Genomic DNA, 55,964 nt, shown 5'->3' on the forward strand with positions numbered 1-55,964 from the left:
TCCCCGCGTCTGGGGCGCCTCCGCCGAGGCCGGCCTCGCCGCACGCGTTGTGGAAGCAACCCAGCAGCTCGGCTCCGCCGGCAAGACCTTCTAGCCGTGTCCGACGAGTTCCGCAAGAACCTGATGGGCCCCGAGCCCACGCTCCTGCCTGCCGAGACCGAGGTGTACCAGCACCTCGCGCTCGGCGCTGAGGCGCTGGACCTCGTGGAGAAGCACCCGACGTCGTCGCTGTTGTGGGCCGTCCTGGCCGAGGAGGCATGGGCGGAAGGCCGCACCATTGATTCCTACGCCTACGCACGGGTCGGCTACCACCGCGGACTGGACTCGCTCCGCCGCAACGGCTGGCGGGGTGTGGGGCCCATTCCGTGGGAGCACGAGCCCAACCGCGGCTTCCTGCGGGCGCTTTACTCGCTGGGCCGCGCCTCCGCCGCCATCAATGAGGCGGAGGAGCCGGAGCGCATCGAGAAGTTCCTCAACGACTCGGACCCCGGGGCCAAGGCAGCCATCGAGGGCAAGTAAGACAACATCCCCACCGCCTCCCTCGCTTCGCTCCGCTCAGTCAGGGAACCCTCGGCGGCGGCCCCGTATACGACGGCGGGCGCTCACCAAAAGGTGAGCGCCCGCCGTCGCTCAGTCAGGGAACCCTCGGCGGCGGCCCCGTATACGACGGCGGGCACTCACCAAAAGGTGAGCGCCCGCCGTCGTTGGTTGAGCTTGTCGAGACCCCGGAGTGTCTCTGTTAGCTGGACTTCTGCAGGCCGGTGCGGGCCATGGCGTCTGCGTAGGCGAGGTGCATCTCGTCGAGGTACTGCTTCTGCCGCTCGGGGGAGCCGGCGAAGGAACGGCCACTGAGCGAACGGACCTTGTAGGTCTTCAGTCCGCGGCGCCACAGCAGGGGGACTTCGGTCTTGAGCAGCAGGCCGGCGAGGCGGTTGGCCTCGGTGCCGTGGGCTACGATGACCGAGGCGCGGGGCACCAGGGCCAGGACCTTCAGCAGCGGCTTGAGGCCGGCCTGGATCTGGTCGGGGGTGAACTTGCCGTTCGGCTCGCCCGGCGTGTGCCACGGGTGCACGTTCCACGGCATGATGTATTCCGGCCGCAGGCCCAGCTTCCACTGGAGGCCCAGCATGCGGGTGGCGGCATCGTCGTCGCCCGGCATGATGAAGCCGGTGGGCGATGCCGCGCCAATGTTGGAGAAGAGGCTGATGATGCGGCATTCGTCGACGTCGTGAGCGGGGTCGACGTACGGCACCTGGGTGCCCGGCTTGGCGCTCTGCAAGGTATCGCAGAGCTCATTGACAGCGGCAACGTTGGGCTCGTAACGGCGCTTTAGAAGCTGTTCATGGAAGGATTCGGTAGCCAGAGCGGTCATATGGTGCTGTGTCTCCTGCAGGTGGGTCGCGCCGCCGCGCCGCAGGCCGGCACGCCGCAGGCGGGCCGAACGCGGCGTGGAGTGAAATGAGGTGTGGACCGGTTCCTGACCGGTCCTTCCCAGTTTAGCAAGGCGTCCGACCCGCTGGGCCCCGCCCCCGCGTGCCGCCGCGGCGGAGTCGCGCAGGAGGGGGCCCGTAGGACAGCGAGTGAGGGCTAAATCACTTCCAGAGCCGTTTGGTGGCGAGGCGTGCGCCCTCCCCGAGGGCCTCGAGTTTCGCAACGGCGATCTGCGGGTGGACGCGGCCGCCGAGGCCGCAGTCGGTGGAGGCGATCACGCTCTCGCGTCCCACGAGCCTGGCGAAGCGTTCGATCCGGTCCGCCACCAGTTCCGGATGCTCCACCACGTTGGTCGCGTGCGAGACAACACCGGGAATGATGACCTTGCCCTCGGGAAGCCTCGTGCCTTCCCACACGCGCCATTCGTGCTCGTGCCGGACGTTGGCTGCCTCGAACGAGTATCCGCCTGCATTGATTTGCAGGACGGAGCCGATGATGTCGGCAAACGGGATGTCCGTGGTGTGGGGGCCGTGCCAGGATCCCCAGCAGACGTGCAGCCGGATCTTTTCCTCGGGCAGGTCGCGGAGGGCCCAGTTCGTGGCCTCGACCCGGAGCTGGATGAAGTTGAGGTAGTCCTCGAGGCTGGGTTCCGGGTTGATCTGGTCCCAGCTCTCCGCCAGCGACGGGTCATCGAGCTGAACGGTCAGCCCGGCGTCGATGATTGCCTTGTACTCCTCCCTCATGGCATCGGCGCAGGCGTAGACCAGTTCTTCCTCGGTCTTGTAGTAGTCGTTGGCCACCCGTGCGCAGGAACCGGGGGACAGCGACGCGACGAATCCCTCGGTGAGGCCGGCTGCCTGCAGGCCCTTCTTGAGGTTGGTGACGTCCGACGCCACGAGGTCCTGCCCGGTATAGGTCAGCGGGCCGGCAATCTTGGGCTGTGCCACGCTCTTGCGGTGGGCGAGGATCCCGGAGGAGGGGTCGTTGTAGGCGTCATTGAACTTCTGCCGGTCCCGGCGGTCAGGGAACGAGGTCAGGACGATATTGCCCGGCGTGGAACGGTGCACCTCGGCATCGGCCCAGCGGTCCACGGTGGTGGGCTCGAGGCCGCCCAGGCGGGCAAACGAGTAGTTCCACCAGGCGCCGTAGTCCACGCTGTTAGACATCGCGTGCCCGTATTCGCCGTCGTTCGGGATGTCGATGCCCAGGTCCTTTTGGCGCCGGACGATGTCCACCACCGAGGTCTCCAGCAGGTCCAGGAATTCGGGTGTGATGCCGTCGGCTTCCCTGGCTGCGTTGGCGGCGATGAGCTCCGGGGTGCGCGGCAGGGAGCCGGCATGGGTGACGCGGATGTGGTCGGTGTTCAGTGACAAGACAGGGTCTCCTCAGCCGCTCGGGATGGTCCACTCTCACTTAATTGGATGGTTTTTCGGCGGGCAAGCTGAGGCTTATTTGTGTCGCTGTATAACGGCCGGACCCAGGAGCGCCGGGTGCTCCTCAAATCCATCGATTTGACTTTGACCTGCGCAAATGATGAGTTGAAGCCAATCGGATTTTGGGGGAAATACCGATGCTCCCCCCTATGCGCATCCGATTTTTTCACTCGGGACACATCTAAATTTGGGGGAAATAATGGTTGCTTCAACCAGCGCTGAGCCGCGCGCAAAAGCTACGAAAGTCCGGGCCATTCTGGCGGCCGGACTTGTCCTGGGAGTCGGTGCGGCCTTCACGCTCGCTGCCTGGACTGACAATGAATGGGTTTTCGGCCAAAGCGGCAACGGCGGCGGCCCGGGAACGAAGACCTATCACATGCAGCAGAACACCTGGACTGGGACCGGAGGCGCAGCCGCCTGGGGTGATAAGGACGCGGCGCCCGGTGGTGCCCTCACGTTCAGCGTCAACGCGGACAACCTGGTGCCCGGCAGTACCGTCTACGCTCCCATGCAGCTGCGCGCAGCGGCCGGTTCTGAGGCGCTGGTGGCCCGACTGACGCAGGCTGTGCAGTCCACGCCCATCGACTCGGTGACCAACTCCTCGGTTCTCTACTCCGAGCTGAGGTACGAGGCGAAACAGAACGTGGACAAGGCGCTGTGCAACGCCACAGGCTTCGCGGCTGTTGGAACCAGCATCGTTCCTGCAGGATCCCCGCTGGGCACCATTTCCGAACCCGGGGCGGCTAACAACATCGTTCTCCCGGCGGCGGGTGACACAGTGACGGACGGTGCCGCCGTCGATATCTGCTTTGCGCTCACGCTCCCGTCCACTGCCGCAGATACTCTCCAAGGGCTGAAGACAGTTCCGCTCTGGAAATTCACGAGCACCGTCGGCTCGTAGCCACTGGCCATGCCGGAAGTAATGACCGGGCAAGGATCTCCGTCCCGTGCGGCCTCGGTGCCGCGCGGGGCGGTGGTCCCGCCGGTTCTGGTGCGCGTCCTGAAAATCGTCCGTGAAGTTGCCCTGACACTGGTGGCCGTTCTGGGGCTGCTGTGCATTCTTGCCCTGATCCTCGGTTTCGTCTTCAAAGCGTCCTTCGTGGTCTTCCGGACAGGCTCCATGGAGCCCCAATATCCGGTGGGGGCTTTGTCCCTGACAGTCCAAGTCAAGGCGGAAGACCTGGTACCGGGCGACGTCGTGTCCGTAAAGCGTGCGGACTCCAGCGTGCTGATCACCCACCGCGTGGTTGCCGTGACGTCACCTCAACCAGGAGGGGACAGAACATCGCTGATTCTCAAAGGCGATGCGAACAGCTCCCAGGACCCCTTGCCCTACGAAGTTGCCACAGCCCAGAAAGTGCTGGTGACAGTGCCCGTTATCGGCTCATGGCTGATGACGGTGAGGGGTTCGGGGTTCATTGCCGGAGCAACACTTGCCCTGGCCGCGCTGGTGCTCTGGGCGTACTGGCCAAGGCAGTAGTCTCCCGAGCCTGGTTCCTGACGAAGCCGTGCGATCGCCCAAGGAGGTGGACGGAATGCCGTGGTGGAAGATATCTATGATGCGTGGCGGCACCACGTGCGCGGCTGTCCTGTTGGCAATATTCGCTGTCCCAGGTGCTGCCGTCGCCGCCGAAGACCTGGTTCCGGTGCCCGAAACCGGGACGCCGGGATTGTTGTCACTCTCATCCTCCGTTTATCCGTTGACACTGCCCGTCCTTGAGCCGGCCGAGTCCTTCAGCTGGCAGATCGGCTTGAAGGTGACGGAGCCGTTGGCAACGGCCACGCTGCAGGTGTCCGCAGCGGGGGAAATCGCCGCAACCGATAGATACCTCGTCTCGGTGGAGGAATGCGCTGAGCCGTGGCAGGGGACCAGCGGACTGAACGGGAGCTTGGGTTGCCCGTCCGGTTCGATCTCCAGGATCGCACCGACATCACTGGTGGCGCTTCGCCAGGATGTCCAGGTTCCACTGAGCGATCTTCGGGCCGGAACGGAGCCCTATCTTGGGTTCAGCCTTTCCCGTCCCGCCGGGACTGTTGATTCGGGCGGCACTTCACTCACGCTGGGCATCGGGGTAAGCGCCATGGGGGAGGGCACAGGCGGGGCCTCGATTCCGGACCCAGACCCATCGCAGGACCCGGGCCAATCGCAGGGGCCAGACCAGCCGACCGAGCCAGGCCAATCGCCGATGCCAGACCACTCACGGCCGCCCGGCCAGCCGGGGGACGCCACCCGGCCGGTGGCCACCGACACCAACCGCTCAGACACCAGCCAGGAAGCCGCGGGCTGGGGAGACACCGGCCTGGGTGATACCGGCGCAGCACTTCTGCCGGCTCTGTTTGCAGGTGGCGCCCTGGTGCTGCTGGGCACCGCGGTTGTTGTGACGCTCCGTCGGCCACGCACCTCCCCGAAGATCAAGCCATGAGGGCGAGCCTGAAAAGCGTGGCACGGGTCATCGTCGGAACGCCGCGGCACTCGCTGTTGGTTGCCGCGGCTGCGGCCATCTCACTCGCCGCCGGGACCACGATTACCACCGCCGCCTGGACCGACGACGAATGGGTGGGCAGCGCCGTCGGCGTCGGCACTCCCGGCGGCTGCACCACCAACAGCCTGTTCACCACCCAGTCGTGGGCCCGGCAGCTATCCGGCAGCGTTTTGAATACGAGTCTGGACTCCACCGCCGGCGTCGAGGGTCTCACCGTTACTAACAACGGAACCACGGCGTCGCCAGTGCCTGTCACCGCCACCCCGGTGCCCGGCACAGCGGACGCCTTCGTCAGCAAACTGCCCGTCACCGTCCTGGGCGGGACTGTTGTTGAGGCGGCGCTGGGGCTCGGTGTCCCCGTCGGCGGGATCGGCAGCTACACCCAGTGGGCGCAGGCAAGGGGGAGCGGGCAGTCGCGTGGCGCCTCCGGTCTGGTCTCGGACCAGTCGGGCGCAACTGACGTGGGCGGAACCGCAAACGGTGCCGCCACGGCGCCGAAGGCCGCAAGCATTTCGCTCGGGAATATCCTCCCCGGTTCGCTTGCCGGTGCAACGCTCGACGTCGGTGCTGTTGTTTCGTCTGCCGCTCTGGACGGGTGCGTGATGACGAACGGCTGGCCGACTCCGGACGCTACGCCCACCGTGCAGCGCGACTACGGCATCGCCAGCCTGGACTTGAACGCTAAAGTGCCTGCCGTTGAAGCCGTGGCACCGCCCGTGAACGCTGCCCTGAACGGGCTTCCGACCACACTGGATGACCTGGAGAGCAACCTCGTCCAGTCCCTTACCAGCGACGTCGAGAACATCCTCGACAGTCTGGGCGTAGTGACCGCCACGACTACTGCATCACTGAGTGGACTGAACCTTGAGCCGGTTCGAGACATATTGCGGAAACCGCAGTCCGAAGGCGCCGTAACCGTCACTCTGAATACAGGTGAGGTCCGCGTCGATCTGACAAAGCTGCCGGGAGGCGCATCCATCAGCAAGGACCTGCGGCCGAACAGTCCAGTGGTCCTCACCGCGGAGAACATTGCTCAAATGGAGAGCGACGTCGGCCTCCTGATTCGTCGCATCATGACCCAGTTGCGTGCGGCACTGGACGCCGTAACGCTCGAGGCTACCGTGAGGGCGAACGTGCGCGTTCCCCTCACGGGCATAGCCATTGGCAGCGCGGAGATCACGATCAGGGGAACGTTGGGGCAGTTTCGGGCGGGAACCGCGCCGCCCCCGACCACCGCGGCGGTCGGGCTGGATGTCACCGCCTTGCTTTCTTCGCTTACGACCACAGCCGTCGGCACCGTGGCCGATGCGGTAGTGGCACCCACTGATGCCATCGTGTCCAGCTTGCAGGCCACATTGGATCCACTGAAAGTGACCGCCAGGTCTGCCGTCGGATCCGTCCTCGACACGGTCGGTTCGCTCGTGGCCATAAACGTCAACGTCCAGCCCGACCAGCCCTGGCCGGGTACCAAACCCGCGGACGTCACTGCGGCTGCCGGAGAGTACAAGGTCTCGGCGGTGAGAGTGGGGCTGATCGACAACGCCGGGCTTCTCAGCCTGTCCCTTGGAAACTCCTCGGCCGGCCCTGTGGCGCTGCGTGTCCCGTGAGTGTGCCGCGACAAGGGAGAAACCGGTTCAATCCGCTAAACTTGGGTGGTAAGAGCCCCTGAACTCTTGCGTCGCTGTGCTGCCCCGCGGTCCGGCGAAGGCTCGTATGTTCGGGGCATTCTCATGAACGGCGCCGCGGAGGCTTTCCATTTCGGTGGAGAAACCTGGGCGGCCCGAACGAATGGGGGAGGATCCCATGCCAGCAATCGTGATCGTCGGCGCCCAGTGGGGCGACGAAGGAAAAGGTAAGGCCACCGACCTGCTTGGCGGCCGCGTCGACTACGTAGTGAAGCCGAACGGCGGCAACAACGCCGGGCACACCGTCGTCGTAGGCGGTGAGAAGTATGAGCTCAAGCTCCTTCCGGCCGGCATCCTCAGCCCCAACGCCGTCCCCATCATCGGCAACGGCTGCGTCGTCAACCTCGAGGCACTTTTCCAGGAGATCGACGGCCTCGAAGCCCGCGGCGCGGATACCTCCAAGCTGCGTGTTTCCGCCAACGCACACCTCGTCGCGCCGTACCACCAGGTACTGGACAAGGTCACTGAACGCTTCCTCGGCAGCCGTGCCATCGGCACCACCGGCCGGGGCATCGGCCCGGCCTACATGGACAAGGTGGCCCGCCTGGGCATCCGTGTCCAGGACGTCTTCGACGAGTCCATCCTGCGCCAGAAGGTGGAAGGCTCGCTGCGCCAGAAGAACGAGCTCCTGGTCAAGGTCTACAACCGCCGCGACATCGAGGTGGAGGAGATCGTCAGCTACTTCCTCTCCTTCGCGGACCGGCTGCGGCCCCTGGTCGTCGACAGCACGTTCGTCCTGAACAAGGCCCTGGACGAGGGCAAAGTGGTGCTCATGGAGGGTGGGCAGGCCACGTTCCTCGACGTCGACCACGGCACGTATCCGTTCGTCACGTCCTCCAACCCGACAGCCGGCGGCGCCTCGGTGGGCTCCGGCATCGGACCCACCCGCATCTCGCGGTCCATCGGCATCATCAAGGCCTACACCACCCGCGTCGGCGCAGGCCCGTTCCCCACGGAACTCTTCGACGAGATGGGCATGTACCTGCAGAAGACCGGCGGTGAATTCGGCGTCAACACCGGGCGCCCGCGCCGCTGCGGCTGGTACGACGCCGTGCTGGCCCGCCACGCTTCCCGCGTCAACGGCTTCACGGACTACTTCGTCACCAAGCTTGACGTCCTCACCGGCATCGAGCAGATCCCGGTGTGCGTGGCCTACGACGTCGACGGCGTCCGGCACGACGAGATGCCGATGACGCAGACCGAGTTCCACCACGCCAAGCCCATCTTCGAGTACTTCGAAGGCTGGACCGAGGACATCACCGGCGCCCGGACCCTGGAGGACCTCCCGGAGAACGCCCGCAACTACGTGCTGGCCCTCGAGAAGCTGTCCGGCACCCGCTTCTCCGCGATCGGCGTGGGACCGGACCGCGACCAGACCATCGTGGTCAATGACCTGATCAACGACTGACGCCGGAAGCGTCCGGCAACAACAGTTCAGCAAGCAGTTCCCGACGGCGGCGGGTCACCTCACGGTGGCCCGCCGCCATCGTCTTTTAATCCGCTGTTTCTGGGAAGAGCATGCCCGTCTGAAAAAAGTTTCCGGAACCGCGTAACCTCCCAGCCCGTCCCGGCGATTACGTATATGTAAGCGCCGGGACGGCGGTTGTCCCCCATCGGCCGCCGTCCCGGCCTTCAATCAACCAAAGGATTTTTTTCTGATGAAGAGTGTTAGCAAGACCACCAAGATTGCTGTCGCAGCCGCCATCGTCGCTGTCGGAGGTTTCTCCAGCATCGGACTGGCCAACGCCGCCCAGGTGTCCGGCTCGCAGCATGCAGAGGTGACCCCCGCTACGCCCGCCGCCCCGGCCGTTCCTGCCACCGAGGTCCCGGCAGTGCCCGCTGTCCCGGCCACCCCGACGGTTCCGGCCGCCCCCGCCGCCAAGGCCAAGGCTGCCGGCGAAGCTGCGGACGCAGCCGATGCCGCAGTGGAAGCTGACAAGGACAACGCCGCCGCCAACGCCAACGTCTCCGCCGGGGACAAGGCTGCCGGCGCCGACGTAACCGCAGCAATCCCCGCCGTTCCCGCTGTTCCCAATGGCGCCGGCGTTCCCGCTGCCCCGGCCGTTCCCGCCGTTCCTGCCGCCCCGGCTGTGCCGGATGTAACGGACCACGTCGCCAAGCCGGCCGCGCCGTCCGCCGCTGCAGACGCTGACGTCAAGGCTGACGCTGCTGCCGACCTGCCCACCGGCAAGTAGTCCACAGCACGCGAAACAGGGCGTTCCCCGAATAGGGGCGTGAGGTGTGCGGCGGTAGGCTTACTACCGCCGCGCACCTGCAGTAAAGGGAAGGACAGCTCCTTGGCAGCTCAGCTGACCGATGACGAATTGTCAGCAGCCCTTTCTGGCGACCCCTCCGGCTTCAGCGCTGTCTACAGCGTCATTTCCCCCGCCGTCCTGGGCTATTTCCGGGCCCGGGGCGTGGACGACGCCGAAGCCCTCACACAGGACGTCTTCGTGGATGTCCTGCCCAAGCTCAGCAATGTCAGGGGCGGCCACTCCGGGCTGCGGACATTCATCTTCTCGGTGGCGCACGCCCGGCTCGTGGACTACCACCGCCGGTCCGCGAGGACGCCGCATTTCACCGAATTCGATCCGCTCGAGGACCACAGGCGGTCGAGTTCCGCCGAGGATGAGGTCCTGGGTTCGATGGGCGGAATCACATCTGCCCTGGCCACGCTCAATGACGACCAGCGGGAAGTGCTGGTCCTGCGGATCGTTGCGGACCTGTCGGTTGAACAGGTCGCCGGCATCATGGACAAAACCCCCGGGGCCATCAAACAGCTCCAGCGCCGCGGGCTCATCGCCCTGCGCGAACTCGTCAAGGAAAAGGACCACGCAGCATCATGAGTGTCACGCCGGCAGGCCGCGAAGAAGGAGAGATCCAGGCGATCCTCCTGGATTCCGGGCTCGAAGACGACGCCGATCTCCGCAGGTCCCTCGAAGAACTGCGCGGGTTCGCCCATGACTCCGCACCCCAACCCCGGGCTGAACTCGCCGCGCTGCTCGTTCACGGCGCATCCGCTTCAGGCGTACTGGCCCACGGCGAGACCCCTCAAAGCATGCCCATGCGGCGCGCCTCCAACATCGCCAGCCTCGAACTGCACCGCCGCAACCGGCAGCGGCGAATGGGCTTTGTGGTGGGCGCGGCAGTGGTCGGTGCCATGGGCCTGGGCGCCGGTGCTGTCGCTGCAGCTTCCAGCGAGGACTTCCGCAACAGCGTAGGCCATACGGTGGTCCGGATCTTCCAGCCGACCAGCGATACGACGGCGCCGACGCCGATGCCCACATCGCCCGCCGACGTTCCGGCTGCTCCGGCGCCGTCGGGTGCTGCGACCAAACCATCGGTCACCGACACCGCCCCGTCGCCGTAGGCACCGGCGACGCCGGTCCAAACGGATCCGGCCTCCTCCAACGGTTCGTCGAACTCATCCGCTGCGAACGGTTCCTCGGATTCCCGTGGAGCGACGAAGAAGCAGACTCCGCTGCCCGCCGGGCCCGGCCACCTGCCCACGGTCCCCGGATCGGGCATCGCTCCGAAGCTTCCGGCCAAGCCGCTGCCGGCGGTGCCGACGCTTCCTGGCGGCATGCCGACCGTTCCGGCCAAACCGGTCCCCGGCACGCCCTAAAGGCAGCAGCCCGAGTTTTGTATACTTATTGGCCCCAAACGGCCGGGCAAAGGCGCGGTACGTGTACAAAAACTCCTGAGGAGCGGGGCGGGATGCGCCGATTAACCGGGCGGCGAAAAAGTTTTTGAAAAAGTTTTGGAATCGGCGTAACCCTTTCGGGTGTCCCGTCGATTACCCAAGTGAGAGTGTCGGGCTGGAAGTTGTCCCCCATCAAATTCCAGCCCGGCATTTTTCATGCCTTCGGTACGGCAGCTGTACTGTTCGTTCATCACTGCCGCTGTCCCGTTCGGCATCCACATATTCGGAAAAGGCCGCCAAATTACCGCGGGAGTAGAGTTGAGGTATGGCTCACGAGAACGATCCGGCGGTTATTGACCGCCTCATGCGAACGAAGGGCACCTGGGCCATTGTCGGCCTGACCCGGAATGAGTGGCGCTCGGCGTACGACGTCTCGCTGTATGTCCGCGACCGCATGGGCATGGAGATTATCCCCGTAAACCTGCGGGGTGACGACGTGCACGGGGAGAAGGGCTACCGCACCCTCGCCGAGATCCCGGCGGCAAAGCACCCTATCGACGTCGTGGACTGTTTCGTCAATTCGCAGAAGGTGGGGGCCGTCATCGACCAGGCCATCGCCGTCGGCGCCAAGGCGGTGTGGCTGCAGCTGGGCGTGTTCGACGACGCCGCCGTCGAACGGGCAAAGGCCGCCGGGCTGGACGTCGTAGTGAACTCGTGCCCCGCGCGCGAAGGCTGGCGGGTGGGCATTTAGCCTGTCCGGGGCTCCAGGTCAGGGCTCAGTTCGGGGTAGTGGCGTTCGGTGACATCCGGGTGGGCACGCATCCGGCCCTTGAGCATGTTCAGGCCGAACGAGGGGAGCATGGGGTTGGACGGATTGTCCGAGATGCCGCGCGCCTGTGCCTTCAGTTCTGCGGGGAGGGGGACCGGATCGATCACCGCGTCGAGCCGGGGTGACCAGAAGAACGGCACGGAGTAACGGTCCACGCCGGGCGGCGGGGCCTTGACCCGGTGGATGGTGGCGGCAAGGTAGCCCTCGGTGGCCACTTCCAGCATTTCACCGAGGTTCACCACCAGCGCTTCAGGGATGGGCTCCACGGGGACCCACGCACTGGCGCCCGGCGGCAGCACTTCGAGCCCGCCCACCTCATCCTGGAGGAGGAGGGTCACAAATCCGTAGTCCGCGTGGGAGCCCACTCCCTGGTCGCCCGCCGCTTCAACCACTCCGCCGACGTAATGGACCAGCTTGCCCATCCATGCCGGAGTGTCCCTGAACGGTTCCTCGAAATAGGTCTCCGGCTGCTCGAGGGACACAGCGATGGCCCGCATGAGCTCCGCGCCCACCTTGGACATGAGCGCAGCCCAGGCCATGGCCGCCTCCTTCAGCTCCGGCATCGACTCATCCGGCCACAGGTTATGGCCCTGGAGGAGCCAGTACGGCTGCTCGGGCGGATAGTCCTTCACCGGCTCCCGGTCGGGTGAGTAGTCGATCTGCTCGCGCGCATCCGCCCTCCCCTGTGTGACCTCCGTGCCCATCCGCGTGTAGCCGCGGAAATGCGGTGACAGCCGGTTGTCGAGTTTCATGCGTTCTTCGAGGGGCAGGTCGAAAAAGCGCCTGATCGTCGTAAGCAGCCCCTTCGCCTGGCCGGGGGCGCCGCCGTAGCCGATGACCTGGAAGAAGCCGACGCGGTGCGTGGCGTCGCGGAGCTCTTCAATGAACTCCGGGTTGAACGAACCGTCGGCCCGGCGTGCGGAGCCGAGATCCAGTACAGGTATGGTCTCCCGGGCAGCTGCCATGTTCGCAGACTAGCACCGCCCGGAAAGGGTTTGTAGGCTCGCAGCATGGACCCAGCCGACCTGAGAAAAATCTGCCTGTCGTTTCCGGGCACTTTCGAAGACTTCCCCTTCGGTCCCGAAACGTCGGTGTTCAAGGTCAGGGCCGCCGTGTCCGGCGGGGCCAAGCAGGAAGCCAAAATGTTCGCGGCGTCCGCCATGGATCCTGACGACTGGTCGGTAAGCCTCAAATGCGAGCCTGCCCTGGCCGAACAGCTCCGGGCCGTGCACCCGGAGATCACCGGCGCGTGGCACATGAACAAGACGCACTGGAACGGCGTCCGCCTGGACGGGAACCTGCCCGACGACATGGTGCGGGACATGGTGGAGGACTCCTACGACCTCGTGGTTGCATCGCTGAGCCGGAAACAGCGGGAGCAGCTTGGCTGGGCCAGAGAGGTGGGCAATGAGTGAGAAGCGCCTGGCGAGGGGTGTCCTCAACTATCCGGAGGTCGGTGCCACCGAGCACGGCCGGTCTCCGGCGGGGTACCGCCGCGTGGCTTCCCGCACCTATCTCGGCGAGGGGGCGGATGTCTACTTCCGGGTGGCCCAGGGGATCCTCGCCTGGGAACTGCAGCGGCGGTCCGGACTGCGGGTCCGGACCGCCTCCGGCGTCGTCGTTCCCGGCGCACGCGTGGTGAGCGGATTCGGCGTCGGGCCATTCCGTCTCAAAGTTCCCTGCGAGGTCGTGTGGGTGCACCGCCCTGTTCCGGGCGGCGGACCGCAGTCCGCCGGCTTCGGCTACGGCTCCCTGCCGGGCCATCCGGTGCGCGGCGAGGAGTCGTTCGAGGCCGAGATCGATGCCCAGGGCCGGGTCTACCTCAGCATCACAGCATTCAGCCGGCCGTCCAACTGGTTCTACGCCGCAGGCGGCGCGCTGGCCCGCCGTGCGCAGCGCCTCATGACTTCCCGATACATTGAAGGTGCACGCCAACTCGCCGCAGGTGAAAGCTGATCAGGAGAGGTACATGCTGGACCAAAAGAGCCTTGACCTTTTGTGGAACTTCGAGGATGCGAAGCTGTCCGAGCAGCGCTTCCGGGACGCGCTCGCCGACCCCCGGTACGATGCCGACGAACGCGCCGAACTCGCCACGCAGCTGGGGCGGGCCATCGGGCTCCAGGGCCGCTTCGAAGAGGCTGACGCGCTGCTCGACGCGATTGACGGGGACGAGCCGACGGTAGGTGTCCGGATCCTGCTGGAGCGCGGGCGGGTCCTGAACTCAAGCGGGCACGCGGCCATGGCGGTGCCCCTGTTTGAGCAGGCGGCCGAGCTCGGCGACCATCTTGGCGAGGAGTTCCTTGCGGTGGACGCGCTCCACATGCTGGCCATAGCCGACTCCGCCCACGCGGAGCTTTGGACCCGCAGTGCGCTGGAGTACGCCTCCACCGTCCACGACGAGCGCACAAAGCGCTGGATGGTGGCCCTGCACAACAACCTGGGCTGGACCCTGCACGGCGCGGGCCGGCTCACCGAAGCGCTCGTGGAGTTCCAGCTGGCCGAGCAGTGGGCCGAGCGCGTCGGAACCCCGGCCCAGCAGAAGTACGCCCGCGAGGCCATTGAAGAGTGCGAGCAGGCGCTGGCGTCCGAACAGGACGCAAAAACCCAACGAAAGGCATAGCCCCGTGATATTCATCGTCGTCAAGTTCAAAGTCAGGCCGGACTGGTCGGAGAAGTGGCTCGGACTGGTGGCCGACTTCACCGAGGCCACCCGCCAGGAGCCGGGCAACCTATGGTTCGACTGGTCCCGCAGCGTGGACGACCCCAACGAGTTCGTCCTGGTCGAAGCGTTCAAGGACGATGCCGCCGGCGACCACGTCAACAGCGCCCACTTCAAGAAGGCCATGGCGGACATGCCGCAGGCCCTCGCCGAGACCCCCCGCATCATCAGCCGCCAGCTCGACGGCGAAGGCTGGGACACGATGGGCGAACTCAGCATCTGAACCCCCATCGGCTGCTCCGTAGCCGCCCTTTTGGGCGCCCCAAACGGCCGTGGGCCCACGCCGGCAGGGTTCCCTGGCCGAGCTTGCGAGGCGAGGGAACCGGCGGGGAGCACTCGATAGCATTGACGGCATGTGGATCGGCTGGATTGAGTTCGACATCCTTCTCGGCGACGTGCACAGCCTCAAGGAGAAGCGGTCCGTGGTGCGGCCGCTCCTGGCTGAGCTGAAACGGCGGTATGAGGTCTCCGTGGCCGAGGTGGGGGACCACGAGCAGTACCGCCGCACAAGGATCGGTGCCGGTCTGGTCGCCGCGGACCGCGCGCACCTCGTGGAGGTGCTCACCGCCGTCGAACGCTTCGTGGCCTTCCGCCCTGAACTGGAGCTGCTGAGCGCCCGGCAGCGGGAGATCCACAGCGAGGACTAAACCCATCGATTGCTCCGTAAGTGCCCTTTTGAACCCTGAAAACGGCGGTTACGGAGCAATCGATCGATGCTGTGGATAACTCCAGCGGGGCGGGAGTCCTTTCTGCTCTTATGTAGCCATGAAGACCGCACGCCCGCTGTTGAATAAGTTCCAGGACCGGCCGTTCACCGTCGGTGAGGCCGGCCGCGCTGGCATTACCTCGAAGCGGCTCCGGCACCGCTCGCTCATTCCGTTGGGCAGGGGCATCCGTGCAGAAGGCCCGACGGCGGGACTCCCGGACGTGGTTGGATCTCCACCATGAGCCGGATCTGTCCTACAAGGAGTACCGGATCGGCATCGAGTATGAAGGCGAGCATCACGGTGACGAACTGCAGATTGAGCGGGACATCGCGCGGTCGGAACGGTACGTCGTTTTGAGCTGGACGGAAGTCCGCATCTCCAAGCGTCACATGTTGAATGACGGCAAGGCGGCCGTAGCCAAGGTCCGCAGCGCGCTGGTCCGGGCCGGATGGCGTCCCGGCCGTTAAACGAATGCTCCGTAACTGCCCTTCTGACGGGTCAAAAGGGCAGTTACGGAGCAATCGATGGGGGTGCTAGCCGAAGTACTTCGGCAGGGTGGCCTCGTGGGCTTCGCGGAGGGCGTCCAGCGAGAGGGTGTCCACGCCGTTGATCTCCAGCTGTCCGCTGGCTGCATCCACCACGCCGATGCGCAGATGCTCGAAGCCGCGGGCGGTGCACATGTCCTTGAAACGGACTTCCTCGGAGCGCGGCACGCTGACGACAGCGCGGCCCTGGGTCTCGGAGAACAGCGCCGTGAAGAGGTCAACGCCGTCGCGGTCCAGGACATCCTGCAGCGCGATCCGGGCACCCACGCCGTAGCGCAGCGACGATTCCACGAGGGCCGCCGCGAGGCCGCCTTCGGAGAGGTCGTGGGCCGAGTCCACCATGCCGTCGCGGGACGCGTTGATCAGGATCTCGCCCAGCGCGCGTTCGGCCTCGAGGTCAACCTTGGGAGGCAGGCCACCAAGGTGGCCGCGCAGGTTGGACCACTCCGAGCCGTCCAGCTCGGCAGCCGTGGTGCCCAGCAGGTAGATGGCTGCGCCGTCTTCCCGCCAGCCCGACGGCGTGCGGCGGGCGACGTCGTCGAGCTTGCCCAGCACTGCCACCACGGGGGAGGGATGGATCGGCGTGGTGCCGGTCTGGTTGTACAGGGAGACGTTGCCGCCGGTCACCGGGATGCCCAGCACCATGCAGGCGTCGGAGAGGCCACGGATGGCTTCGGCCAGCTGCCACATGACGTCCGGGTCCTCGGGGGAACCGAAGTTCAGGCAGTCGCTGACGGCCATCGGAACCGCGCCGGAGGTGGCCACGTTGCGGTAGGCCTCGGCCAGTGCCAGCTGGGCGCCGTGGTACGGATCAAGGTAGGTGTAGCGGCCATTGGCGTCGGTGGCCAGGGCAACGCCCAGGCCGGATTCCTCGTCCACGCGGACCACGCCGGCGTCGTCCGGGAACGCCATGGCGGTGTTGCCGCCGACGTACCGGTCGTACTGGTTGGTGATCCAGGACTTGTCGCACATGTTCGGCGAGGCAACGAGCTCGGTGACGGCTGCGGCCAGTTCCGCCGGGGCGGAGGGGCGGCCGGCGTCCTGCACGGAACCGGTGAACTTATCGGCCTGGACCGTGTCCTGCCACTCCGGACGGGCGAATGGACGGTCGTAGACCGGACCGTCATGAGCCACGGTGCGCGGGTCGACGTCGACAATGACTTCGCCTTCCCACGTGATGATCAGGCGGCCGCTGTCGGTCACCTCACCCAGCCAGGCGTATTCCACGGCCCACTTGTCCATGACGGCTTCGAAGGCCTCGACGTTCTCCGGGGTCACCACGGCCATCATGCGTTCCTGGGACTCGGACATCAGGATCTCGCCCGGAGTCAGGGTGGGGTCGCGCAGCAGGACAGAGGTCAGTTCGACGTTCATGCCGCCGTCGCCGTTGGAGGCGAGCTCGGACGTGGCGCATGAGATGCCGGCGGCACCGAGGTCCTGGATACCCTCAACCAGCGAACCCTTGAACAGTTCAAGGCAGCACTCGATCAGGACCTTCTCGGCGAACGGGTCGCCCACCTGCACAGCCGGCCGCTTGGACGGCTTGGTGTCGTCGAAGGACTCGGAGGCGAGCACGGAGGCGCCGCCGATGCCGTCGCCGCCGGTGCGGGCACCGAACAGCACCACCTTGTTGCCCTTGCCGGAGGCGTTGGCCAGGCGGATGTCCTCGTGGCGCATGACGCCCACTGCCAGGGCGTTGACCAGCGGGTTGCCCTGGTAGACGGAGTCGAAGACCATCTCGCCGCCGATGTTCGGCAGGCCGAGGGAGTTGCCGTAGCCGCCGATGCCGGCGACCGCGCCGTGCATGACGCGGGCCGTGTCCGGGTGGTCGATGGCGCCGAAGCGCAGCGGATCCATCACGGCCACGGGGCGGGCACCCATGGAGATGATGTCGCGGACGATGCCGCCGATGCCGGTGGCGGCACCCTGGTACGGCTCAACGAACGACGGCGAGTTGTGGGACTCGATCTTGAAGGTCACGGCCCAGCCGTCGCCCAGGTTGGTGACGCCGGCGTTCTCGCCGATGCCCACCAGCATGTCCTTCTTCATCTCGTCGGTCACCTTCTCGCCGAACTGGCGCAGGTGGTTCTTCGAGGACTTGTAGGAGCAGTGCTCGCTCCACATCACGGAGTACATGGCGAGTTCCGCGCCGGTCGGGCGCCGGCCCAGGACCTTGACGATCTCGTCGAACTCGTTGCGCTTCAGGCCCAGCTCGGCCCAGGGCAGCTCGGTGTCCGGCGTCTTGGCCGCGTTCTCGACGGTGTCGATGTTGAACTTCTTGGTGGTTTCCGTGGTCACTTGTCGCCTCCCACAATCTTGTTCAGTACCGAGGTGAAGAGACCGAGGCCTTCGGTGTCGGACCCGCCGATACCGTCCAGGGACTCGGGGCCGAAGCCCACTTCCACGGCGTGCTCCGGGTGCGGCATGAGGCCCACCACGTTGCCGGCGGCGTTCGAGATGCCGGCGATGTCGCGGCGGGAGCCGTTCGGGTTGAATCCCACGTAGCGAAACACCACGCGGCCCTCGGCCTCCAGGGCGTCGAGGGTCTTCTCGTCCGCGATGTACTGGCCGTCCTGGTTCTTCAGCGGCACCGTGATTTCCTGGCCCGCGGCATAGTCCCCGGTCCAGTAGGTGCTGTTGTTCTCGACGCGCAGCACCTGGTCGCGGCAGATGAACTTCAGGTGGTCGTTCTTGATCATGGAGCCGGGCAGCAAGTGCGACTCGGTCAGCAGCTGGAAGCCGTTGCAGATGCCGAGCACCGGCAGCTTGGCGTCCGAGTTGGCGGCGTCGATGATCTTGGACATCAGCGGGGCGAAGCGCGCGATGGCGCCGGCGCGCAGGTAGTCGCCGTAGGAGAATCCGCCCGGCAGGATGACGGCGTCGACGTCGCCCAGGTCGGAGTCTCCGTGCCAGAGCTCCACGGGCGTGCCGCCCGCGAGCCGGACCGCCCGGGAAGCGTCCCGGTCATCCAGGGTTCCGGGGAAAGTGACGACGCCGATCTTCGCGCCTGCCAGGCGCGGCTCGGCGGCGACGGCGACTGCCTCGCCGATCAGGGGAAGTTCAGTCATCTCAGGCCTCGACGACCTCGACGTTCACGACGTCCTCGATCACCGGGTTGGACAGCAGGGTTTCGGCGGCATCGCGGGCCTGGGCCAGGATGTCCTCGGTCACCTCGCCGTCAACGGTCAGTTCGAAACGCTTGCCCTGGCGTACAGAGCTAAAGCTGGTGAAGCCCAGGCGGGGGAGTGCACCCACGATGGCCTTCCCCTGCGGGTCCAGAATCTCGGGCTTGGGCATGACGTCGACAACGATCCGGGGCATCCGGTAACTCCTGTGCGTGTGCATTGGGTAAGGGCGCAGCGGAGTGGTGCCGTCTCACGCCATTCCTGAAGTTGCCTGCCGGTTCAAATGGCAGGGCATTCAAATGGCATGGTGTGGACGGGCGCTCCGCGAGCTTGCATGCCTATTCTACCGGCCGCGGCGCACCACTCCGTATTCGGTGCCGCGGACGTCCGGCGGACGCCGCGGGAAAGGAAGAACGACGCCGGCTCTGGCCCGCCGCGGGCGGCCTCAGTAGGATTGCGGAATGGCTGAGAAACCGAAATCTGTCCTGCTGCCGGTAATGGCCGTCGCCGTGTTCGCCGGTCTCGGGAGGATGGTGATCCAGAAGATCAGGGCGGACCGTGCCGCCCGCCAAAACGGCACTGGCCAGGCCGGGGTCGGGCGGGGGCGTGCCGGGCGGCGCGCAGCCGGGCAGGACCGGGTGGCCGGCCCGGTGGACGAGAAGACGCGCCAGTGGATCAGCGACGTGGTCCGTACGCCCCGGCAGTAGATCGCCGGCAATAGCTCCGCAATCTTTAGCTCCCCTGCGGCGGGTTCCTTTTCGGGCGCCCGCCGCTTTTTCATGCCCGTGTCGAATGCCATGACAAAAAAGTAAATTCTGGTTTGTGGCCTATGTCATATGCGGCTCTCAGTAGGTACTGTGGGGATCGGTCGACGATTGCTGGGATCGACAGGACCTGTCATCTTCACGTGTCGTTGCCGCCTGCGCCCGGCAATGTAGCCGGGGCCGTTCCTTTATGAAAGGTTCAAACCACTCGTGAAATCTGCAGGAAAAAGCTTCTTCCGAAGCCGGGGGGCCCGGAAAGCAGCGGCACTGGTTGTCGGCTTGCCTTTGCTCCTTTCGTCAGCCGGCGCGCTGCCGGCAGCCGCGGCGCCGTCGCAGCTTGCGGCCCCGGCCGCACAGCAAAAGAACGTCGACCCCAACGACTACTCCGCCGGCCGCTATATCGTGGTGCTGACCGAGAAGCCCGCCGCCACCTACGAGGGCGGCACGCCGGGCCTGCAGGCCACGAAGCCGCGGTCCGGCCGCAAGCTCGACGCCGACCGGGCAGAGGTCCGCCGGTACCAGGCCCACCTGGAGGCGAAGCAGGCCGCGCTGGCCGAACAGGAAAACGTGCAGATCCGCCGCAATTACACGGCGGCACTCAACGGCTTCACCGCCACGCTCACCGCCGACCAGGCCGTGAACCTCGCCAAGAACCCGGGGGTCCTCGCGGTGGCGCCGGACACCCAGCAGGCCCCGGACTACTCCACCACGGACTTCCTCAAGCTCAGCGGCACTAACGGCACGTGGAACAAGCAGTTCGGCGGCAAGGCGGGCGCCGGCAAGGGCGTTGTGGTGGGCATCATCGATTCCGGCTACACGCCTGGCAGCAAGTTCTTCGCGGGCCAAGACGTTGCGCCGCTCAAGGGCAATCCGCAAGTTGGCGTTCCCTACCGCACCGCCGGCGGCAGCATCGCGATGCTGAAGGCAGACGGCAGCACCTTCGAGGGCGAGTGCCAGAAGGGTGAAAAGTTCAACGGAACGGCCTGCAACTCCAAGGTTCTCAGTGCCAGGTACTTCTCCGACGCCTTCGAGGATTCCGTGGCCACGCAGGACCGGGCGCCTGAGGAGCTCATTTCGCCCGTGGACGTGGGAAGTCACGGCACCCACACGGCAAGCACCGCCGCCGGCAACGCCGACGTCGAGACCTTCGTCGACGGCCGCAGCTTCGGCCTGACCGGCGGCATCGCACCGGCAGCCAAGCTCTCCATCTACAAGATCTGCTGGGAGGACAACGACCCCAACACCGGCGGCTGCTACACCTCGTCCGCCGTGGACGCCATCAACCAGGCCGTACTCGACGGTGTGGACGTCCTGAACTATTCGATCTCGGGCACCACCTCCACCACCACGGACCCGGTGTCCATGGCATTCCTGTCCGCCGCCTCGGCCGGCATCTTCGTGGCCACCTCCGCGGGCAACTCCGGCCCTGAAGCCAGCACAGTGAACCACGGCGAGCCATGGGTCACCACCGTTGCGGCCAGCAGCTTCTCCCAGGAACTGCAGGGCACTGTCGAGTTCTCCGACGGCAGCAAGTTCCGCGGCGCCAGCATCATGAACCGTGAAGTTGCCGGCGCAGGCATTGTGCTCGCCGCCAATGCAGCATCCGGACAGGCCGCCGATCCTGCGCTGTGCGCCCCCGGCTCACTCGATCCGGCCAAGATCGCCGGCAAGGTGGTGGTCTGCGACCGCGGCGTCTACGACCGGGTGGCCAAGAGTGCCGAGGTTGCGCGGGGCGGCGGCGTGGGCATGATCCTCGTCAACCTGGCGGCATCATCGCTCGATGCCGACAAGCACTCCGTCCCCACAGTGCACCTGAATCCGCCTGCCACGGAAACCATCAAGGCCAAGGTGGCGGCGAACCCGGCCATCACGGTATCCCTGATCAACAAGGACACCACGGGACTGCCCGCCGAGGCGCAGCCGCAAATTGCCGGCTTCTCCTCCCGAGGACCGCTCCTCGCCACCGATTCGGACCTGCTGAAGCCCGATGTCGCCGCACCCGGCGTGGCTGTCCTGGCCGGTGTTTCGCCGATCGGCGCCGGCGGCGACGAATTCGGTTTCATGTCCGGGACGTCGATGGCGTCACCCCACGTGGCCGGCTTCGGTGCCCTCATCCTGGGCAAGAACCCCACCTGGTCCCCTGCCGCCGTGAAGTCTGCCATGATGACCACCGCCGGCGACGTCAAGCTCGCGGACGGCAGCAAGAACACGGACGTGCTGGCCACCGGCGCAGGGCAGGTCGATCCCGCCCGCGTCCTGGATCCGGGGCTCGTGTACGAGGCCAGCACCGACGACTACCTGCGGTTCATCCAGGGAACCGGCGTCGACCTCGGCATGCCCGGCCTCGGCAGCACGCGGCCCCGTGACATGAACGTCCCGTCCTTCTCGCTCGGGAACCTGGCCGGCAGGATCGAGGTCACCCGCACGGTGACGGCACTGGCGCCGGGCGTCTACAGCGCCAAGGCCAGCGTGCCCGGGGTGAAGGTGACGGTCACGCCGTCGGTCCTGTCCTTCGCCGCAGCCGGCGAGAAGCGCACGTTCAAAGTGGCCTTTGAAAACCAAAGCGCCACGCTGGGTCAGTTCGCCGCCGGTTCGCTGACGTGGCAGGGGGCCGGAAAGACCGTGACATCACCGATCGCGGTCCGGCCGCAGTCGGTGGTGGCTCCCAAGAACATTTCGTTCACCTCCCAAGGTGCCAATGGTTCCGGGAACATCAGCATCGTCTCGGGTTCGAACTCGCCCACGAACGTGACGCTGGACGGCCTGTCGAAGGCGGACTCCTCGGCCATCGAACTCGTCCCCGGGCCGTTCCGTTATGAGGCGGATGCCTCCAACTTCGTCAAGACCGTGGAAGTTCCGGCCGGCGTGCCGCTGGCCAAGCTGTCCGTGATTTCCGCTGATGAGAACGCCGACTTCGACATGGTGGTCATCACCCCGGACGGTCAGGGAATCGTCGCCGCCACGGCCTCAGCGAGCGAGTCGGTCTCGATTCCGAACCCTGCCGCGGGCACCTACCGGATGTTCGTGAACCTCTATGACAGTCCCGGCCAACAGGCAACCAAGGCCTCCGTGGATGCTGCGGTCCTGGGAGCAAACGAGGGCAACGCCACCGTGACGCCTGATCCGGTCCGCCTTGTGAACGGGCTCGGCGGGAAGCTTGCCCTCACCTGGAAGAACCTGGCTCCCGGCTCCTATATCGGACGGATCACCTTCGACGGGGCCAGTTCCCCGACGTTCGTGAACGTTGTGGTGGCGGAGGGCGGCGCCGTCGCGGTTGCACCGGCTTCGGAAGATCCGAAGAAAAAGAAGGAACAGGGGAAGGTCCAGAACGAGGACCTGACGCGGTCACCGGATAACTCCATCTAGGAAGGTCCCGGAACCGGGCTCCCGAAAGGACCCCACACCGAAGGCCGGCGGGCGTGGCACACAATGCCAGGGTCCCGCCGGCCTTCGCTGCATTTGGCTGGAGTCTTTGTACAGACAAGGGGCGCTAATCGCCCCGCAAGTGACGATAGGTGGACAAAAACTCTTCGTGGACGGCGCGTTGGGAAGCTCGCAAAGTCCTGGCAGCTCAGATGGCGCCCGTGGACCCGGCCACTCCGCCCAGCAGCGGGGACAGCGCCCGCCAGCGCGCAATTTCACAGCCGTCCGTCAGGGAAAACCGGGAGTTCACGGCGCGGCCGTTGAAGGTGCCGGTGACCACCGCAACCTGGGGGCCGCCGTACTGCTGGGTGCACAGCTTGGGCGGGCCGGGTTCGGGGAAAAAGATCCGTTCGCCGAAGCGGCCGACGGCGGCAATCGCCGCCGCCGGATCCGGCAGTGTCGATTCCACCACCTGGCCGGAACGGCTGACGAGGGCAAAGACGTGTTCCGGGCCGCCGGGCGAGTGGGTGAGGATGACGGTCAGTTCGACGTCCGGGTCCGGAGTCAGGCCGGGGTCCCGTGGCGGGGAGGCAGGTGTGTCGCTCACCGTTCGTCCTCCGTCCCGAGGCTGTCGAGGAGCGGTGCGAGGGCGGCCATCAGCCGGCCGCGCAGCTTCTGGGCCTCGGCCGAGAAGGCCCGCTGCTGCTCCACATAAGCCGCCTTGCCGTCGGGGGTCTCAATCGGAATGGCCGGGTAGCCCCAGTCTGTGAGGTCATAGGGGGAGGCCTGCATGTCCATGGCCCGTACCCGCCACGACAGCTCGAAGCAGTCCATCACGAGTTCGCTCGGCAGGGCCGGCGAGAGCTTGTACGCCCACTTGTAGAGGTCCATGTTGGCGTGCAGGCACCCGGGCTGCTCCATGGTGCGCTGGTTCTCCCGGCTGGGCGACAGCTCGTTCAGGGGCACGGCGTCGGGTGTGTAGAACCGGAACGCGTCGAAGTGGGAGCAGCGGATCCTGTTGTCCTCAACCACCTTGTCCGTGCCCGCGCCGCCCAGCCGCAGCTTGAGGTACTCGTGGCGCAGCTCGAACTTCTCCTGCCGGTAGACCATGGCCCACTCATGCAGGCCGAAGCAGCCGAACTGCGCGGGCCGCGCGGCTGTTCCGGCCAGGATGATCCGGGCAAACAGGAGCGCGTCGCGCCGTTCGGCCAGGAATGCCTCCCGATCGAACGCCACCGCGGTGCTGCCCGCCGGGAGGCCCACGCTGGCAAGCTCACCGCCGTCGAGCGCTGTGTAGTATTTCCAGTCCCTGCGGGCGGCAGCCTCCGTCCCGGAGAGGACCACGCCGTCCCCGGGATGCCAGCGCAGCAGCTGGCCTGGCTTTTGCGTGTAGTACGTGAAGAGGAAGTCCTCCACGGGATGCTTCCGTCCCGCGGAGCGCCGGGCAAGGTAGGGATCGGCGTAGCGGCGCACCCTGCGCACGTGGGCGGTTTCCCGTTCCCTCCAGTCGGCGGGGGAGAGGACCCTGGCAACGGGGATCGTCAAAGCAGTGCCTGCCACAGTGCTAAAGCGCCCCGCCTGCAGCGCCGAGGATGTCCTTGGCGGCGTTCCAGGCACCGATCTGGCAGCCGTCCCGCAGGGCGAAGGAGGTCTCCACCGGGGTGCCATTGACTTCGCCGGTCACGGTGGCCACCTGCGGCCCGCCGTACTGCTGCGTGCAGGAGATGCCCTTGGGCGGAGCAGCGGGGTTCACGATGGCTGCATTGTTCTTCAGAGCCGTGCAGCCTGCGGCAGCGTTGGGGTGCTGGCTTTCCGCCATCGGCGCGCCGTCTTTGCAGACCAGCGTGTAGTTGACGGCCTTGCCGTCCTTGGACGCTTTGACAGTGATGGACAGTTCGGCATCGCCGGCGCCGGGGCCGGACGGCAGGGGAGAAGCGGCAGGGGGTGCGGGCGCTGGGACTGTCGTTTCGGCGTCGGGCGGTGTAGAGCCGGGCGCCGGGGTACTGGGGGTGCCGGGGGTTCCAGTGCCCGGAGTCTGGGTGCCGGGGGTTTCGGTGCCCGGGGATTCGGTCCCCGGCGAGCCGGTGGTGGTCCCGGGGGTGGCTGAAGGCTGGCCGGGTCCGGTGCTCGGGGTGCAGGCCGCGAGACCGCCCGTCGCCGCGAGGGCGAGCAGCACAGAAATCAGTTGCTTGCGCATGCCGGGTCTCCTCAAGTTTTTCCCATTCTACCGTCGGGGCCCCGGGCCGTCCGGTACAGGCGGATAACGGTACCCGGCAATTGCTAACGGAAGGGTATCGATTCTTGCGGGCGTCCGCGGTATCTTTCTGACATCAACGGGTGCGCGGCATAACCACATAGTGATGACGCCCATGGGGGGCAGAGCGTCCAGTTCGTGGGACCGAAGGTCTACAGGTCCTGAACCAAGGAAGGCATCCCCCATGATCCCTCAGCAATCCACTACCCGCCCCGGACATAGCAGAAGGCTGCCGGCCATCTTCGCCGTGGCCCTTGCCATGGTCATTGGCCAGGGCCTCGCCGGTCCAACGGCGGCGGCTCCTGCACCTGCATCGGCGCAGCCAGCCGGTGCCCAGCCTGCGGCCGCGCAGCCGGCGGCGTCCCCGCTCGACGACGGCCACTACATCGTGATGCTCAAGGACAAACCGCTGGCCACATACTCCGGCGGCGTCCCTGGCATCCCCGGCACGGCCGTGCCGAAGGGGAAGAAGCTGAACCCCTCCGGCCCCAACTCGCGCAAGTACGATGCCCACCTGAAGGCCAAGCAGCGGGAGGCCGCAGCGTCCACGGGCGTGACCATCAACAGGAGCTACACCCTGGCTCTCAACGCCTTCAGCGCAGTTCTCTCCGCCGCCCAGGCGAAGGCGCTCGCCGGTGACACCGACGTGCTGGCCGTGGTCCCGGACAGCATCCGCAAGCCGGATTACTCAAGCACGGACTTCCTCGGACTGCCCGGCGGCGACGGCGTGTGGGACCAGCAGTTCGGCGGCAAAGATGAAGCGGGCAAGGGCATCGTGGTCGGCATGCTGGACACCGGCTACACGCCCGACAACCCGTTCTTCGCCGGGGACACCGTCGATCCGCTGTCCGGCACCCCGGACGTGGGCGTGCCATACCGCCTCCAGGGCAACGTGATCGCCATGCGCAAGGCCAACGGCGGGACCTTCGTGGGCGACTGCGTGGCCGGCGACGCGTTCGACGGCACGGAATGCAACAGCAAGGTCATCGGCGCCAGGTTCTACGACAAGGCGTACAAGGCAGCGGTTCCTCCGGAATTCCGGTCACCCAGTGAGAAGTTCTCGCCGCTGGACGTAAACGGCCACGGATCCCACACCGGCAGCACCGCGGCCGGAAACGCCGACGTCACCCAGACGGCAGGCGGGCGCGACTTCGGCAAGAGCTCAGGCGTTGCGCCGGCGGCCAAGATTGCCGTCTACAAGGTCTGCTGGGAAGGCGCCGTTCCGGAGGCCACCGGGTGCGTTGAATCAGACATTCTCAACGCTATCCAGGATGCCGTCCTCGACGGCGTCGACGTGCTGAACTTCTCCATCTCGGGAAACAACAACTCCACAGTCGATGCCGTTTCCCTTGCGTTCCTTAACGCCGCGGCCGCAGGCATCTTCGTGGCTGCGTCCGCCGGCAACTCCGGCCCGACTGCCTCGACCGTCAACCACGCCGGCCCCTGGATCACCAGCGTGGCAGCCTCGACATTCGACAACACGCTCCGCGGAACCGCTGAACTGTCGGACGGAAGCAAGTTCGCCGGTGCCAGCGTCATGAGCAGCGAGGTGGACGCCAAGCCGATCGTGCTGGCCGTGGACGTGAAGGCGGCCGCGGCCCTGGCTACGGATGCGGCGCTATGCGCGCCGAACTCCCTGGACCCGGCAAAAACTGCAGACAAGATCGTGGTCTGCGACCGCGGTGTTGTGGCACGCGTTGACAAGAGCGCCGAGGTTGAGCGCGCCGGCGGCGTGGGCATGGTTCTGGTCAACCTGACGCCCGGCTCGCTCGACGCCGATCTGCACAGCGTGCCCACGGTCCACGTAGACGACCCGAAGATCAAGGACCTGGTAGCGGCGACCCCGGGCATGACGGCAAACCTCAAGGCGACCGACACCACGGGGGCCGAACCCCCGCCCGTGCCGCAGATTGCGGAATTCTCCTCACGGGGGCCCACCCTGGCAGCAGACGGGGACCTGCTCAAGCCTGACGTGACGGCTCCGGGTGTGGCAGTGCTGGCCGCCGTTTCGCCGGTCGGCTTCAACGGCGAGGACTTCGGTTTCCTGTCCGGCACGTCCATGGCGTCGCCGCACATCGCCGGCTCTGGTGCGCTGCTCCTGGGCAAGAACCCGCAGTGGTCCCCGGCGGCCGTGAAATCCGCCATCATGACCACGGCCTATGACCTGGTCAACGCGACCGGCACCGACGTGCATGACGTCTTTGCCCAAGGCGCCGGCCACGTCGATCCGGCCCGGTTCGACTCCCCGGGGCTCGTTTACGACGCCGGCATCGGAGACTGGATGGGCTTCCTCCAGGGACAGGGAATCGACCTTGGTGTCGCCCCCATCGCAGCCAAGGACGTCAACCTCCCCTCGGTGGCACTGGGCGCCATGTCCGGCAGCCAGACCGTCACGCGGTCGGTCACGGCGGTGACGGCGGGAACCTACCGGGCAGCGATCACCCTTCCAGGCATCACCGCCACCGTCAGCCCGGCAGAAGTGACGCTGGCCGAGGGTGAAAGCGCCACGTTCACGATTACGTTCACCACCGCAGGGGCGCCGCTGAACGCATACTCCACCGGATCCCTGACGTGGACGTCGGGCGACAACACCGTCCGGTCACCGGTGGCGGTGCGGCCGGTGGCATAGCGCCGCTGATCTGGGAGCGCCGCTGACCTGGGGGCGGACGACGCCGGGACTCACCGCTTGTGGTGGGTCCCGGCGTCGTGCTTCTCCCGGCCTAGCGCCGGGCGGGGCGGCGAACAGGGACCCAGATCGTTAGTGCACGAATCGTTCGGTATCATTGGTAGTGGCACTAGTCTCGAAATGGAGTGGATACCGTGGCAAAAGAGAACGGCGCGCAGCGGTTCATGCGGGCAACCGGCAAGCTCAGGGCGGTTTTTGGACCCGCCAACAGGAGTTCGCTGGTCCACGACATGACCGAGGAGAACCGCAAACTGCTCGCCCAGCGTGAGGCCGAGACGCAGCAGTGGGAAACGGTCACGCGCCCGGACGGCAGCACATACGTTGTGCCCCGCAACCCCGACGATAAGTCCCTGCGCTAGCAGCCGCTGGATCATTTCGCCGGTCGGACTACTGCCGGCCGGGTTCTTTTTCGGGGTCCCGGCGTAAAATAAGGGCACTGGCAACCCGAAGGGCAGACGCTCTGACGCCTTCAAGCAGGGAAGGGGGTGGGACTTGTGGCACATGTGCTCAGTGGCTTTATGAACCTGACGGACAGGCTCCGGTTCGTATTCGGCCCTGCCGCCGTAGGCGATTCAGCTGCGCCGGTGGTTCACCTGCATGACGATTATGAGCATGCTTCCGAAGATGATTTGGCCCAGTTCGAAGTCGAGACCGACTCGGACGGGCACCACTATGCTGTCCGTAAGAGCGACCTGGAAAAGTGACAGCGCCTTTATTCAAGCCGAAGAAGCCCGGTGCGTGAACGCACCGGGCTTCTTTCTGCGCTGGCTATGTCAGCGCTGCCTCTGACTCGCTGTCTCTGACGGCGCTGGGGCAGGCGGCCTAGCGGCCGGTGCCGCCGTAGACGGTGGCAACAGCTTCGCTGTCCAGGTCGAATGCCTTGTGGATGGCGCGGACAGCGTCATCGAGCAGGTCAGCGTGGGTCACCACGGAAATGCGGATTTCCGAAGTGGAGATCATGTTGATGTTGATGCCTGCGGCGGACAGGGCCTTGAAGAACGTGGCCGAAACGCCCGGGTGGGAGCGCATGCCGGCGCCGATCAGTGACAGCTTGCCGATCTGCTCGTTGTACTCGATGCTTTCGAAACCGATCTCGGCCTGCGCGGCACGGAGGGCGGCAAGGGCATCGGCGCCCTCGACGATGGGCAGCGTGAAGGAGATGTCGGTCCTGCCGGTGCCGTGCGTGGAAACGTTCTGGACGATCATGTCAATGTTCGAGTGCGCGTCCGCGATGACCTGGAAGATCGCGGCAGCCTTGCCGGGGATGTCCGGAACACCGACGACGGTGACCTTTGCTTCCGAGCGGTCGTGTGCAACACCGGAGATGATTGGCTGCTCCAAGGCAACTCCCTCTTGAGTCGTGATCTTGTCATCGGCGCCGGGCAGGACCCAGGTGCCTTCGTTCTGGCTGAATGAGGAACGGACGTGCAGCGGCACGCCGAACCGCCGGGCATATTCGACGCACCGGAGGTGGAGGATCTTGGCGCCGGAGGCGGCCAGCTCCAGCATCTCCTCGCTGGAGATGCGGTCGATTTTCTGCGCTGACGGAACGACGCGGGGGTCCGCGGTGTAGATGCCGTCAACGTCGGTGTAGATCTCGCAGACGTCTGCCTCGAGGGCGGCGGCGAGGGCCACCGCCGTAGTGTCCGAACCGCCACGGCCGAGGGTGGTGATCTCGTTGGTGGAGCGGCTCATGCCCTGGAAACCGGCGACGATGGCAATGTGCCCCTTGTCCAGGGCAGTGCGGATGCGGTGCGGGTCGACGTCGATGATCCGGGCTTTGCCGTGGATTCCGTCCGTGATCATGCCGGCCTGGGAACCCGTGAAGGATTGCGCGGACGCACCGAACTTGTTGATGGCCATGGCCAGCAGGGCCATGGAGATGCGCTCACCGGCGGAGAGGAGCATGTCCATCTCGCGGGCCGGGGCTGAGTCGGTGACCTGGGCGGCTAGGTCAAGGAGCTCGTCGGTGGTGTCACCCATGGCGGAGACGACGACGACGACTTCGTTGCCGGCCTTCTGGGCGTCGACCACGCGCCGGGCCACGCGCTTGATGCCGTCAGCGTCAGCCACCGAGGAGCCGCCGAACTTCTGCACAATGAGCTGCGTGGTGACAGCAGCATCTGCGGGCAGCTCCTGCGGCTGCGGTTCGGTTTTCACATCGGTACTGGGCATACTCATGCGTGCACCCTCACTGGATCAAATTGGAGTTCTGGAGGCCAGGCGGCCTTGTGGCACGGCGGCCTACCCAGTTTATCGCTGTGGTCCGCCCGCTGTGGAATTGTGACCCTTACTGTCAGCTGAGGGCATTCCGGCGGCCCTCGAAGGCCCTGCCCAGGGTGACTTCATCCGCGTACTCAAGGTCGCCGCCCACGGGCAGCCCGGACGCGAGACGGGTGACCGCGATCCCGATGGACTGCAGCATGCGCGCCAGATAGGTGGCGGTGGCCTCACCCTCAAGATTCGGGTCGGTGGCGATGATGATCTCCTGGACGGCGCCGTCACTGAGCCGGTTGAGGAGCTCGCGGATCCGGAGCTGCTCCGGGCCGACGCCGGCAATGGGGTTGATGGCGCCTCCGAGCACGTGGTAACGGCCCCGGAATGAGCGGGTGCGCTCCACGGCCAGCACGTCCTTGGACTCCTCCACGACGCAGATGACGGCGGGATCCCGCCTCGGATCCCGGCAAATGTTGCACAGTTCCTGCTCGGTCACGTTGCCGCACGCGGCGCAGAACTTGACCCGCTCCTTGACGGTGGTGATGGCCTCCACCAGCCGCTTCATGTCCTGGGGGTCTGCCTCCAGGATGTGGAACGCCAAGCGCTGCGCGGACTTCGGTCCCACACCGGGAAGGCGTCCGAGCTCGTCGATCAGCTCCTGAACTGCACCCTCGTACACTTTTTCCTCGATTGCTTGGTTGAAAGATGGCCGGTGCCACCAGACGGGGCACCGGGACGTCGCGGGGCGGCCTGCCCGGCCCCCGGGTCCTCGCCTCGGGCGGGAGCCGCTTCAGGGCCGGTGCCGCCGGCTAGAACCGGGGCATCAGGGGGCTGCCGTCCAGCGACCGTTCTTCGATGAGCTTTCCGCCCAGAATACGCTCGACGGCGGCACGGCCAAAGACGCCCGACTCCTCAATGGTTTCGTCATCCGCGCTGGGGATGTCCTGCACGTATTGTGCCGGTTCCTCGAGGCTCCGCGCTGGCGCCTTGGCCCGGCCTGCCTCGGCCTCCGGGCTGTTGGAGAGCCTCTGGTAGAGGCTCAGCTTGCCTCTGGCGGGAGTCTCCGGTGCAGGTGCCGGTGCGGTGGCACGGGCAGCCGCAACCGAGGGTCCCGCCTGGACTGACGGTCCCGCATTAACTGCTGGTCCTGGCTGGACTGCTGGTCCGGGCTGGACTGCGGGTCCGGGGCCGGGTGCGAATACGGGAACCCGGACCGGGACGGCGTCGGCGGCTGCAGTCACGGCGGGTGGGCGGACGCCCTGGGTGGTGGGTGCACCGTAATCGTGGCTGGCAGCTGCCGGGGCGGATGCCATGGCGTAGGCGCGCTCGAGCTCAGAGGCGCCGCGCTCGGCAGTTTCCGGTCCGTTCTCAGCAGGGGCGCTCCAACCCGGGGCGCCATCACCCGGGGCGCCATCACCCGGGGCGCTCCAACCCGGCTCAGATCCACCCTGCTCAGGTTCACCCTGCACAGTTCCAGCCGGCGCAGTTCCACCCGGCCCGGTGGACGGCTGGCCTTCGGTGACGGGACCGCCAGGGTGCGGCGGCTGGGCGGCGGCCGGCGGGTACACCGGTGCGGCCGACCCGGTTGACTCCTCGTCGCGCCCATTGGCAGCTGCTCCGGGGTATTTGCCCACATTGCTTTCGGAAGCGAGAGCCCACACGCCAGGTGTCTGCTCGACAGCGCGGGACCACGGATCAGCCGAAGTGTCCGGAGCAGGCTGGCGCTGCGCCTGTGCCGGCGCGGCAGTATTTGCAGGGGTCTGCGCAGCCGACGGTGCGGACCTGACAGGCCGGGTTACTTCCGGCGCCTGAATCTTCGGCGACTGTATCTCGGGCCCCGTTATCTCCGGTGCAGGCGATGGCGCAGGGCTGCTCTGCCACCGGCGCGACGGCTCCCAATCCATGGGAGGCTCTTCTTCCAGCGGAGGTGCGTCCTCGTCGAGCGGAGGGCCCCAGTCGTCATCCGGATAGGAATAGTCGCCGGCGTGCTGCTGCGGCCCACGGGCAACGGGGCCGTGTGATGCCGCCGGTTCCGTGGCCGCCGGCTGTGCGACGGGTTGCCGGGACGACACGGACGGTGCATGGCCGGATGCCCCAGCAGCGCTTCCGACGCCGACAGGCACGGCGGGGGCAGCGGGTGCGGTGGTGGTTGATGTGCCAGCAGCGCCTCCGATGCCGGCGGGTGCTTCGATGTCCGACCGGGGCGCCGTGATGGTTGGTCCGGACCCCAGCGGCGCGGAAACCGCCGGGGCCTCCGGCGAAGAGGGAAGGACATGCCCGGCGGCGGGCGCGGTGGCCGAATCCGGCGACTCCGGAGCCGCGCCTGTTGCAGCAGGGCGGGCCGCGGCGGGCTCCGGCTGCCCGGGGCCACCAGCGGGTGCCAGGCCCCAATCTGCGTCGGTGGTGGTAGCCGGAATGTCCCGGCTAGTAGGCGCTTTTGGGTTTGGCTCAGAGCTCGCTGAGCTGCCGGCGCCTGCCACGGCGGTGATCTGGCAGTCGATGCCGATGGTTTTGTGGATGGCCTGGCGCAGATTCTCGGAGTGGTCGGCCCTGCCGAAGGCTCCGGCCAGCCCGGAGGTGGTGAAGATGAGCGTCAGGACCTGGCCGTCAAACTGGCCGACCTGGGCATTGGGCTCCACGAGCGCCCATGTGCTCCGCTTGATTCTTGCCAGGGTCTGCAGGACCTCGGGCCAGGCGCGGCGGAGTACCTCCACGTCGGCATGCCCACCGGCCGGGGCTGCACCGGCAGAGGCTGTGCTCGAAGGGGCTGTGTTCGACGGGGCTTGGGCGCGGGACTGCGGAGCGGGGGCCGAAGGTGCCGCCTGCGCCGCCACCGGCTCGGGGCTTGGGGCCTGTTGGCGCTGGGCCGGTTCAGGCCGCGGGGCGGACTCCGGTGCCTGCGAAGCCGCGGGACGCTGTGGCACGGACTCCCGGCCCTGGCCGTCGGGTGACTCCGGCGCCGGGCGGCGGTCGCGTGCGGCGGCGTCATCCATGGGCCAGTCACCCGTGGTGATCCGCGGTGCTGCCAGGGCTTCCCGTCCGGGTGCGTCCTGTGCCGCTGGTGCGTCCTGGATGCTGGGTGGGCCCACCCGCGGCCCGCTCTGCGCCGGAGCCTGGGCCGGAGCCGGAGCGGGCGGCGTTGGCGTGGACGCCGGAGCCGCCTCTGCCGGGGCAGGCGAAACCGGTGAAGCCGCAGCGGGAGCAGGGGCCGACGTGGCAGCAGGGGAAACAGCGGGCCCGGCTGCGGCAGGCGCCGGCACGGCCGGCGCACCCGCGGCGGGAGCACCGGCGTCGGACCCTCCATAGTTCAGGCGCCGCTCCACGCGGTCGATCCTGGCGGCGATGCCGCGTTCGGTCTGCTCGGAACTGGGCAGCAGGATGCGGGCGCAGAGCAGTTCCAGGTGCAGCCGCGGCGACGTGGCACCCGTCATCTCTGTCAGCGCGGTGTTCGTGACGTCGGCGGCGCGGGACAGCTCGGCTGCGCCGAGATTGTGTGCCTGGCTTTGCATCCGTGCGATCTGGTCGGCCGGCATGCCGCGGAGGATGGCCTGTGCGCTTTCCGGCATGGCCTGCACGATGATGAGGTCGCGGAAGCGTTCGAGGAGATCCTCCACGAAGCGGCGGGGGTCGTGCCCCGTCTGGATGACGCGGTCCACGGCGCGGAAGACCGTGGCAGCATCGGAAGCGGCGATGGCCTCGACGACGTCGTCCAGTAGCGAGGCGTGTGTGTACCCGAGGAGTGCCACGGCGAGTTCGTAATCGAGGCCATTGGGTCCGGCGCCTGCCATGAGCTGGTCCAGCACGGACAGCGAGTCCCGCACGGACCCCGCACCCGCACGGATCACCAGCGACAGCACGCCGGGGGCCACCGGGACGTTTTCCTGCTGGCAGAGCTGCTCGAGGTAGGCCATGAGCGGTTCCGGCGGTACGAGCCGGAAGGGGTAGTGGTGCGTGCGGGAGCGGATGGTTCCGATGACCTTGTCCGGCTCGGTGGTGGCGAAGATGAACTTGATGTGTTCCGGCGGCTCTTCGACGATTTTCAGCAGGGCGTTGAAGCCCGCCGAGGTGACCATGTGGGCTTCGTCAATGATGAAGATCTTGTAGCGGTCCCGCACCGGAGCGTAGGTGGCGCGTTCCCGGAGGTCGCGGGCGTCATCCACGCCGCCGTGGCTGGCGGCGTCGATCTCGATGACGTCGAGGGAGCCGGCGCCGCCGCGGGCGAGTTCGACGCAGCTGGGGCAGACGCCGCACGGGGTGTCCGTGGGGCCCTTCGCGCAGTTGAGGCAACGCGCCAGGATGCGCGCAGAGGTGGTCTTGCCGCAGCCGCGCGGGCCGGAGAAAAGGTAGGCGTGGTTCACACGGTTCTTGCGCAGCGCCGTCATCAGCGGCTCCGTGACGTGTTCCTGCCCGATAACGTCCGCGAACGAGTCCGGGCGGTACCTGCGGTAAAGGGCAGTTGTAACAGTCACAGGGAAAACCTACCTATAGGGACTGACATTAAATAAGAGACCCCTCATGCACCCGCCAGAGCCCATCTACCCTTGCTACCTTCCGGTCCTGGGGGAGTTCAACAGGATGACGCCACATGAGGGGCCGTCAGATACTTTACCCGAACTTTGGGCGTGGCTCGAATCGGCTCCGGTGGGGCGGTGGCGGGTGCCGCCGTCGTCTTAGCGGTGCCCGTTCACGGGCCAGCTCATGAACGCCGGCTCCTCGTAGGGGTGGGCCCGCCGCAATCCCTGCACAACGGCGTCGAGCACGTCCGCTTCCACGATGCACTCGATCCGGATTTCGGAAACCTCCTCTGGCTCGCCGGCGGTGCCGATGTAGGGGCGGGCTCCGGGCAAGGGGGTAAACCGTCCAGTGCCCGGCGACGTGAAGGAGCAGTGTGAGTAGTCACCCAGCCTGCCTGCGCCGGCATCTCCAATGGCGGTGAGCACCGCCTCGGCATGGGATTCGGGGACGTAAACCACGAGTGAATGCAGCTGGACCATGGCACCATTTTCGGCCGATTGGGAGATGCCGGAAAGTTCAGGTATTCTAGTATCTGCTTTTGGTTCAAGAGCAGCTGGAGAATTCGCCTAGCGGCCTATGGCGCACGCCTGGAACGCGTGTTGGGTTAACGCCCTCGGGGGTTCAAATCCCCCATTCTCCGCCATCGGAAAACCCGGTTCTGACATTGTCAGGGCCGGGTTTTCTGTTTCCTGCGTTGAGTACGGGCGGGGTTAGGTTACGCCCAGCCTCTGGAGCCGTTCGCGCGCGGCTAGCTGGCTGGGGCTGGCCGGGCCCAGTGCGCTGCGTACGACGGCGAGAGTCACCCTGGCGGCCGCCCTCACCGGCAGCGGCAGGGGGCCCAGCCGGGCAGTGCGCAGCCCAAGCAGCCGGCGGTAGCCAGGCTCCAAGCTCAGGACGGCGGCCTCGAAAAGCACTCGGTAACCCGGTTTCAGCAGCGGATGCAGGGGCGGATTCCTGATGAAGGCGACTGTTTCGGCCACCCGTTCGTCGCAGCGAAGAGTGCCTCCGCCGAGCCATTCCCCAAGCTCCCGGTTGAGGGCGGCCTTGCTCTCTGGCGGAAACTCCACGCCCATGAGCCTGCCCGCCTGAGCCCATTCGCGCACGTAGGCATCCGGGCCTCCCGGGATGGGGCCGCCCCACAGCTCATGAGCGCGGAGGAACGAATCCGTGAACGTGATGTGCACCCAGCGGAGCAGTTCAGGATCGTTGGCGGAGTACTGCCGGACGTTGCCGCCGCCGTCGACGTACTCGCCGTTGACGGACTCATGCAGCCGGCCCACCCTGCCCGTTGCCGCCTGGGCTTCAGCCGTGGATCCGTACGTGAGGGCGTGGATCCACGCCGTGGTCCGGGCCAGCCTGCCCAGCGTATCCTCGCGGAAATTCGAATGGTCGTGGACGCCGGCGAGGACTGCGGGGTGCAGTGTCTGCATCAGCAGGGACCGGATGCCGCCAACGATGGTCGCCACGCCGCCATGGACGGCCCAGACCGCAGAGCCGGGGAGGAAATACCCGGGGTCGTCACCCTGGGCAAACTTCCGGGACCAGTCCGGCAGCGCATCCGGGCTGCCTGTCAGCGTGCGCTTCAGTTCCGCCTGCCATTCCGTCAGGAAAGTACCCATGTTTCATTCTCGCGCGCCAAGGCCGGCCGGTTAAGCCTATGACACTGCACGCGCTGGCCCCCCAGTTTTAGGGGTACCGCCCTGCTTTGGCCTGTGGCCACAATGGAGGACACGCTCGTCGAGATAGGAGTTTGGCGGGTACTGAACCAGGAGAATTCTGTGGCAAATAATGGGGGACACAAGCACGCACCGGGGGTGACCGGCCCGGGACGGACCGCCCTGCGGAGCCTATCCGCGGCGGTGGTTGTCGGCTTCTCCGTCTTTTCCTTCGGGTTCCAGGGGCCCGCCGCCACGATCCAGCAGCCCGTGGGTGCTGCCGTCCCGGTTGCTCCTCCCTCGGGAGTTGTCGGGCCGGAGCTCCTTGATCCAGACACCACCCCGCCCGGGTACCCGATCAGCGGCTCCGGCATCGCCGCCCCGGCGAAGGCTCCCACCGGACGCACCGTGTCGAATACCGCCGTCAAGGCAACCAAGACGGGCACCCCCAAATCTCCCGGTGTGGCTTCCAGCGCGCTGAAGCGGCCCGGGGCGGGCTTCCTCATGGCACCCCTGGAGGTGCTGACTCCCAGTTCCCCGTTCGGCCTGCGGCACAGCCCGATCACCGGCGAAGCTGGAGAGTTTCACTGGGGCCAGGACTACGCCGCCGCCTGCGGCACCCGCGTCTACGCTGCCGACGCCGGCGTGGTCCGGGCTGCCGGATGGCATCCCTGGGGCGGCGGCAACAGGGTGGAAATTGACCACGGCAATGGCCTGATCACCACGTACAACCACCTGCAGGGCATCGCCGTCGAAAAGGGCGACCATGTGCGGGTAGGCGAGATCATTGCGGAGGTGGGCACCACCGGATCCTCCACGGGCTGCCACCTGCATTTCGAGGTGATCAAGGACGGTCAGCATCAGGACCCGATGAAGTGGACCCTGCTGCCCATCCGGCAGACCGACCAGCTGACACCTGCCGTATATACCAGCTACGAAGGCGGCGCCGCCAACACGTACGCGTGGGCCATCCCCAACATTCCCGGCAACAGCGGGCCGGGCAACACTGACGACGGCCTGACGCCGGTCACCGCAGCCGCCGTGGCTAACCCGCGCAGCGGTCCGTCAGCCTCGGCGGGAACCACCCTGGTTGCCAGCTCGTCGACCTCCGGTTCCACCTCGTCCCGTCCAGCGACCTCCAGCCCGACGGCGACTCCGACTGTTACGGCAAGCCCCAAGCCGACGTCGCCGAAGCCTCCCGCGCCGGCCAAGCCCAAGCCCACCCCGACGCCGACCCCCACCCCGACGCCGACCCCCACCCCCACCCCGACGCCGACCCCCACCCCGACACCCACCACGCCGCCGGCGGACCCGGCTCCGGCTGACCCGGCTCCCACCACGCCGCCGGCGGAGCCAGCGCCCACCGAGTCCGTGCCGCCGGCACCCACCGAGCCGGTCGAACCCTCCGCGCCGATCACGAGTTCCACACCTGCCCCTACGGATGTTGCCCCCGTCGAGCCCGCTCCGGCGCCTGTGCCGGATCCGGTCCCCACTCCGGCGGACCCCGTAACCACGGTTCCGGCCGCGCCGGCACCGGCGCCAGTTCCCACGTCGGAACCGGCAACCGCGACTTCGCCAAGCGCCGCACCAACCGGGGATGCCGCCGCGGCACCAGCGAATGCCACAGCAGAAGCTGTTCCGACAGCGGAGTCCACGGCGGCGCCCTAAACGGTGGCGGGCAGCCGACGTCGGGCTGTCCGCTCACCGGGAACGCCACGTGGTGAGGAGGTCCAGGGAATGCAACAGAGGCCAAAGCCGTTGTCATTAAAGACAGCCATGCACCCGGCGAGAGAGCACGATGTGACTTTCCTCCAAAAGATTCCGCCGACACCCGACGGAACGCACCCGGGTTTCGGCTGCCCTCCGGGCGATGCAGTGCCGGCGGCGGATGCGTCCGCCGACGACGGCTGTACAGGCTGTACCGGTAAGCCGGGCACTTTCCGGAAGAGCATTCCGCCCGGAACTGTCCGGGGGAGTTCCCCCTGCTTCTCTGCGGCGAAGCTGCCGGGCGCATAGCCCACTGTCCGTCAGGTTCGGCGGAATGCGGCAAACCCAACAATGCGGCAACTAATGGAGCGGTCATCGGGTGATGACCGAGCGAGGAAACGAAAGCGAGGAAGGTAGCCTGAAAGCAGTGGCGGTGTTGTAATTTTTCAACATGCCAACTCCCGTTTCCCCCTAGTTCGCTTTTTATCTGGTTGGATGGAACGTACTGAGAGGGACACAGGAGGCGCCCGCTTCCTAACTACCGCGAAGGCAGCAATGGAGCTCATCGAGGCCGAGCATCCCCGGCCACGCCATTTTCTACTCCACCTGAGTGACACCCATCTGTTGGGAGGTCCGGACCCCCTCTACGGCGCAGTTGACAGCGAAGCCCGCCTGATCCAGCTCTTCGATGAGGTTCAGGCCTCCGGCGCGCGCCCGGAAGCCGTAATTTTCACCGGCGACCTGGCGGACAAGGGCGACCCCGAGGCCTATGCCAAGCTCCGCGCTGTCGTGGAGCCCGCATGCCGGGACCTCGGCGCCCAGGTCATCTGGGCCATGGGCAATCACGACAACCGCGCCAACTTCCGCGCGGGCCTGTTCGACCAGCACGGCAACGACGACCCCGTCGACCACAGCTACTACGTCAACGGGCTGCGGGTCATCACCATGGACACGTCCGTGCCCGGATACCACCACGGCGAACTCAGCGACAACCAACTGGACTGGCTCGCCGGGCAGCTGGAGACCCCCGCGCCGGACGGCACGATCCTGGCCCTGCACCATCCGCCGGTTCCGTCGGTGCTGGACCTGTCGGTGCTGGTGGAGCTCCGCGACCAAGCGTCCCTGGCGGCCGTGGTGCGCAACTCGGATGTGCGCAGCATCCTTGCCGGCCACCTGCATTACTCCACGACGGCGAGCTTCGCCGGCATCCCTGTGTCCGTGGCCTCGGCGACGTGCTACACCCAGGACCTGAACGTTCCGGTAGGCGGCACGCGCGGCCGCGACGGCGGACAGGCCTTCAACCTGGTGCACGTTTATGAGCACACGGTGGTGCATTCAGTGGTGCCGCTGGGCGCAACTCCGACTGTGGGCGAGTATGTCAGCCCGGAGGAAACGGAACGGCGCCTGGCAGCAGCCGGAATCCGCATCCCGGAAGGGGCCAAACGCCCGATGCTCACGCGGAAATAGAGGGCTCACGCGGAAGCAGCGTCAGTACACACGGAAACCCCGCCGGAGCCTGATCCGGCGGGGTTTCTGCATTGTGACGCCTACTTTTCCCAGGGCGCCTTGATCGGGAAGTACTTCTCCAGGAAGTCCGTAACCAGCTCCGCACGTTCGCCGGCCGGAACCTCCGGGAAACTGCCGTCATTGAGGCAGAAGAAGTCCATGTTGCGCTTGGTCAGCAGCTTGGGCAGGTACTTCAGTCCCGACCGGAGTGTGGTGTCCACGTAGCGTACCTTGGCTGCCGTCTGGGTGACGGCCCGCCCGGTCAGCAGCGCGTAGTAGTGGTAGAAGGAATTCGTGACGGAGATGTTGTCCGCGGCCCTGAACGTGCTGGCGGCAGTCTTCGCGAACTCCGCGGGGAACTCCTGCTCCATCTGGGCAACCAGGCTGCGCCGCAGCGGTGCCGCCGTGTGCTCCAGGTGGCGGGTGGTGATCCGGCCGAAGCGGTTCCAGAGCAGTTTGCGGTTGACCCGCGCCGCGTTTTCGAAGCCGCTGCGTTCGGCGTCGTTGTCGCCGAGGCCGATGCGGGTCTCCGCCTCGATGAACTTGGTGATGCCACCCGGAGTGAAGAACATGTCCGGCCCCACAGGCCGCCCGAAGAACATGTCATCGTTGGAGTACAGGAAGTGCTCGGAGAGGCCCTCGATGTGGTGCAGCTGGCACTCCACGGCCTGCGAGTTGTGCGTGGGCAGCACCGACGGGTCGGCGAAGAACTCCTCGCTCCGGACAATGGTGACGGACGGGTGGTCAGCCAGCCATTCCGGCGCGGGGGAGTCCGTCGCGATGAAGATGCGGCGGACCCACGGTGCGAACATGTACACCGACCGGAGCGCGTACTTGAGCTCGTTGATTTGCCGGTAGCGCGCCTCGTGGTCATCGCCTTCGCCAAGGACGGCTCCCGCCATCCGGGCACGCCGGGCGGCGATGTACTCCGGGGAGGTGCCGTCCACCCAGGAGAAGACCATGTCGATATCAAAGCTGATATCGCTCGCGTGGTCAGCGAACATGTTCTCGATGGTGGGCCAGGTGTGCCCATACCGCTCAACCGTTCCGCGGACGGCATCGTGCGCCATCATGGTGCGGCGGGTCAGGGAGTTCTCGATCGGCAGGATTACTTCGTTGCCCAGGAAGCTCCACAGCTCCACCTGGACGCCGGCGGAGGCCCCGAATTCGAAGCCGCCGTTGGGCTCCACCCGCGGGCGGTACAGCCGGAAGATGCGTGCCTGCCGGTTGACGGAGAGTTCGCCGTCGGCCACCAGGACGGACGTCTTCTTCTTCGCGTCCACGGTCATGGAGTAGAACGGCTCGCTCCGGCAGGCGTCAACGAGGGCGGACCGCAGCTTCTTGCGGTCCTTCCAGTCGAGGGCGACCACCGGACGGTCGTTGTTGCCCCGCACCAGCAGGTAATCCAGCCCGGCCCCGTCCAGCACATTCCGCAGGAAGAGCAGGTCCTCGACCATGGCCTGGTAGGGCGTCCGTGTGTCGTTGATCAGCGCATAGCGGCCTGACCGGCGAACGACGTCGGGGCGGTGCTTGAGGCGCGCCACAGCCGCCGGCGACGTTGCTTCCGCGAGTGCGGGTACGTCCTCGGATGCCTGACCGCCGTAGTAGATGTCATCCTGAACAGTCACGTCGGTAATGGTGTTTCTCCCAAGCTGCTAGGGGTGAAGTCTTACTTGCATGATAGTCCTGCCGGTAAAACTTGCCGGGCAGGCGGCTTGGTGGTGGGCCGGGCCTCTAGGCCCCGCCCCCTGTGCCGCGGCAGCGGGCTTAGCCCAGCAGCGCCTGACGCCAACCCGCCAGGAACGCTGCCCCGGCGTCGTCGTGAATGACCGTTTCCGGCAGGCCAAGGTCGGCGGCGGTGAGAACGTTATAGGGCTTGGCCGGGACGCCGTCCGCGGGGCGGACGTCGACGTGTTTCACGGCGTGGTCGTTGTGGTGCAGCCAGTCGGCCATGGCGTAGTCGGTGCGGGAATCGCCCACCGTCCGCCAGGCCTGCGGGGTGATTCCCTGGGCCGCCAGCAGCTCCACCGCGCGGCTCGCGCCAAGGTCCTTGCCCAGCCGGACGGACTCAATGTCCGTGGAAATGATGGTGGGGTCCACGCGGTAGTCGATCTCGTCGTCGGAGTTCGGCGCGTGGTGCTCCAGCCGTACGACGCCGAAACCGTGGCGTTCCATGAGCTCCAGCGCCTCGGCATCAAACAGCTTCTGCTCGGCGAGGTATTCACTGTTGGGCACCTCGATGTGCTGCTCCACCGACACCATGGCGCGCTTGGTTTCATCGAAGAACATGTGGGACGCGTAGTCCTCAGCCACCATGCGCCGGATATCGTCGCCGTAGGCCGCCGGCACGGCAAGCTCGTGGTCCACGTGGATGGGGCCGGGGCCGGCAGCGGTGTAGCTGAACCACACGGCGCCCTTTTCGCAGATGGCGTGGATCAGGGTTCCGCCGGGCATTCCGGCTGCGATCATGGGCGCCATGACCTGCTCGCGGATGAACGCATCCGAGCGCCCGGTGTTGAAGATGACCGGTATTCCGGCGTTCGCGAGGGCCACCAGATCGGCAATGATTTCCGGTTTCACATCCCTGGTCACCGGGCTGGCGACAGGGCCGTCGACGTCCAGGAGAAGGGCCAGGGCGGGTGCCGACGGAGTGTGGGGGCCGAACCCGGTGGCGGGGTTCGCTGAAGGTGCAGTCATGGCTCCATTCTGTCAGCCGGCACCGGCCAAACCGCCCGCACAGCGGGTCGCGGCCAGCATGTGACACATAGTTACTGTTTGGCTACAACCTTCCGCGGCGCGCTGATTCCACATTCCCTAGAACCGGCCAGTTGCTTACGCTTGCAGGGTGATATTCAAAGCTGTGGGCGAGGGACGCCCTTACCCCGACCATGGTTTCAGTACCCCCAAAGACTGGGCGGCGCTTCCGCCCCGTCCCGTGCGGCTGGATGAACTTGTGACCACCAAGCGGACCCTGGACCTTGAAGCGCTCCTTGCCGAGGACTCCACTTTCTTTGGCGACCTGTTTCCCCACGTGGTGCAGTACCAGGGCACCCTCTACCTGGAGGATGGCCTGCACCGGGCGGTAAGGACGGCACTCCACCAGCGCACCGCCATACATGCAAGGGTGCTCGTGATCGATGGCTAGAAAACCCAAAGACCTGACCGTTCTCCACGGTCACCGCGTCATTACCGGCCCCGAGCTCAGGGCCACGTTCGTCGACGACGACGAACATGCGGAGAACCCCGGCCGGCTCCGCCGCCGGATCCTGCACGGTGTGGTGCTCGTGCTGCTGCTGGGCCTCATTTTCGCAGGAGTCATGGGGGCTATGGGTGTGATGAGCGGGCAGATCAAGTTTCCGTCCGCCATCCAGGCGCAGGAGAACTCCTCCGTCTGCCCCGCCACAACCTTCGACTACACTCCGCCGGCCAAGGTGAAGGTGAACGTCCTCAACGCCACGAGCCGCAACGGCCTGGCCAAGGCGGCAGCCAATGAATTCAAAGCCCGGAAGTTTGTTGTTGGCAACGTGGCCAACACCCAGACCGGATACCGCGGCGTGGCGGCAATCGTCTCGGGTGCTGCCGGACAGTCGGCGGCTTTCACCGTGCAGCGGAACCTGCCGGGCTCCGATTATTTCCAGGACGGGCGCAAGGATGCCAGCGTGGATGTGATCCTGACCAGCGACTACCGCGGCCTGGTCAAGCCGCAGCTTGTTGACCAGACGCCCGGCCAGCTCAGCTGCCCGCGTGAAAGCCGGCGCGTGGCCGACGACTCGCAGTGGCCTGTCATGCCCACCCAGGGCGCCAAGCCCTGATGTTCAGCGCCGGCCGGGTCCTGCCGCTGGCTTGCCCTTAGCCGGCCGGCTGATCCCGCCTGCTCCTTAGCCGGCCTCCTTAGCCGGCCGCAGCGGCCGGCGGCTGCAGGCGCAGGGGGTGGCCGCCGTCGTCGAACCTTGCCCCGGCGCCCAGCTGGATGAAGCGGACGGTCCGGGAGATCCTGTCCTCCAGATCTTCGTCGGCGTCGCCGCCGCGGGCGGCGCTGGAGGAGAGCGTGCCGTGGATCAGCTGCGCCTGCTGCAGGGGATCGGCCTTGGGGAAGTAGCCCTGGTCCATGCCGTCGCGCAAAATGTCCTGCAGCATGTCATTGAGCCCGCCCACGTGGTCCGCCAGCTTGGCGAACGACGCCGGCGAGAGGACTGAGCCCATGGCCGGACCCGGGGGCAGATGGCGCCGGCTGAGATCCTCCACCTGGGCACGCACGTACAGGGCCAGCTGCGCCACCGGATTGTCCAGCCGGGCCAGCGACTCGCGCAGCCCCGTCATGAACCGTTCCGTCTCCACGAGCGCGTAAGCGATCAGGAGCTCTTCGATGTCGGCGTAGTAGTTGTAGACAGCCGTGCGGCCAATCCCTGCATGCCGGGCGACGTCCGTCATGGTGAGCCCGGGCAGGCCGTGGGAGAAAAGGAGCTCACCGAAGGCGTTCAGGATGCGGCGCTGGGTCTCGGCGCGTTGGGCAGCGTTGCTGGGGGCCGAGATCCGTGGCATAGGGACACTTTACCGCCATCTGTCACCAAACCGTTCAGGACAAGCCTCAGACGGGGCAGCCGTCCGGACCGCACGCTTCGGCGTCGCCGGCCATCACCAGCGGGTGCGACTCCTGCCAGGCCTGCTCGAGGGCCATGGTGAAGCTCGCCGCAGGCTGGGCGCCGGACAGTCCGTACTTGCGGTCGATCACGAAAAACGGAACGCCGCTGATGCCCAGGGCGCGGGCTTCGGCGAAGTCGCGGCGGACGTCGTCGGCGTACCTGTCGGTGCTGAACAGCTCGGCAACGTCACCTGCGCCGAGCCCAAGATCTGCGCCGACCGAGGCGAGGTAGTCGGGGCTGCCGATGTCCTTGCCGTGCTCGAAGTGGTCGCTGAGCAGCCGCTCCTTGGCCGCATCCTGCTTGCCGTGCACCGCAGCCAGATGGATCAGCCTGTGGGCCGTAAAGCTGTTGGCAACCACGACGGCGTCAAACCGGTAGTTGAGGCCCTCACCTTTGGCCTGGGCTGCTACATGCTCGAACATCTGCGTGACCTGGGCGGGGGCGAGGCCCTTGCGTGTGCTGAGGTAGTCCAGTTCGGTGCCGTCGTAGTGTTCGGGCAGGGTCGGGTCCAGCTGGTAGCTGCGCCACTGCACCTCCACCTGGTCGCGGTGCGGGAACTCGGCAAGGGCGGCCTCGAACCGGCGCTTGCCGATGTAGCACCAGGGGCACGCGACGTCTGACCAGATCTCAATCTTCATGCCTGCGACAACTCCCGGGCCCTCCTGGGCATTCCTGCGGAGGCAGTTGCTTTGGTCACGCCGGCCGGACGCTGTTCTCTGGTAGCCAGGCTTCCCGCAGCCCTTGTCTGGCGGCGGGTCCGGCCATATTGTTTGGACTAACTCCCGGCGGTCAGGCCGTACATTCGTGGGAGGCAACATGCGCATTGGACTGATATCGGCCCCATGGATCCCGGTTCCGCCGCCCGGGTACGGCGGCACCGAACGGGTGGTGGACAGCCTTGCGCGCGGGTTCGCCGCGGCCGGGCATGAGGTCCTGCTGGCCGCCCCGTCGGACAGCACCTGCCCCGTTCCCCTGGCTCCACGGATGCGTCCCTCGGAACCGGCGGATATGGGTTTGGCATTGTCGGAGCTGAGCCACATCATCCGGGCATACGACGGCATGGCAGGCGTCGACATCATCCACGACCACACCATGACCGGACCGCTGTATCCCCACCGGCCGGCCGGAGTTCCGGTGGTCACCACCATCCACATCCGACTGGCACCGCAGGCCCTGGACCTGTACAGCGCCATAGGCAAGACCGCCGGCATCATTGCCATCTCCCATGACCAGGTCAGCCGGTCCCCGCAAGTCCCGGTGACGAAGGTGATCCACCATGGCATGGACGTGGCGTCGGTCCCGGTGGGCCAGGGGAACGGCGGTTACCTGTGCTTCGTCGGACGGATGTCCCCGGACAAGGGCATCCTCGAAGCAATCCACATCGCACGTGCCGCAGTAATCCCCCTGCGCATCAGCGCCCGGATCCAGGGACCCGAGGAGCAGGGCTATTTCGACGACGTCGTCAGGCCGGCGCTGGGACCTGATGTGGAGTTCACGGGGCCGCTGTCCGACGCCGAAAAATACGAACTGGTGGGCGGCGCGCTGGCGTTCCTGAATCCGATCCAGTGGCCGGAACCATTTGGACTCGTGATGATTGAGGCGCTGGCTACCGGAACGCCCGTTGTGGGGACTCCCGCCGGTGCGGCTCCCGAAATCGTGCAGCACGGGATCACGGGTTACCTCGGCGGGGTCGACCAGCTCGCTGGATTCGCCGCCCAAGCCGGAGGCCTCAGCCGGGCGGCCTGCCGCGCCTCGGTGGAGCATCGCTTCAGCTCGGCCCGCATGGTGGCGGACCACCTGGCGCTCTATGAAGAGATTGTGGGCGGACATGCCGCGGAGCGCCGGCACATCACCTAGCTATATTGACCCAGCTGGCAGTGATCCGGGACTGCACAGTTTCAGTCATTGGGGGTCCCTTCCTGGGCGGCGTCGTACTTGAGGCCGATCTGGCGGCGGATCTCGTCCATCGCGGCCATGACAGCCACGCTCTCGTTCGGGGGAAGAACAATGCCCGCGGTGAGGCCGGCCCCGATGAGGCGTTCCATCTCGGCCGCTTGGTACTGCATCCCCCGGCTGGTGACCCTCTGGTCAAACTTTTCCAGGACATTGCCCGCAGTGTCGAACCGGGTGAAGGGCGTCGGGTTGTACCAAGTGGGTTCGATGTCGATCCACCCCTCAGTCCCAATGATGGCGGCGCGGTTGTTTGAGGCGGTGTCCAGGGCACAGTCCACGAGAGCCTGCTGCCCGTCCGCGTACTCGAAGATTGCTGCCGTTTGCCTGTCCACGCCCGTGGCCGTCATCGCGGCGCTGGCCCGGATGGTGTCCGGTGTGCCGAGGACGTCCAGGACAAAGGACACCGGGTAGACGCCGAGGTCCAGCAGCGCACCGCCGCCCAAGGCAGGATCGTTGAGCCGGTGCGTGGGATCCTTGGGAAGGTTCTGGTTGTGGCTGGCCGTGACCTTCCGGATCTGTCCGAGCGAGCCCTCCGCGATGATCTCGCGGAGCCGGATCATGTGGGGGAGGAAGCGGCTCCACATGGCCTCCAGTGCCACGAGCCCCTTGGCCTCAGCCAGCGCAAAGATTTCCTGCGCTTGCCGGGCGTTGATGGTGAACGGCTTCTCCACCAGCACGTGCTTTCCGGCGTTCAGGGCGAGCAGCGCGTGGGCATGGTGGTACGTGTGCGGCGAGGCAATGTAAACGACGTCGACGTCCGGGTCCGCAACCAGTGCTTCATAGCTTGCATGTGCGGTGGGAATGGCGAACTTTTCACTGAACGCCTTGCTCGATTCTGCGTTGCGGGAGCCGACGGCCTGCACAGTGAAGCCGTTCTCGGCAAGGTCCTGCGTTTGCAGGCCCGCGATGAATCCCGTGCCGAGGATTCCCCAGCGGATGTGTCCGTCGGAAGTGCCATTGGGGTGGTTGGTCACTGCTCAGTCCTTTGCGGGGTTGGAGTTGGCGAGCGGGTACGCGACGTACGCGAACCGGGTGGAATCGGGCGCCCAACTGTTGACGTTCAGTGTTCCCAGAGCCATTCTCCCTCGGGCGAGTACTCGGGGCCGTCGCAGTGCCCGTCACCGGTGTCGAACCACGACGGCGGCCCGCCGCCAGCGGGCAGGGTCAGGAGCCGGCCGGGCTGCGTGAAGTTTCCGGCCTCGATACCCACATAGGCGAGCTCGCCGCCGTCGGGACTCACTCCGTGCAGGAAGTGGAAGAAGCCGTCGTCGGCCGTGACCCTCCGGCCCTCTCCGCCGCCGAGCAGCGCATGGTAAATGTGACCGTCGTTTGCCGATAGGAAGATGCCTGTCCCGTCGGGCGCCAAAACGTGGTCGTTGTTGAGCTCGGGGATGCCGCTGAGGGGAACCTGGCTGAGCTGGCCGCTGCCCCGGCTCGAACCGCCAGAGCGCGCCGTCCCCGTTGAGGATGAGGGCCGAGCCGTCGAGAGTCCAGTTGGGCGCTTCGAGGAGGAGTTCGTCGGACCTGAACACCAGCTCGCGGTCGCCAGTGACGGACGCGATCCAAACCTCGCAGCGCTGGCCCGGCTGAAGGGTCCGCAACATTTCCAGAGCTCCTTGATTTCAAATGTTCCGCCACCGGCATTGTGCGCCCTGTCCCCACCGGGCTTCGCCGAACACGGCGTCGTTGTGATGTGGCGGGTGCCTGCCGGTCAGTCTTTGGTGCTGAAGGCGGCGTCGAAGCTGGTCTGGGAGGCGGGGAAGTCGAACTTCTTCAGCGCGGCGAGGGCTTCGGGGGCGCCGTGGAGGCGGTCCATGCCGGCGTCTTCCCATTCGATGCTGATGGGGCCGGTGTAGCCGATCGCGGTGAGGGCGCGGAAGGAGGATTCCCAGGGGACGTCGCCGCGTCCTGCGGAGACGAAGTCCCAGCCGCGGCGGGGGTCGCCCCAGGGCAGGTGGGAGCCCATGACGGTGTTTCGGCCCGTGAACCGGAGCTTGGTGTCCTTGCAGTCCACGTGGTAGATCCGGTCTTTGAAGTCCCAGATGAAAGAGACGGGGTCGATGCCCTGCCACATGAAGTGGGAGGGGTCCCAGTTCAGGCCAAACGCTTCGCGGTGGCCGATCGCTTCGAGGGTGCGGACGGTGGTCCAGTAGTCGTAGGCGATCTCGGACGGGTGGACTTCGTGGGCGAAGCGGACGCCGCATTCGTCGAAGACGTCCAGGATGGGGTTCCAGCGGTCCGCGAAGTCCTGGTAGCCGGCATCGATGACCTTTTCCGGGACGGGCGGGAACATGGCGACGTACTGCCAGATGGAGGAGCCGGTGAACCCGACGACGGTGTCGACGCCGAGGGCTTTGGCGAGCCGGGCGGTGTGCTTCATTTCCTCGGCGGCACGCTGTCGGACGCCTTCGGGGTCGCCGTCGCCCCAGACTTTGGATCCCACGATGGCTTCGTGCCGGAAGTCGATGGGGTCATCGCAGACGGCCTGGCCCTTGAGGTGGTTGGAGATCGCCCAGACTTTGAGGTTGTACTTGTCCAGGATGGCGAGTTTGGCTTCGACGTAGCCGGGTTCGTCCCACCGCCAGGCGTCCAGATGGTCGCCGGAGACGGCGATTTCGAGGCCGTCGTATCCCCAGCCGGAAGCCAGCCTGGCGACTTCCTCGAACGGGAGGTCGGCCCACTGGCCGGTGAACAGGGTGTACGGGCGGGGCATGTCAGGCTCCTTTGGTCGGTGTGGCGCCGGTGGGCTGGACGAGTTGGATGGTGGCGCTTTTCGCTGCCGCGGACTCCTCGACGGCGGCCAGCACGCGCTGGACGGCGAGGCCCTCTTCGAACGCCGGCGACGGCGCCTCGCCGGCGCCGATCGCGGACAGGAAGTCGCGGATCTCGTGCGTGAAGGTGTGTTCCCAGCCGATGATGTGGCCCTGCGGCCACCAGGCATCCAGGTAGGGGTGGTCGGGCTCGTTGACCAGGATCCGGCGGAAACCCTGCTCCCGCACCGGAGCGGTGGCGTCCAGGAAGCCGAGCTCGTTCAGGTTCTCGAGGTCGAAGAGGATGGTGCCCTTCTCGCCGTAGACCTCCAGCTTCAAGGAGTTCTTCTGACCGGTGGCCACCCTTGATACTTCGATGGAGGCGATGGCCCCGGAGGCGAGGGACAGTGTGGCCCAGGCGGCGTCGTCGACCGTCACGGCCTCCGGCCCGTGCTGTCCGGGCCGGACTGTCGTGAAGGTGTGCAGCCGGCCGGAAACCTCGGTCACGGAGTCCCCGAGGAGGAACAGGACCTGGTCGATCGCGTGGGAGGCGATGTCCCCGAGGGCACCGGACCCGGCGGTTTCCTTGTTCAGCCGCCAGGTCATTGGTGATTCCGCGTCCGCGAGCCAGTCCTGCAGGTATGCGGCACGCACATGCCGCACGGCGCCGACGCGGTCCTCCGCGATCAGTTGCCGGGCCAGTGCCAGTGCGGGCACTCGGCGGTAGTTGAATCCGACCATGGACTGCACGCCCCTGGCCCGCGCCGCCTTGGCAGCGTCGGTCATGGCCTCGGCCTCCGCGAGGGTGTTGGCCAGCGGCTTCTCCACGAGCACATGCTTCCCGGCTTCGAGGGCGGCGATGGCGATCTCGGCGTGCAGCCAGCCTGGGGCACAGATGTCGACGATGTCGATGTCGTCCCGTTCCAGGACGGAGCGCCAGTCCGTCGCGGACTCGGCCCAGCCATACTTTGCCGCTGCCGCGGCGACCTGGCCGGCGTCCCGGCCCACGAGCACTTTCTGCTCGAAGACCGGAACGTCAAAGAAGCTGGCCACGTTCCGCCACGCGTTCGAGTGGGCCTTGCCCATGAAGGCGTAACCGATCATCGCCACGCCCAAAGGGCGGCTGGCTACGGACGGTGTGCCGGGTGATTCGCGGGAAGTCATTGGTATTCCTAGAGAGTGAGGGCGGTGGGGTTCCAGTCCTCGGGGAGGGCTGCGGACGCGGGGACGGAGCTTTCGACGTCGACGAACGTTCCCGATTCCACGGATTCGGAAATCGAGACCATGGTGTCCAGGACGTGGTAGGCGAGGTTGCCGGTGGCGCGGTGCGGAACTCCGGCGCGGATGGAGCGTGCCATGTCCAGCACGCCCATGCCGCGTCCGTTGGCCGGGCCGGTGGCCGGGATGACCGTCCAGTCTTCGTCGCCGGTGCGCCAGAGCTTGATGTCGCCGTCGAAATTATTGGGGTCCGGAAGTGAGATGGTGGCGTCGGTGCCTGTGATCTCCACGAATCCCATCCGCAGGCGCGGCGACTCGAACGAGAAGACGCTGTGCGAGGACTGGCCACCCTCGAACTGGGCCATCGCGGAGACATGGGTGGGGACATCCACGGTGAATTCCTCGCCGGCCTTGGGACCGGAGCCGATGACGCGGACTCCCTTGGCCTTGGACCCGACGGCGGCGACCTTCCGGACCGACCCGAACGTCTGGACGAGGGCTGTGAGGTAGTACGGGCCCATGTCGAACAGCGGCCCTGCACCGTGCTGGAACAGGAAGGCCGGGTTCGGGTGCCAGGACTCCGGCCCGGGGGTCTGGAACGTGGTCATGGCGGTGAGTGGGGTGCCGATGTCGCCGCGTTCGATGAGCCTGCGGGCAGTCTGCAGTCCCGCTCCGAGGAACGTGTCCGGCGCGGTGCCGAGGCGGATTCCCGCCGCGTCGGCCGTCTTCAGCAGCCCCAGTCCCGATTCGCGGTCCAGCGAGAAGGGCTTTTCGGTCCAGACATGCTTGCCGGCGTTGACGGCGGCGGTGGCCACCTCCACGTGCGCCGCCGGGATGGTCAGGTTCACGATGATTTCGACGTCAGGATGGTTCAGCGCGGCATCCACGCCGCCCCACTCGGGGATGCCGTACTCCTTGGCGCGTGCCTCGGCAGCCTCCTCGAAGAGGTCAGCGATGATGTGGACCTTGAGGTCCGGGAAGACGGTCAGGTTGTCCAGGTACTGCTTGCTGATGTTACCGGCGCCGATGACGCCGACACCGACGGGGCCGCGGTGGGCGAATGCGCCGCCGCTCATGCCTGTGCTCCTCCGGTGGTCTTTGCGGAGCCGGAGTTCAGGAAGCTGAGCGACTGGGTGATGCCGTCGAAGATGTCACCGGTGTAGTCGTCGAATTCCACGACGCCCACTTCCAGGGACTTTGCCGCGCCGATGACGTCCCATACCGGGATCCTGCCTTGGCCCGCCGGCTGCTGGGCCTTGGTGTCGGTGTTCAGCGGTCCGTCCTTGATGTGGATGAACTTCACCCGGTCGCCCAACTTGGTCAGGATCTCCACCGGGTCCTGGCCGCCCACGGCAACCCAGTACGTGTCCACCTCCAGGACCAGCTCGGGATCCAGCAGCCCTTCGAAGTACTCCAGGGCTGTCCTGCCGTCGATGGTGGACTCCAGTTCCCAGGCGTGGTTGTGGTAACCGACGCGAATGCCGTATTCGGCGCCCTTCTTGGCGGCGGCGTTGAGCTTTGCTGCGGTCGCCTGGATGTCCTCGGCCTTCTGCCAGTGCTCGGCGGTGATGTACGGCTCGATCACCGTGCCGATGCCGAGTTCCCTGGCGGCGGCGAAGATCTGGTCCTGGTCCTGGCTCAGCAAGGGAGCGTGGCCGGACGGGGCGGTCAGGCCGTTCTCCTTCAGTGCGGCGCCGAGCTCCTTGGCCGTGGTCACGAAGTTGTAGGGCTCCACCTGGGTGAAACCGATCTCAGCTACCTTCCGGATGGTGCCCGGCAGATCCTCCTGGATGGCGTTGCGGAGGGTGTACAGCTGGAGGGAATACGACATGGCGCTCCTTTGCGGATTCTGTCTGGTTATTGCTCAACCTAGGATGACTTTTGCCGTTCGTCAAGCAAAAGTCGGAAAGTTATCGACAAGCTTTTTGAGGTGTGACACGCAGAAGCAATCGTGCTTCACTGATCCCATGAGTCGAACTGGGCATGCGGAACTGGCCTCCACGGACAACATCGGAAGTCTCTCGCGAGCCGGCGACCTGTTTCAGCTGCTTCGCGATGGGAAGGCCCGAACCCGCGCTGAGCTCGCGTTGACCACGGGGCTCGCCCGCTCCACGGTGGCCTCACGCATTGACGCACTGATTGCCTCCGGACTGGTCGGTCCCGCGGGTGAGGCGACATCGAGCGGCGGCAGGCCGCCGTCGCGCTTTGCCTTCAAGCCGGCTGCCCGGGTAGTGCTGGCTGTCGACGTCGGTGCTACACACGTGATCATCGCTGTCACTGACCTGGGCGGAAAGATCCTCAGTGAACGGCGGTTGGCCCAGGACGTGGCCGAGGGGCCGGAAGCCGTGCTGGGGCGGATCATCACCGATGCGACGTCACTGCTGGCGGTGACGGGGAGGACTTCGAAGGACCTTGCTGGTGTGGGGATCGGCCTCCCGGGACCCGTGGAGCATGCCACCGGTATGCCCGTGAAGCCGCCCATCATGCCGGGTTGGGACGGGTTTGATGTGGTCCGCCACGTCCAGGGCTCGTTCCCTGTTCCGGTACTGGTGGACAACGACGTCAATATCATGGCGCTGGGTGAACGTACAGCCCACTGGCCGGAGCACGACAATTTCCTGTTCATCAAGGTGGCCACGGGCATTGGCGCCGGCATCATCAGCAGCGGCCAACTGCAGCGCGGCGCCAACGGCACGGCGGGGGACCTGGGCCACGTCCGCGTGCCGCGGGGCGATGACGTTCTGTGCCGGTGCGGCAACTATGGCTGCCTTGAGGCGCTCGCGTCGGGCCCGGCTGTGGCGCGGGCACTGGCGGCGCAGGGCGTTCAGGCGGAGAGCGGAGCCGACGTCCTCAGCCTGGTGGCCGGCGGCAACCTGCAGGCGATCCAGGCCTTGCGCCAGGCAGGACGGGACGTGGGTGACGTGCTCGCCACGGTGGTGAACCTGCTCAATCCCTCCGTCATTGTCGTTGGCGGAAGCCTGGGCCAGGCGGGCGAACACCTCATGGCGGGCGTCCGGGAAGTGGTTTACCGAAGGTCCCTGCCCCTGGCCACCACGCACCTGCGCATTGGCCTGTCGATGGCGGGCGGCCAGGCTGCAGTGCTGGGCGCGAGTCAGATGGTCACCCAGCACGTCCTGTCCCCGGCCGTCATCGAGGCCAGCCTGCAAGCTGCGGGGTAACGGCCAGCACGCACCCCAACATCCAACTGAAGTGAAACGGAGACTTGAATTGAGCAAGTATAAATCGGCGCCCCTGCGGGTCGGCGTCGTTGGCATCGGCTGGGCCGGCCAGCAGCACATCGAGGCCTACAAGAACCTCGACGGCGTGGAGCTGGTTGCGGTCGCCGCGATGGAAGAGGACCTGCTTAGGAGCATCAAGGACGAGTACAGCGTCCCCCACACGTTTGCCCGCTGGGAGGACCTGATCGAACTCGACGGGCTCGACGCCGTCAGCGTAGCCGTGCCGACCTTCCTGCACGCCCCGATTGCCATCGCGGCGCTTGAACGGGGACTGCACGTCCTGAGCGAAAAGCCCCTGGCACGCAACGGCGAGGAAGGCCTCCAGATGGTGGAAGCGGCGCGTAAAGCCGGCCGCGTGCTGGACGTGGCCTTCAACCACCGCCGCCGCGGTGACATCCAAAAGCTGAAAGGCATCATCGACGACGGCGAACTCGGCCGGCCGTACTACGCCAAGGCTTCGTGGCTCCGCCGGCAGGGGATCCCGATGCTGGGCAGCTGGTTCACCAACCCTGCCCTGGCGGGCGGCGGCCCGCTCGCCGACATCGGCGTCCACGTCCTGGACTATGCCCTGCACCTGCTGGGCGAACCCAGGGTCATCTCCGTCTCGGCGTCGACGCATTCCGAGCTGGGCCCCCGCGGCCTGGGCGGCAACGCCCGCTACACCGCCATGAAGTCCTCCCACAAGTTTGAGGTGGAGGACTTCGCGTCGGCGTTCATCCGTCTTGAAGGTGGCGGCACACTGGTCCTCGAAGCCGGCTGGGCAGCCTACCGGGACGAGGAAGACCTGATGGACTTCACCGTTTACGGGACAGACGGCGGAGCGGAACTCCGCGCCGTCGGGGCCTCCAACGTTCCTGTCGCAGATGTCCGGATCTTCAAGGAAAAGGACGGCGAGAACGCCGACTACGTGGTGGTCGCCGAGCCGGGCCGGGCGCACCAGGCTGTGGTGGAGGACTTTGTGGAAGCCGTCCGCGGTGGCGAGACCGTGTGGGGCGCCCACGACGGCTCGCTCGCCCTGACCCGTGCCCTGGTGCTCGACGCCTGCTACCAGTCCGCCCTCGAACAGCGCGAAGTGAGGCTCTGACATGACCGGCAAACTCAACATCCTGGTATGGAACGAAGGTGTCCATGAGGCGAACAACCAGCCGGAAACCATGGCTGAGATGTACCCCAAGGGCATGCACGGCGCCATCGCCGACGGACTCAAGGGTTTCTACCCCGGCTCCGGCATCACCACCGCCACGCTGGCCGACGCGGAACACGGCCTGTCCGAGGAGACCCTCGCCGCCACCGACGTGCTCCTGTGGTGGGGGCACGTTGCCCACGGCGAGGTCAGCGACGACGTGGTGGAGCGGGTCCAGCGCCACGTTCTGGGCGGCATGGGTCTTGTGGTGCTGCACTCCGGGCACTTCGCCAAGATCTTCACTAAACTGCTCGGCACCACATGCTCCCTGAAGTGGCGGAACGAGGGCGAGCGGGAACTCGTGTGGACGGTGAAGCCGTCGCACCCGATCGCCGCCGGCGTGGAAAGCCCCATCGTGATCCCGAAGCAGGAGATGTACGGCGAGCTCTTCGACATTCCCGAGCCCGACGACCTCATCTTCATCAGCTCCTTTGAAGGCGGCGAGGTGTTCCGCTCGGGTGTGACGTTCACGCGCGGCAAGGGCCGGATCTTCTACTTCAGCCCGGGCGACCAGGAGTACCCCGTGTACCACCAGCCGCAGATCCAGCAGGTGATCGCCAACGGCGTGGGGTGGGTGGCGCAGCCGGGCCGGTTCCGCGAGGCACCGGGCGTCAGCAATGCCCCGCGGGACTGGTTCCTGCAGGCTCCCTAGGACCCCGCCGGTCCAGCGCGAACGCACACTTGGGACCCGCCGGTCCAGCGCGAACGCACACTTGGGACCCGCCGTCTTTCCGCCCTTGGGGGCGCCGCATGATAGCAATAAGGGTGATGAAACCCCTTGCACGCTCCCAGCACACTGACGTCCGCGCCCTATGAGGGGCGGCACCGGAACGAAGGTTCCCCGCAGCTGGATCCTGCTCGCGTGCATCGGACTCATCGCCCTCAACATGCGGGGCCCCTTCGTGGCGGTGGCACCGGTACTGGGTCCAATGCAGCGGGAGCTGGGTTTTTCACCCGTTGAGCTGGGCCTGCTGACCGGGATTCCGGTCCTGTGCTTCTCGCTCGCGGCGCCGCTTGCCTCGCTGGCCGGGCGCCGGTTCGGGGCGGAGCTGGCCATCACCCTCACGCTGGCGGGCGTCCTCGCCGGTGTGGCGGTCCGTTCGGCCGGCGGCGGGGCCATGGTGATGGCGGGAACGGTCATCCTGGGCCTGGCCATCACCGTGGGCAACATCGCCGTGCCGCTGATCATCCGGCGGGATTTCTCATCGCGGCGCCAAGGGACCGCCATGGGCATCTACACGGCTGCACTGAACGTCGGCTCGTTTGCCACGTCCGTGGTTACGGCGCCGCTGGCGGAGCTGGCCGGCTGGCGGGCTGCCATTGCGGGCTCTGCGGCCTTCGCCATCGCGGCCGTCGGCGTCTGGATTTTCGCCTCCGGCCGCCGGGCCTTCATCCCCGCGGCCGACGACGGCACGGGCGGCCCGCCGGCAGCCGGCCGCCCGGCGTCGCGATGGATCACGGTGGGTCTGACGGTCGGTTTCGCCGGCCAGGCCATCTCCTATTACGGCGTGACCGCCTGGCTGCCCACCCTGCTTTCCGATGAACTCGGCATGACGCCGGCAGCCGCCGGGGCAGGGTCCTCCCTGTTCCAGATCATGGCCATCGCGGGCGGCCTGGGTGTGCCGCTTGCGGCCCGGTTCATGAGCACGACGGCGGTGGCGGTCACCTTGGGTGCCATGTGGCTGACCGTTCCGCTGGGGCTGCTGTTCGT

The 55,964-nt window shown here is 66.6% G+C and carries 54 protein-coding genes, 1 tRNA gene and 1 other RNA gene (1 of these 56 running past the window's edge); 31 read left to right on the forward strand and 25 right to left on the reverse strand.

Features of this window, described 5'->3' with window-relative positions; translation table 11 throughout:
• The first annotated feature begins 96 nt into the window (after positions 1-96).
• Complete coding sequence (locus ARGLB_RS02140) at positions 97-519, forward strand: DUF3151 domain-containing protein (RefSeq protein WP_003798389.1); 423 nt, start codon at positions 97-99, stop codon at positions 517-519.
• 220 nt (positions 520-739) lie between these two features.
• Here ARGLB_RS02140 and ARGLB_RS02145 read toward each other — a convergent pair whose 3' ends face one another.
• Positions 740-1,372: a uracil-DNA glycosylase family protein gene (locus ARGLB_RS02145; protein WP_003798391.1), complete on the reverse strand. Its 633-nt coding sequence runs from the start codon at positions 1,370-1,372 to the stop codon at positions 740-742.
• Between the two features lie 220 nt (positions 1,373-1,592).
• Positions 1,593-2,804 (reverse strand): cobalamin-independent methionine synthase II family protein, encoded by a 1,212-nt coding sequence (locus ARGLB_RS02150; protein WP_003798393.1) that lies wholly within the window; start codon positions 2,802-2,804, stop codon positions 1,593-1,595.
• Positions 2,805-3,063: 259 nt separating this feature from the next.
• On the opposite strand from ARGLB_RS02150, the gene ARGLB_RS02155 reads away from it, so the two are divergent.
• The 9 genes from ARGLB_RS02155 (at position 3,064) to ARGLB_RS02195 (ending at position 11,426) form a co-directional block, all read left to right on the forward strand.
• The gene (locus tag ARGLB_RS02155) at positions 3,064-3,765 is read left to right on the forward strand and encodes a SipW-dependent-type signal peptide-containing protein (RefSeq protein WP_003798396.1); all 702 of its coding nucleotides are present in this window, start codon (positions 3,064-3,066) and stop codon (positions 3,763-3,765) included.
• 9 nt (positions 3,766-3,774) lie between these two features.
• Positions 3,775-4,344, forward strand: a complete 570-nt coding sequence (locus ARGLB_RS02160; protein ID WP_245531456.1) for a signal peptidase I — start codon at positions 3,775-3,777, stop codon at positions 4,342-4,344.
• A 112-nt stretch (positions 4,345-4,456) separates the two neighbouring features.
• Complete coding sequence (locus ARGLB_RS02165; protein WP_139023225.1) at positions 4,457-5,287, forward strand: hypothetical protein; 831 nt, start codon at positions 4,457-4,459, stop codon at positions 5,285-5,287.
• Entirely contained in the window at positions 5,284-6,954 is a 1,671-nt protein-coding gene (locus ARGLB_RS02170) for a choice-of-anchor G family protein (RefSeq protein WP_003798403.1), read from the forward strand. The genes ARGLB_RS02165 and ARGLB_RS02170 overlap by 4 nt, the downstream gene beginning before the upstream one ends.
• Positions 6,955-7,150: 196 nt before the next feature.
• Positions 7,151-8,440 carry an adenylosuccinate synthase gene (locus ARGLB_RS02175; protein ID WP_003798405.1) on the forward strand — a complete coding sequence of 430 codons (1,290 nt, stop codon included), beginning with the start codon at positions 7,151-7,153 and terminating at the stop codon, positions 8,438-8,440.
• Between the two features lie 250 nt (positions 8,441-8,690).
• On the forward strand, positions 8,691-9,227 hold the full coding sequence (locus ARGLB_RS02180) for a hypothetical protein (protein ID WP_003798407.1): 537 nt from the start codon (positions 8,691-8,693) through the stop codon (positions 9,225-9,227).
• Positions 9,228-9,329: 102 nt separating this feature from the next.
• Complete coding sequence (locus ARGLB_RS02185) at positions 9,330-9,878, forward strand: RNA polymerase sigma factor (RefSeq protein ID WP_003798409.1); 549 nt, start codon at positions 9,330-9,332, stop codon at positions 9,876-9,878.
• Positions 9,875-10,402, forward strand: coding sequence for a hypothetical protein (locus tag ARGLB_RS02190; protein ID WP_003798411.1), 528 nt, complete (start codon positions 9,875-9,877; stop codon positions 10,400-10,402). The genes ARGLB_RS02185 and ARGLB_RS02190 overlap by 4 nt, the downstream gene beginning before the upstream one ends.
• Positions 10,403-11,000: 598 nt before the next feature.
• Positions 11,001-11,426, forward strand: coding sequence for a CoA-binding protein (locus tag ARGLB_RS02195; RefSeq protein WP_003798413.1), 426 nt, complete (start codon positions 11,001-11,003; stop codon positions 11,424-11,426).
• Here ARGLB_RS02195 and ARGLB_RS02200 read toward each other — a convergent pair.
• Positions 11,423-12,469: an isopenicillin N synthase family dioxygenase gene (locus tag ARGLB_RS02200; protein ID WP_003798414.1), complete on the reverse strand. Its 1,047-nt coding sequence runs from the start codon at positions 12,467-12,469 to the stop codon at positions 11,423-11,425. The two genes, ARGLB_RS02195 and ARGLB_RS02200, sit on opposite strands and share 4 nt — an antisense overlap.
• A gap of 45 nt (positions 12,470-12,514) precedes the next feature.
• On the opposite strand from ARGLB_RS02200, the gene ARGLB_RS02205 reads away from it, so the two are divergent.
• The 6 genes from ARGLB_RS02205 (at position 12,515) to ARGLB_RS02230 (ending at position 15,397) form a co-directional block, all read left to right on the forward strand.
• Complete coding sequence (locus ARGLB_RS02205) at positions 12,515-12,919, forward strand: MmcQ/YjbR family DNA-binding protein (RefSeq protein WP_003798416.1); 405 nt, start codon at positions 12,515-12,517, stop codon at positions 12,917-12,919.
• Complete coding sequence (locus ARGLB_RS02210; RefSeq protein ID WP_003798418.1) at positions 12,912-13,460, forward strand: DUF1990 domain-containing protein; 549 nt, start codon at positions 12,912-12,914, stop codon at positions 13,458-13,460. The genes ARGLB_RS02205 and ARGLB_RS02210 overlap by 8 nt, the downstream gene beginning before the upstream one ends.
• A 13-nt stretch (positions 13,461-13,473) precedes the next feature.
• Positions 13,474-14,124, forward strand: coding sequence for a tetratricopeptide repeat protein (locus tag ARGLB_RS02215; RefSeq protein WP_003798421.1), 651 nt, complete (start codon positions 13,474-13,476; stop codon positions 14,122-14,124).
• Positions 14,125-14,128: 4 nt separating this feature from the next.
• Positions 14,129-14,446 (forward strand): putative quinol monooxygenase, encoded by a 318-nt coding sequence (locus ARGLB_RS02220; RefSeq protein WP_003798423.1) that lies wholly within the window; start codon positions 14,129-14,131, stop codon positions 14,444-14,446.
• Positions 14,447-14,576: 130 nt separating this feature from the next.
• Positions 14,577-14,870 (forward strand): DUF503 domain-containing protein, encoded by a 294-nt coding sequence (locus ARGLB_RS02225; protein ID WP_003798425.1) that lies wholly within the window; start codon positions 14,577-14,579, stop codon positions 14,868-14,870.
• 248 nt (positions 14,871-15,118) lie between these two features.
• Positions 15,119-15,397, forward strand: a complete 279-nt coding sequence (locus tag ARGLB_RS02230) for a putative endonuclease domain-containing protein (protein WP_003798427.1) — start codon at positions 15,119-15,121, stop codon at positions 15,395-15,397.
• Between the two features lie 66 nt (positions 15,398-15,463).
• Here the strand turns inward: ARGLB_RS02230 and purL are convergent, their stop codons facing one another.
• From purL to purS, 3 genes are read right to left on the reverse strand one after another with little or no spacing between them, the layout of a single operon-like run.
• Complete coding sequence (gene purL / locus ARGLB_RS02235; RefSeq protein WP_003798429.1) at positions 15,464-17,773, reverse strand: phosphoribosylformylglycinamidine synthase subunit PurL; 2,310 nt, start codon at positions 17,771-17,773, stop codon at positions 15,464-15,466.
• Positions 17,770-18,543, reverse strand: coding sequence for a phosphoribosylformylglycinamidine synthase subunit PurQ (gene purQ / locus ARGLB_RS02240; RefSeq protein WP_003798431.1), 774 nt, complete (start codon positions 18,541-18,543; stop codon positions 17,770-17,772). Before purQ ends, purL begins: the two co-directional genes overlap by 4 nt.
• 1 nt (position 18,544) lies before the next feature.
• Positions 18,545-18,796: a phosphoribosylformylglycinamidine synthase subunit PurS gene (purS, locus tag ARGLB_RS02245; RefSeq protein ID WP_003798434.1), complete on the reverse strand. Its 252-nt coding sequence runs from the start codon at positions 18,794-18,796 to the stop codon at positions 18,545-18,547.
• A 265-nt stretch (positions 18,797-19,061) separates the two neighbouring features.
• Here purS and ARGLB_RS02250 point away from each other — a divergent pair, with 265 nt between their 5' ends.
• Positions 19,062-19,307, forward strand: coding sequence for a hypothetical protein (locus ARGLB_RS02250; RefSeq protein ID WP_003798436.1), 246 nt, complete (start codon positions 19,062-19,064; stop codon positions 19,305-19,307).
• Between the two features lie 267 nt (positions 19,308-19,574).
• A complete protein-coding gene (locus tag ARGLB_RS24265) occupies positions 19,575-22,730 on the forward strand; it encodes a S8 family serine peptidase (RefSeq protein ID WP_444541681.1) in 3,156 nt (1,051 codons plus the stop codon).
• Positions 22,731-22,935: 205 nt separating this feature from the next.
• Here ARGLB_RS24265 and ARGLB_RS02260 read toward each other — a convergent pair whose 3' ends face one another.
• The 3 genes from ARGLB_RS02260 to ARGLB_RS24270 are packed head-to-tail and all read right to left on the reverse strand — an operon-like array spanning position 22,936 to position 24,924.
• Positions 22,936-23,334: a hypothetical protein gene (locus ARGLB_RS02260; RefSeq protein ID WP_003798441.1), complete on the reverse strand. Its 399-nt coding sequence runs from the start codon at positions 23,332-23,334 to the stop codon at positions 22,936-22,938.
• On the reverse strand, positions 23,331-24,287 hold the full coding sequence (locus ARGLB_RS02265; RefSeq protein ID WP_003798443.1) for a hypothetical protein: 957 nt from the start codon (positions 24,285-24,287) through the stop codon (positions 23,331-23,333). Before ARGLB_RS02265 ends, ARGLB_RS02260 begins: the two co-directional genes overlap by 4 nt.
• Before the next feature lie 4 nt (positions 24,288-24,291).
• On the reverse strand, positions 24,292-24,924 hold the full coding sequence (locus ARGLB_RS24270; protein ID WP_003798445.1) for an SSI family serine proteinase inhibitor: 633 nt from the start codon (positions 24,922-24,924) through the stop codon (positions 24,292-24,294).
• 241 nt (positions 24,925-25,165) lie between these two features.
• Between ARGLB_RS24270 and ARGLB_RS02275 the strand changes: the two genes are divergently transcribed.
• The 3 genes from ARGLB_RS02275 to ARGLB_RS02285 all read left to right on the forward strand — a co-directional run bounded on the left by ARGLB_RS02275 (position 25,166) and on the right by ARGLB_RS02285 (position 28,371).
• Positions 25,166-27,610: a S8 family peptidase gene (locus ARGLB_RS02275; protein WP_003798446.1), complete on the forward strand. Its 2,445-nt coding sequence runs from the start codon at positions 25,166-25,168 to the stop codon at positions 27,608-27,610.
• Positions 27,611-27,831: 221 nt separating this feature from the next.
• Positions 27,832-28,026 (forward strand): hypothetical protein, encoded by a 195-nt coding sequence (locus ARGLB_RS02280; RefSeq protein WP_373279082.1) that lies wholly within the window; start codon positions 27,832-27,834, stop codon positions 28,024-28,026.
• Positions 28,027-28,185: 159 nt separating this feature from the next.
• Positions 28,186-28,371 (forward strand): hypothetical protein, encoded by a 186-nt coding sequence (locus ARGLB_RS02285; protein WP_245531457.1) that lies wholly within the window; start codon positions 28,186-28,188, stop codon positions 28,369-28,371.
• 118 nt (positions 28,372-28,489) lie between these two features.
• Here ARGLB_RS02285 and ARGLB_RS02290 read toward each other — a convergent pair whose 3' ends face one another.
• From ARGLB_RS02290 to ARGLB_RS02305, 5 genes are all read right to left on the reverse strand, one after another.
• Entirely contained in the window at positions 28,490-29,848 is a 1,359-nt protein-coding gene (locus ARGLB_RS02290) for an aspartate kinase (RefSeq protein ID WP_003798452.1), read from the reverse strand.
• 115 nt (positions 29,849-29,963) lie between these two features.
• The gene (recR, locus tag ARGLB_RS02295; RefSeq protein ID WP_003798454.1) at positions 29,964-30,563 is read right to left on the reverse strand and encodes a recombination mediator RecR; all 600 of its coding nucleotides are present in this window, start codon (positions 30,561-30,563) and stop codon (positions 29,964-29,966) included.
• A 130-nt stretch (positions 30,564-30,693) separates the two neighbouring features.
• Positions 30,694-34,353 (reverse strand): DNA polymerase III subunit gamma and tau, encoded by a 3,660-nt coding sequence (locus tag ARGLB_RS02300; RefSeq protein WP_003798456.1) that lies wholly within the window; start codon positions 34,351-34,353, stop codon positions 30,694-30,696.
• A 32-nt stretch (positions 34,354-34,385) separates the two neighbouring features.
• An RNA gene (gene ffs, locus ARGLB_RS22600) (signal recognition particle sRNA small type) lies at positions 34,386-34,482 on the reverse strand.
• A gap of 72 nt (positions 34,483-34,554) precedes the next feature.
• Positions 34,555-34,878, reverse strand: a complete 324-nt coding sequence (locus tag ARGLB_RS02305) for a YqfO family protein (protein WP_003798458.1) — start codon at positions 34,876-34,878, stop codon at positions 34,555-34,557.
• A gap of 76 nt (positions 34,879-34,954) precedes the next feature.
• On the opposite strand from ARGLB_RS02305, the gene ARGLB_RS02310 reads away from it, so the two are divergent.
• Positions 34,955-35,042, forward strand: a tRNA-Ser gene (locus ARGLB_RS02310).
• A gap of 67 nt (positions 35,043-35,109) precedes the next feature.
• Here the strand turns inward: ARGLB_RS02310 and ARGLB_RS02315 are convergent.
• The gene (locus ARGLB_RS02315) at positions 35,110-36,018 is read right to left on the reverse strand and encodes an oxygenase MpaB family protein (RefSeq protein ID WP_003798460.1); all 909 of its coding nucleotides are present in this window, start codon (positions 36,016-36,018) and stop codon (positions 35,110-35,112) included.
• A 159-nt stretch (positions 36,019-36,177) separates the two neighbouring features.
• On the opposite strand from ARGLB_RS02315, the gene ARGLB_RS02320 reads away from it, so the two are divergent.
• Together ARGLB_RS02320 and ARGLB_RS02325 are read left to right on the forward strand one after the other, a co-directional pair.
• Positions 36,178-37,722, forward strand: coding sequence for a M23 family metallopeptidase (locus tag ARGLB_RS02320; RefSeq protein ID WP_003798462.1), 1,545 nt, complete (start codon positions 36,178-36,180; stop codon positions 37,720-37,722).
• A 594-nt stretch (positions 37,723-38,316) separates the two neighbouring features.
• Positions 38,317-39,228, forward strand: a complete 912-nt coding sequence (locus ARGLB_RS02325; protein WP_003798464.1) for a phosphodiesterase — start codon at positions 38,317-38,319, stop codon at positions 39,226-39,228.
• A gap of 80 nt (positions 39,229-39,308) precedes the next feature.
• Here ARGLB_RS02325 and ARGLB_RS02330 read toward each other — a convergent pair whose 3' ends face one another.
• Entirely contained in the window at positions 39,309-40,895 is a 1,587-nt protein-coding gene (locus ARGLB_RS02330; RefSeq protein ID WP_003798465.1) for a stealth family protein, read from the reverse strand.
• 139 nt (positions 40,896-41,034) lie between these two features.
• Positions 41,035-41,964, reverse strand: coding sequence for a Cof-type HAD-IIB family hydrolase (locus ARGLB_RS02335; RefSeq protein ID WP_003798467.1), 930 nt, complete (start codon positions 41,962-41,964; stop codon positions 41,035-41,037).
• A 148-nt stretch (positions 41,965-42,112) separates the two neighbouring features.
• Between ARGLB_RS02335 and ARGLB_RS02340 the strand changes: the two genes are divergently transcribed.
• Both ARGLB_RS02340 and ARGLB_RS02345 read left to right on the forward strand, forming a co-directional pair.
• On the forward strand, positions 42,113-42,412 hold the full coding sequence (locus ARGLB_RS02340) for a type II toxin-antitoxin system VapB family antitoxin (protein WP_043417724.1): 300 nt from the start codon (positions 42,113-42,115) through the stop codon (positions 42,410-42,412).
• A complete protein-coding gene (locus tag ARGLB_RS02345) occupies positions 42,405-43,079 on the forward strand; it encodes a LytR C-terminal domain-containing protein (protein WP_003798472.1) in 675 nt (224 codons plus the stop codon). The genes ARGLB_RS02340 and ARGLB_RS02345 overlap by 8 nt, the downstream gene beginning before the upstream one ends.
• A 79-nt stretch (positions 43,080-43,158) precedes the next feature.
• On the opposite strand, the gene ARGLB_RS02350 is transcribed toward ARGLB_RS02345, so the two are convergent.
• Together ARGLB_RS02350 and ARGLB_RS02355 are read right to left on the reverse strand one after the other, a co-directional pair.
• A complete protein-coding gene (locus ARGLB_RS02350) occupies positions 43,159-43,809 on the reverse strand; it encodes a TetR/AcrR family transcriptional regulator (RefSeq protein WP_003798474.1) in 651 nt (216 codons plus the stop codon).
• Between the two features lie 46 nt (positions 43,810-43,855).
• Positions 43,856-44,548 (reverse strand): DsbA family oxidoreductase, encoded by a 693-nt coding sequence (locus ARGLB_RS02355; RefSeq protein ID WP_003798476.1) that lies wholly within the window; start codon positions 44,546-44,548, stop codon positions 43,856-43,858.
• A 178-nt stretch (positions 44,549-44,726) separates the two neighbouring features.
• Here ARGLB_RS02355 and ARGLB_RS02360 point away from each other — a divergent pair, with 178 nt between their 5' ends.
• Positions 44,727-45,767 (forward strand): glycosyltransferase family 4 protein, encoded by a 1,041-nt coding sequence (locus ARGLB_RS02360; protein WP_003798478.1) that lies wholly within the window; start codon positions 44,727-44,729, stop codon positions 45,765-45,767.
• Positions 45,768-45,808: 41 nt separating this feature from the next.
• Here the strand turns inward: ARGLB_RS02360 and ARGLB_RS02365 are convergent, their stop codons facing one another.
• From ARGLB_RS02365 to ARGLB_RS02390, 6 genes are all read right to left on the reverse strand, one after another.
• Positions 45,809-46,837: a Gfo/Idh/MocA family protein gene (locus tag ARGLB_RS02365; protein WP_003798481.1), complete on the reverse strand. Its 1,029-nt coding sequence runs from the start codon at positions 46,835-46,837 to the stop codon at positions 45,809-45,811.
• A gap of 86 nt (positions 46,838-46,923) precedes the next feature.
• A complete protein-coding gene (locus ARGLB_RS23945; RefSeq protein WP_003798482.1) occupies positions 46,924-47,229 on the reverse strand; it encodes a TolB family protein in 306 nt (101 codons plus the stop codon).
• Positions 47,230-47,574: 345 nt separating this feature from the next.
• Positions 47,575-48,576 (reverse strand): sugar phosphate isomerase/epimerase family protein, encoded by a 1,002-nt coding sequence (locus ARGLB_RS02375; protein WP_003798486.1) that lies wholly within the window; start codon positions 48,574-48,576, stop codon positions 47,575-47,577.
• 1 nt (position 48,577) lies between these two features.
• Positions 48,578-49,777 (reverse strand): Gfo/Idh/MocA family protein, encoded by a 1,200-nt coding sequence (locus ARGLB_RS02380; RefSeq protein ID WP_003798488.1) that lies wholly within the window; start codon positions 49,775-49,777, stop codon positions 48,578-48,580.
• Positions 49,778-49,785: 8 nt separating this feature from the next.
• A complete protein-coding gene (locus ARGLB_RS02385) occupies positions 49,786-50,907 on the reverse strand; it encodes a Gfo/Idh/MocA family protein (protein WP_003798490.1) in 1,122 nt (373 codons plus the stop codon).
• The gene (locus ARGLB_RS02390) at positions 50,904-51,662 is read right to left on the reverse strand and encodes a sugar phosphate isomerase/epimerase family protein (protein ID WP_003798492.1); all 759 of its coding nucleotides are present in this window, start codon (positions 51,660-51,662) and stop codon (positions 50,904-50,906) included. The genes ARGLB_RS02385 and ARGLB_RS02390 overlap by 4 nt, the downstream gene beginning before the upstream one ends.
• A gap of 136 nt (positions 51,663-51,798) precedes the next feature.
• On the opposite strand from ARGLB_RS02390, the gene ARGLB_RS02395 reads away from it, so the two are divergent.
• From ARGLB_RS02395 to ARGLB_RS02410, 4 genes are all read left to right on the forward strand, one after another.
• Complete coding sequence (locus tag ARGLB_RS02395) at positions 51,799-53,010, forward strand: ROK family transcriptional regulator (protein WP_003798493.1); 1,212 nt, start codon at positions 51,799-51,801, stop codon at positions 53,008-53,010.
• A gap of 49 nt (positions 53,011-53,059) precedes the next feature.
• A complete protein-coding gene (locus ARGLB_RS02400) occupies positions 53,060-54,154 on the forward strand; it encodes a Gfo/Idh/MocA family protein (protein WP_003798496.1) in 1,095 nt (364 codons plus the stop codon).
• Position 54,155: 1 nt separating this feature from the next.
• Positions 54,156-54,905, forward strand: coding sequence for a ThuA domain-containing protein (locus tag ARGLB_RS02405; protein ID WP_003798502.1), 750 nt, complete (start codon positions 54,156-54,158; stop codon positions 54,903-54,905).
• A 160-nt stretch (positions 54,906-55,065) separates the two neighbouring features.
• Positions 55,066-55,964 carry the 5' portion of an MFS transporter gene (locus ARGLB_RS02410; RefSeq protein ID WP_003798504.1) on the forward strand. The gene runs 295 nt beyond the window's last position, so only the first 899 of its 1,194 coding nucleotides appear in the window; its start codon is at positions 55,066-55,068; the stop codon falls past the right edge of the window.

Source organism: Arthrobacter globiformis NBRC 12137, assembly GCF_000238915.1.
GTDB lineage: Bacteria > Actinomycetota > Actinomycetes > Actinomycetales > Micrococcaceae > Arthrobacter > Arthrobacter globiformis.

Excerpts from the sequence above, each read along its gene's own strand:
- ARGLB_RS02145 (WP_003798391.1), bottom strand. The coding sequence starts at position 1,372 with ATGACCGCTCTGGCTACCGAATCCTTCCATGAACAGCTTCTAAAGCGC.
- ARGLB_RS02155 (WP_003798396.1), top strand. The coding sequence starts at position 3,064 with ATGGTTGCTTCAACCAGCGCTGAGCCGCGCGCAAAAGCTACGAAAGTC.
- ARGLB_RS02160 (WP_245531456.1), top strand. The coding sequence starts at position 3,775 with ATGCCGGAAGTAATGACCGGGCAAGGATCTCCGTCCCGTGCGGCCTCG.
- ARGLB_RS02170 (WP_003798403.1), top strand. The coding sequence starts at position 5,284 with ATGAGGGCGAGCCTGAAAAGCGTGGCACGGGTCATCGTCGGAACGCCG.
- ARGLB_RS02175 (WP_003798405.1), top strand. The coding sequence starts at position 7,151 with ATGCCAGCAATCGTGATCGTCGGCGCCCAGTGGGGCGACGAAGGAAAA.
- ARGLB_RS02180 (WP_003798407.1), top strand. The coding sequence starts at position 8,691 with ATGAAGAGTGTTAGCAAGACCACCAAGATTGCTGTCGCAGCCGCCATC.
- ARGLB_RS02190 (WP_003798411.1), top strand. The coding sequence starts at position 9,875 with ATGAGTGTCACGCCGGCAGGCCGCGAAGAAGGAGAGATCCAGGCGATC.
- ARGLB_RS02195 (WP_003798413.1), top strand. The coding sequence starts at position 11,001 with ATGGCTCACGAGAACGATCCGGCGGTTATTGACCGCCTCATGCGAACG.
- ARGLB_RS02200 (WP_003798414.1), bottom strand. The coding sequence starts at position 12,469 with ATGGCAGCTGCCCGGGAGACCATACCTGTACTGGATCTCGGCTCCGCA.
- ARGLB_RS02205 (WP_003798416.1), top strand. The coding sequence starts at position 12,515 with ATGGACCCAGCCGACCTGAGAAAAATCTGCCTGTCGTTTCCGGGCACT.
- ARGLB_RS02210 (WP_003798418.1), top strand. The coding sequence starts at position 12,912 with ATGAGTGAGAAGCGCCTGGCGAGGGGTGTCCTCAACTATCCGGAGGTC.
- ARGLB_RS02215 (WP_003798421.1), top strand. The coding sequence starts at position 13,474 with ATGCTGGACCAAAAGAGCCTTGACCTTTTGTGGAACTTCGAGGATGCG.
- ARGLB_RS02225 (WP_003798425.1), top strand. The coding sequence starts at position 14,577 with ATGTGGATCGGCTGGATTGAGTTCGACATCCTTCTCGGCGACGTGCAC.
- purQ (WP_003798431.1), bottom strand. The coding sequence starts at position 18,543 with ATGACTGAACTTCCCCTGATCGGCGAGGCAGTCGCCGTCGCCGCCGAG.
- purS (WP_003798434.1), bottom strand. The coding sequence starts at position 18,796 with ATGCCCCGGATCGTTGTCGACGTCATGCCCAAGCCCGAGATTCTGGAC.
- ARGLB_RS02250 (WP_003798436.1), top strand. The coding sequence starts at position 19,062 with ATGGCTGAGAAACCGAAATCTGTCCTGCTGCCGGTAATGGCCGTCGCC.
- ARGLB_RS24270 (WP_003798445.1), bottom strand. The coding sequence starts at position 24,924 with ATGCGCAAGCAACTGATTTCTGTGCTGCTCGCCCTCGCGGCGACGGGC.
- ARGLB_RS02275 (WP_003798446.1), top strand. The coding sequence starts at position 25,166 with ATGATCCCTCAGCAATCCACTACCCGCCCCGGACATAGCAGAAGGCTG.
- ARGLB_RS02280 (WP_373279082.1), top strand. The coding sequence starts at position 27,832 with ATGCGGGCAACCGGCAAGCTCAGGGCGGTTTTTGGACCCGCCAACAGG.
- ARGLB_RS02285 (WP_245531457.1), top strand. The coding sequence starts at position 28,186 with ATGAACCTGACGGACAGGCTCCGGTTCGTATTCGGCCCTGCCGCCGTA.
- ARGLB_RS02290 (WP_003798452.1), bottom strand. The coding sequence starts at position 29,848 with ATGAGTATGCCCAGTACCGATGTGAAAACCGAACCGCAGCCGCAGGAG.
- ARGLB_RS02305 (WP_003798458.1), bottom strand. The coding sequence starts at position 34,878 with ATGGTCCAGCTGCATTCACTCGTGGTTTACGTCCCCGAATCCCATGCC.
- ARGLB_RS02315 (WP_003798460.1), bottom strand. The coding sequence starts at position 36,018 with ATGGGTACTTTCCTGACGGAATGGCAGGCGGAACTGAAGCGCACGCTG.
- ARGLB_RS02325 (WP_003798464.1), top strand. The coding sequence starts at position 38,317 with ATGGAGCTCATCGAGGCCGAGCATCCCCGGCCACGCCATTTTCTACTC.
- ARGLB_RS02335 (WP_003798467.1), bottom strand. The coding sequence starts at position 41,964 with ATGACTGCACCTTCAGCGAACCCCGCCACCGGGTTCGGCCCCCACACT.
- ARGLB_RS02345 (WP_003798472.1), top strand. The coding sequence starts at position 42,405 with ATGGCTAGAAAACCCAAAGACCTGACCGTTCTCCACGGTCACCGCGTC.
- ARGLB_RS02350 (WP_003798474.1), bottom strand. The coding sequence starts at position 43,809 with ATGCCACGGATCTCGGCCCCCAGCAACGCTGCCCAACGCGCCGAGACC.
- ARGLB_RS02355 (WP_003798476.1), bottom strand. The coding sequence starts at position 44,548 with ATGAAGATTGAGATCTGGTCAGACGTCGCGTGCCCCTGGTGCTACATC.
- ARGLB_RS02360 (WP_003798478.1), top strand. The coding sequence starts at position 44,727 with ATGCGCATTGGACTGATATCGGCCCCATGGATCCCGGTTCCGCCGCCC.
- ARGLB_RS02375 (WP_003798486.1), bottom strand. The coding sequence starts at position 48,576 with ATGCCCCGCCCGTACACCCTGTTCACCGGCCAGTGGGCCGACCTCCCG.
- ARGLB_RS02380 (WP_003798488.1), bottom strand. The coding sequence starts at position 49,777 with ATGACTTCCCGCGAATCACCCGGCACACCGTCCGTAGCCAGCCGCCCT.
- ARGLB_RS02385 (WP_003798490.1), bottom strand. The coding sequence starts at position 50,907 with ATGAGCGGCGGCGCATTCGCCCACCGCGGCCCCGTCGGTGTCGGCGTC.
- ARGLB_RS02390 (WP_003798492.1), bottom strand. The coding sequence starts at position 51,662 with ATGTCGTATTCCCTCCAGCTGTACACCCTCCGCAACGCCATCCAGGAG.
- ARGLB_RS02395 (WP_003798493.1), top strand. The coding sequence starts at position 51,799 with ATGAGTCGAACTGGGCATGCGGAACTGGCCTCCACGGACAACATCGGA.
- ARGLB_RS02405 (WP_003798502.1), top strand. The coding sequence starts at position 54,156 with ATGACCGGCAAACTCAACATCCTGGTATGGAACGAAGGTGTCCATGAG.